General features: G+C 40.5%; 40 protein-coding genes, 1 pseudogene and 1 riboswitch (1 of these 42 cut by a window edge). Of the genes and pseudogenes, 18 read left to right on the top strand and 23 right to left on the bottom strand.

Annotation, left to right across the window (positions count from 1 at the left end; translation table 11 throughout):
- A pseudogene (locus tag H6G83_RS05455) lies at positions 1 to 258 on the top strand (photosystem II q(b) protein); the annotation flags it as partial.
- 254 nt (positions 259 to 512) lie between these two features.
- On the opposite strand, the gene H6G83_RS05450 reads toward H6G83_RS05455, so the two are convergent.
- Entirely contained in the window at positions 513 to 1307 is a 795-nt protein-coding gene (locus tag H6G83_RS05450; protein WP_190468132.1) for a class I SAM-dependent methyltransferase, read from the bottom strand.
- Positions 1308 to 1431: 124 nt separating this feature from the next.
- On the opposite strand from H6G83_RS05450, the gene purB reads away from it, so the two are divergent.
- Complete coding sequence (gene purB / locus H6G83_RS05445) at positions 1432 to 2727, top strand: adenylosuccinate lyase (protein WP_190468129.1); 1296 nt, start codon at positions 1432 to 1434, stop codon at positions 2725 to 2727.
- Between the two features lie 79 nt (positions 2728 to 2806).
- Here purB and H6G83_RS05440 read toward each other — a convergent pair whose 3' ends face one another.
- On the bottom strand, positions 2807 to 4084 hold the full coding sequence (locus tag H6G83_RS05440) for a glycosyltransferase family 4 protein (protein WP_190468126.1): 1278 nt from the start codon (positions 4082 to 4084) through the stop codon (positions 2807 to 2809).
- Between the two features lie 128 nt (positions 4085 to 4212).
- Positions 4213 to 4365, bottom strand: a riboswitch (cyclic di-AMP (ydaO/yuaA leader).
- Between the two features lie 975 nt (positions 4366 to 5340).
- Here H6G83_RS05440 and H6G83_RS05430 point away from each other — a divergent pair.
- The gene (locus H6G83_RS05430) at positions 5341 to 5544 is read left to right on the top strand and encodes a hypothetical protein (protein ID WP_190468120.1); all 204 of its coding nucleotides are present in this window, start codon (positions 5341 to 5343) and stop codon (positions 5542 to 5544) included.
- 60 nt (positions 5545 to 5604) lie between these two features.
- On the opposite strand, the gene H6G83_RS05425 is transcribed toward H6G83_RS05430, so the two are convergent.
- Entirely contained in the window at positions 5605 to 5832 is a 228-nt protein-coding gene (locus tag H6G83_RS05425; RefSeq protein ID WP_190468117.1) for a hypothetical protein, read from the bottom strand.
- A gap of 50 nt (positions 5833 to 5882) precedes the next feature.
- Positions 5883 to 6131, bottom strand: coding sequence for a hypothetical protein (locus H6G83_RS05420; protein WP_190468114.1), 249 nt, complete (start codon positions 6129 to 6131; stop codon positions 5883 to 5885).
- A 379-nt stretch (positions 6132 to 6510) separates the two neighbouring features.
- Here H6G83_RS05420 and H6G83_RS05415 point away from each other — a divergent pair, with 379 nt between their 5' ends.
- The gene (locus tag H6G83_RS05415; protein ID WP_190468111.1) at positions 6511 to 8877 is read left to right on the top strand and encodes a tetratricopeptide repeat protein; all 2367 of its coding nucleotides are present in this window, start codon (positions 6511 to 6513) and stop codon (positions 8875 to 8877) included.
- A 284-nt stretch (positions 8878 to 9161) separates the two neighbouring features.
- Here the strand turns inward: H6G83_RS05415 and H6G83_RS05410 are convergent, their stop codons facing one another.
- Positions 9162 to 9884, bottom strand: a complete 723-nt coding sequence (locus tag H6G83_RS05410) for a Uma2 family endonuclease (RefSeq protein WP_190468108.1) — start codon at positions 9882 to 9884, stop codon at positions 9162 to 9164.
- A 384-nt stretch (positions 9885 to 10268) separates the two neighbouring features.
- Here H6G83_RS05410 and abc-f point away from each other — a divergent pair, with 384 nt between their 5' ends.
- The 5 genes from abc-f to H6G83_RS05385 all read left to right on the top strand — a co-directional run bounded on the left by abc-f (position 10269) and on the right by H6G83_RS05385 (position 15824).
- On the top strand, positions 10269 to 11870 hold the full coding sequence (abc-f, locus tag H6G83_RS05405; RefSeq protein ID WP_190468104.1) for a ribosomal protection-like ABC-F family protein: 1602 nt from the start codon (positions 10269 to 10271) through the stop codon (positions 11868 to 11870).
- Positions 11871 to 12104: 234 nt separating this feature from the next.
- Entirely contained in the window at positions 12105 to 12431 is a 327-nt protein-coding gene (locus H6G83_RS05400) for a DUF6825 family protein (RefSeq protein WP_190468101.1), read from the top strand.
- Positions 12432 to 12567: 136 nt separating this feature from the next.
- On the top strand, positions 12568 to 14253 hold the full coding sequence (locus H6G83_RS05395) for an ABC1 kinase family protein (protein ID WP_190468174.1): 1686 nt from the start codon (positions 12568 to 12570) through the stop codon (positions 14251 to 14253).
- A 22-nt stretch (positions 14254 to 14275) separates the two neighbouring features.
- Positions 14276 to 14995, top strand: a complete 720-nt coding sequence (locus H6G83_RS05390) for a Stp1/IreP family PP2C-type Ser/Thr phosphatase (protein ID WP_190468096.1) — start codon at positions 14276 to 14278, stop codon at positions 14993 to 14995.
- A gap of 631 nt (positions 14996 to 15626) precedes the next feature.
- A complete protein-coding gene (locus H6G83_RS05385; RefSeq protein ID WP_015140926.1) occupies positions 15627 to 15824 on the top strand; it encodes an NblA/ycf18 family protein in 198 nt (65 codons plus the stop codon).
- A 671-nt stretch (positions 15825 to 16495) separates the two neighbouring features.
- Here the strand turns inward: H6G83_RS05385 and H6G83_RS05380 are convergent.
- The 3 genes from H6G83_RS05380 to H6G83_RS05370 form a co-directional block, all read right to left on the bottom strand.
- Positions 16496 to 18058, bottom strand: a complete 1563-nt coding sequence (locus tag H6G83_RS05380; RefSeq protein WP_190468093.1) for a serine/threonine protein kinase — start codon at positions 18056 to 18058, stop codon at positions 16496 to 16498.
- 612 nt (positions 18059 to 18670) lie between these two features.
- A complete protein-coding gene (locus H6G83_RS05375; RefSeq protein ID WP_190468090.1) occupies positions 18671 to 19111 on the bottom strand; it encodes a hypothetical protein in 441 nt (146 codons plus the stop codon).
- A 147-nt stretch (positions 19112 to 19258) separates the two neighbouring features.
- Positions 19259 to 20479 carry an anhydro-N-acetylmuramic acid kinase gene (locus H6G83_RS05370; protein WP_190468087.1) on the bottom strand — a complete coding sequence of 407 codons (1221 nt, stop codon included), beginning with the start codon at positions 20477 to 20479 and terminating at the stop codon, positions 19259 to 19261.
- 238 nt (positions 20480 to 20717) lie between these two features.
- On the opposite strand from H6G83_RS05370, the gene H6G83_RS05365 reads away from it, so the two are divergent.
- Together H6G83_RS05365 and H6G83_RS35150 are read left to right on the top strand one after the other, a co-directional pair.
- Positions 20718 to 20855: a hypothetical protein gene (locus tag H6G83_RS05365; RefSeq protein WP_190468084.1), complete on the top strand. Its 138-nt coding sequence runs from the start codon at positions 20718 to 20720 to the stop codon at positions 20853 to 20855.
- Positions 20856 to 21256: 401 nt separating this feature from the next.
- Positions 21257 to 26296, top strand: coding sequence for a choice-of-anchor I family protein (locus H6G83_RS35150; protein ID WP_190468081.1), 5040 nt, complete (start codon positions 21257 to 21259; stop codon positions 26294 to 26296).
- 65 nt (positions 26297 to 26361) lie between these two features.
- Here the strand turns inward: H6G83_RS35150 and H6G83_RS05355 are convergent, their stop codons facing one another.
- The 5 genes from H6G83_RS05355 to H6G83_RS05335 form a co-directional block, all read right to left on the bottom strand.
- Complete coding sequence (locus tag H6G83_RS05355; RefSeq protein WP_190468078.1) at positions 26362 to 26991, bottom strand: nucleotide exchange factor GrpE; 630 nt, start codon at positions 26989 to 26991, stop codon at positions 26362 to 26364.
- A 456-nt stretch (positions 26992 to 27447) separates the two neighbouring features.
- Positions 27448 to 27870, bottom strand: a complete 423-nt coding sequence (locus H6G83_RS05350; protein WP_190468074.1) for a DoxX family protein — start codon at positions 27868 to 27870, stop codon at positions 27448 to 27450.
- Positions 27871 to 28074: 204 nt separating this feature from the next.
- On the bottom strand, positions 28075 to 28218 hold the full coding sequence (locus H6G83_RS05345; RefSeq protein ID WP_190468071.1) for a hypothetical protein: 144 nt from the start codon (positions 28216 to 28218) through the stop codon (positions 28075 to 28077).
- A gap of 113 nt (positions 28219 to 28331) precedes the next feature.
- The gene (locus H6G83_RS05340; protein WP_190468068.1) at positions 28332 to 28670 is read right to left on the bottom strand and encodes a hypothetical protein; all 339 of its coding nucleotides are present in this window, start codon (positions 28668 to 28670) and stop codon (positions 28332 to 28334) included.
- A 27-nt stretch (positions 28671 to 28697) separates the two neighbouring features.
- On the bottom strand, positions 28698 to 32174 hold the full coding sequence (locus H6G83_RS05335; RefSeq protein WP_190468066.1) for an nSTAND1 domain-containing NTPase: 3477 nt from the start codon (positions 32172 to 32174) through the stop codon (positions 28698 to 28700).
- Between the two features lie 140 nt (positions 32175 to 32314).
- Between H6G83_RS05335 and H6G83_RS05330 the strand changes: the two genes are divergently transcribed.
- Positions 32315 to 32695: a CU044_2847 family protein gene (locus H6G83_RS05330; RefSeq protein WP_190468063.1), complete on the top strand. Its 381-nt coding sequence runs from the start codon at positions 32315 to 32317 to the stop codon at positions 32693 to 32695.
- Between the two features lie 395 nt (positions 32696 to 33090).
- On the opposite strand, the gene H6G83_RS05325 is transcribed toward H6G83_RS05330, so the two are convergent.
- The 3 genes from H6G83_RS05325 to H6G83_RS05315 form a co-directional block, all read right to left on the bottom strand.
- The gene (locus tag H6G83_RS05325) at positions 33091 to 33579 is read right to left on the bottom strand and encodes a DUF1499 domain-containing protein (RefSeq protein ID WP_190468060.1); all 489 of its coding nucleotides are present in this window, start codon (positions 33577 to 33579) and stop codon (positions 33091 to 33093) included.
- Positions 33580 to 33736: 157 nt separating this feature from the next.
- The gene (locus tag H6G83_RS05320) at positions 33737 to 33925 is read right to left on the bottom strand and encodes a hypothetical protein (protein ID WP_190468057.1); all 189 of its coding nucleotides are present in this window, start codon (positions 33923 to 33925) and stop codon (positions 33737 to 33739) included.
- Positions 33926 to 33931: 6 nt separating this feature from the next.
- Complete coding sequence (locus H6G83_RS05315) at positions 33932 to 35008, bottom strand: PIN/TRAM domain-containing protein (RefSeq protein WP_190468054.1); 1077 nt, start codon at positions 35006 to 35008, stop codon at positions 33932 to 33934.
- 251 nt (positions 35009 to 35259) lie between these two features.
- Here H6G83_RS05315 and hemW point away from each other — a divergent pair, with 251 nt between their 5' ends.
- A complete protein-coding gene (gene hemW, locus H6G83_RS05310; protein ID WP_190468051.1) occupies positions 35260 to 36459 on the top strand; it encodes a radical SAM family heme chaperone HemW in 1200 nt (399 codons plus the stop codon).
- Positions 36460 to 36906: 447 nt separating this feature from the next.
- Entirely contained in the window at positions 36907 to 37920 is a 1014-nt protein-coding gene (egtD, locus tag H6G83_RS05305; protein ID WP_190468048.1) for an L-histidine N(alpha)-methyltransferase, read from the top strand.
- 142 nt (positions 37921 to 38062) lie between these two features.
- On the opposite strand, the gene H6G83_RS05300 is transcribed toward egtD, so the two are convergent.
- The 4 genes from H6G83_RS05300 to H6G83_RS05285 form a co-directional block, all read right to left on the bottom strand.
- Positions 38063 to 38281, bottom strand: a complete 219-nt coding sequence (locus H6G83_RS05300) for a type II toxin-antitoxin system HicB family antitoxin (protein WP_190468044.1) — start codon at positions 38279 to 38281, stop codon at positions 38063 to 38065.
- 12 nt (positions 38282 to 38293) lie between these two features.
- The gene (locus H6G83_RS05295; RefSeq protein WP_190468041.1) at positions 38294 to 38476 is read right to left on the bottom strand and encodes a type II toxin-antitoxin system HicA family toxin; all 183 of its coding nucleotides are present in this window, start codon (positions 38474 to 38476) and stop codon (positions 38294 to 38296) included.
- A 168-nt stretch (positions 38477 to 38644) separates the two neighbouring features.
- A complete protein-coding gene (locus H6G83_RS05290; protein WP_190468038.1) occupies positions 38645 to 39253 on the bottom strand; it encodes a hypothetical protein in 609 nt (202 codons plus the stop codon).
- Positions 39254 to 39480: 227 nt separating this feature from the next.
- The gene (locus H6G83_RS05285) at positions 39481 to 40068 is read right to left on the bottom strand and encodes a thylakoid membrane photosystem I accumulation factor (protein WP_190468035.1); all 588 of its coding nucleotides are present in this window, start codon (positions 40066 to 40068) and stop codon (positions 39481 to 39483) included.
- Between the two features lie 221 nt (positions 40069 to 40289).
- Here H6G83_RS05285 and H6G83_RS05280 point away from each other — a divergent pair, with 221 nt between their 5' ends.
- Together H6G83_RS05280 and H6G83_RS05275 are read left to right on the top strand one after the other, a co-directional pair.
- Positions 40290 to 41615: a MurT ligase domain-containing protein gene (locus H6G83_RS05280; protein WP_390821231.1), complete on the top strand. Its 1326-nt coding sequence runs from the start codon at positions 40290 to 40292 to the stop codon at positions 41613 to 41615.
- 187 nt (positions 41616 to 41802) lie between these two features.
- Entirely contained in the window at positions 41803 to 42612 is an 810-nt protein-coding gene (locus H6G83_RS05275; RefSeq protein ID WP_190468029.1) for a type 1 glutamine amidotransferase, read from the top strand.
- Between the two features lie 69 nt (positions 42613 to 42681).
- On the opposite strand, the gene H6G83_RS05270 is transcribed toward H6G83_RS05275, so the two are convergent.
- Positions 42682 to 43692: a dihydroorotate dehydrogenase-like protein gene (locus tag H6G83_RS05270; protein ID WP_190468026.1), complete on the bottom strand. Its 1011-nt coding sequence runs from the start codon at positions 43690 to 43692 to the stop codon at positions 42682 to 42684.
- A 457-nt stretch (positions 43693 to 44149) separates the two neighbouring features.
- On the opposite strand from H6G83_RS05270, the gene H6G83_RS34940 reads away from it, so the two are divergent.
- Together H6G83_RS34940 and H6G83_RS05265 are read left to right on the top strand one after the other, a co-directional pair.
- Positions 44150 to 44341: a hypothetical protein gene (locus H6G83_RS34940; RefSeq protein ID WP_206758980.1), complete on the top strand. Its 192-nt coding sequence runs from the start codon at positions 44150 to 44152 to the stop codon at positions 44339 to 44341.
- Positions 44342 to 44715: 374 nt separating this feature from the next.
- On the top strand, positions 44716 to 45099 hold the full coding sequence (locus tag H6G83_RS05265; RefSeq protein WP_190468022.1) for a beta-lactamase hydrolase domain-containing protein: 384 nt from the start codon (positions 44716 to 44718) through the stop codon (positions 45097 to 45099).
- 179 nt (positions 45100 to 45278) lie between these two features.
- On the opposite strand, the gene H6G83_RS05260 is transcribed toward H6G83_RS05265, so the two are convergent.
- A complete protein-coding gene (locus tag H6G83_RS05260) occupies positions 45279 to 50672 on the bottom strand; it encodes a trifunctional serine/threonine-protein kinase/ATP-binding protein/sensor histidine kinase (RefSeq protein WP_190468019.1) in 5394 nt (1797 codons plus the stop codon).
- A 431-nt stretch (positions 50673 to 51103) separates the two neighbouring features.
- Positions 51104 to 52709: the 3' end of a non-ribosomal peptide synthetase gene (locus H6G83_RS05255; protein WP_313935184.1), read on the bottom strand. The gene runs 1631 nt beyond the window's last position; only the last 1606 of its 3237 coding nucleotides appear in the window; its start codon lies beyond the right edge, outside the window; its stop codon occupies positions 51104 to 51106.

Here is a 52709-nt window from a genome sequence, read left to right as displayed (position 1 = left end):
GCTGCATGGCCTGTCATCGGTATCTGGTTTACCGCGTTGGGTGTAAGCACAATGGCGTTCAACCTGAACGGTTTCAACTTCAACCAGTCCATCATCGACTCACAAGGTCGTGTAATCAACACCTGGGCTGACATCATCAACCGCGCTAACTTGGGTATGGAAGTAATGCACGAGCGTAACGCTCACAACTTCCCCTTAGACTTGGCGGCTAGTGAAGTTGCTCCTGTTGCTATCAGCGCTCCTGCTATCAACGGTTAATTATCGCAGACAAAGCAATAGTTTCACTGTGAATTAAAAGCGCTCTCCCATAAGGGAGGGCGCTTTTGATATTTGAGTATTTATGAAGTTGCACCAAAAGAATCATGTAGAGACGTTGCATGCAACGTCTCTACAGTAAGGAATAAATTCCAACTTCATATTGCAACTTCATCAAGAAAAGGTATAGTAGCTTGCTACAAAGATTTTATAGCTCATATGATGTTATGAGCTTATTTTCAAATAGTAATTTAGTTTTACTTGATACACCAAATGGTTGCATAAAGACCACGAGCTTCCACCCGTACATTGTCTTTTTTGAAGCCTGATGCCAGCATGATATCTTCAAGTTCTGAGACTGAAAAAAACCGAAACACAATGTTAGGAAATGGTTTGAGAAAAGTCGTAGCAAACAGCTTACCACCGGGAAGTAAGACTCGGTAAATATTGCGAATTCCCTCAAGAGCATCCTTCCAGCAGTGCATAGCAGCTCCAGTATATATGGCATCAATAGAATTTGATGCTAAGGGCAGTGCTTCCACATCAGCACGAATAATAGTTATCTGAGATGGTGATATACCGTCTATTTTCATTTTTTGCTGCAATTGTGCCAGCATTAACTCTGAATAATCCAAGGCAATTATATGTTTGTATCTTCTTGAAAGCGCCAAACGTCGTGCCATAATGCCTGTGCCACAACTAATATCTGCTATAATTGTGCCGCTTTGACCGAAAAAGTCTGTAACTAGACGAAATTCAGTATCAATACCGCCTAAGTTACGCAGTCCCACAGCCCAAATTGGCGGCAGAATGCGTTCGTATAAAAAAGGAATAATAGGCGATCGGAATAATTCTGTGCGTAGAGGTTTGGTATTTGCCGTCTCTTGTTCAACTGCGCCAAGTACAGCAGATGGGGTCAAATCCATTATCAGGGAAGGCATTTTTTCTACTTCCTGGCTGAAATAGTTCAAGCAAGCTTCACACTGCACTGGTATTTCAACTGTTGGTTTGTAACAAACAGGGCAAGCAATTATCTCCTGTAATCTGGACATCACTTTTCAACTCGGCTTGTTAGATGAGTATAACTGACAACTGACAACTGATAACTGATAACTGACAACTGACACTGTTACTCAAAGTCGGTTAAAATATGACAGTTGTATTCTGCCGCGAACGTTGATAGAGCGTTATACTCTGCCCGAAATGGGCAACCTGTGGACTGAATTTTATAAACTAAAAACCTGGCTTCAGGTGGAAATTGCAGTCTGTGAAGCCCAAGCGGAATTGGGTTACATTCCATCTGCTGCTGTTGAGGAAATCAAAGCTAAGGCAAATTTTGATCCGAAGCGGGTACTGGAAATTGAGGCGGAAGTCCGTCATGATGTCATCGCCTTTTTGACAAATGTCAATGAGTATGTAGGTGAGGCTGGACGTTATATCCACCTGGGGTTAACTAGTTCAGATGTATTAGATACGGCTTTAGCGTTGCAATTGGTGGCTAGCTTGGATGTGTTGGCGCAACGTCTGGAAGATTTAATTGGGGTGATTCGCCAAAAGGCACGGGAACACCGTTACACGGTGATGATTGGGCGATCGCACGGTATCCACGCTGAACCGATCACCTTTGGGTTTAAGCTGGCTGGTTGGTTGGCTGAAGCCATACGCCACCAACAACGCCTGAAGACTCTCCGGGAAACGATCGCCGTAGGTAAGATTTCTGGTGCGGTGGGAACCTACGCCAATATCGAACCCCGCGTAGAAGCGATCGCTTGTCAAAAGCTCGGACTCAAGCCAGATACAGCTTCTACACAGGTGATTTCCCGCGATATTCATGCTGATTTTGTGCAGCAGTTAGCCCTACTCGCCGCTTCTATTGAACGCTTTGCTGTGGAAATTCGCAATCTCCAAAAAACAGACGTTCTGGAAGTTGAGGAATTCTTCTCCAAAGGGCAAAAAGGCTCTAGTGCTATGCCACACAAGCGCAACCCCATCCGTTCAGAACGGTTGACAGGGATGGCGCGATTAATTAGAAGTCATGCCGGCGCTGCTTTGGAAGATGTCGCTTTGTGGCACGAACGGGACATTTCCCATAGTTCTGTGGAACGGGTAATTTTGCCAGATGCTTGCATTTTAACGCACTTTATGCTGGTAGAAATCACCGATTTGGTGAAAAACCTGCTAGTCTACCCAGAAAATATGGCGCGGAACCTCAATTGCTATGGCGGTGTGGTGTTCAGCCAAAAAGTGCTGCTGGCATTGGTAGATAAGGGACTTAGCCGGGAAGAAGCCTATGCGATCGTCCAGCAAAACGCCCATGCTGCGTGGAACAAGCCAGAAGGCAACTTCCACGATTTAATCACTAAAGATCCTCGTGTCGGTAACATCTTATCACCTGAAGAAATTGCCCTGTGTTTTGACCCACAGCAACATCTCAAACATTTGGATCAGATTTTCCAAAGGTTGGATATTTAGGATTGGGGACTGTCAGTTAACAGTTATCAGTGAACAGTGAACATAACTTGATAACTGATAACTGTTAACTGTTAACTGATTATGCTGCTACAGCCTCTTTCTTCACCGTTGCAGGTGTGCTTTGAGTCAGTAAGTGAGTGTATAACTTACTCAATTGGGAGGCTACACCATCCCAGCTAAAGGTGGTTTCGACTCGCTGACGAGCTGCTGCACCTAGTTCATCTCGCCAGGTTGGGTTGGAGAGGATGCGGTCGATAGCTTTGGCAAAAGCTACTTCATCCTGTGGCGGTGCAAGTAAACCAGTAACTTCTGGTACTACTGTAAACTGCAATCCGCCCACATCACTGGCAACTACAGGGGTGTTACTCGCCATCGCTTCGATCGCCACTAAACCAAAGGGTTCGTAGTGGCTGGGGACGACGCAAACATCAGCCGCCGCGTAGTAGTAGGGTAGGATTTCATGGTCTAAACGACCAGCAAAGGTGGTGCAATCGTTTAAACCTAGTTCATCCACAATACCAGCAATGCGATCGCGCTCAATACCATCGCTTTGACCTGGACGGCTACCGCCACCAATCACTAGCTGTAGGTTAGCTTCACCTCTCAAGCTAGACTGGGCTACAGCCCTGACTAAAGTTTCAATACCTTTACGGGGGTCAAAGCGACCTACATAGAATACCATTTTGGCATCAGGCGCAATACCCAGTTTTTCCCTGGCGACAGACTTTTCAATGTCGCCAAAATTATTAATATCTGTACCGCAAGGGATCATATCAATCTGCCCTTGCTGGGAAACTAAGGTTTCCATGTGTTCCCGTTCTTGAGGACTGGTGGCGACTACTCGGTCTACAGTCTCTAAACAAGTTTTTTCTACTTCTAATCTCTTAGTAGCAATGGCGGGTATATCTGCAATTGTTTTATATTTAATCGCCCCTAGAGAGTGATATGTATGCACCTGCACCAACTTTTGACGCTTTTTCAACTCCATACCCACCCAGGATGACAACCAGTAGTTTGTGTGAATGAGTTCGTAAGTATAACCTTGACGCTCTTGGAAGCGTTGCAATTCATCGACAAATTCTGGTAAGTACCCAAATATATGATCTCGTCCAATGAACTCAACCGGCCCTGCTGTTAACCGAATTGTGCGGCAATTGGGACTATGTTGAACGATCGCAGCTTGGTCGGGACTGATGCGGCGAGTGAACATATCAACTTGCCAACCCATTTCTGCTAGTGCATAGCCTACTTGCCGGACGTATACATTCTGGCCACCAGCCTCTTCTTGACCTATTTCTACAGCTGGGTCTCCAGAAACGGAAATCAGTGCAATCCGATGTTTGTTAGTTTGGAACATAGTGAGCTTCACCTCAAGGCAACTAGTCCTGTCTCAAATACCTGATGATTGAGTGCAGGTTAAACGAAGCGTAAAGCTACCAGCCAAGGACACTGACGACAGACATTATTATTAAAAATGCTGTTCGTTCAATCTCCTCTCAACGCCGACGAAGTTAGCTGACGGGCTAGAACTGAGAGATGTTCTTTTTGGATAATCCAAAATACGCCCCGAATTTGGTTCCTCCGCTCCTTATCTACCCCAATCTTTAGGGCAAATAAAGGATTAGGCTGACTGATTAACATTTGCTTAATACTATACTTGCCATTGCAATTATAGTCAATAAATCACACAAAAAAGTGTCTTGAATTGCCTCTAAACTATTTGCTGACACTTTAAGGAAAGTCTCATAAAATAGAGGAGAGGAAGCAATCTTTGGCTAGAAAATTCATTTTCTACACTCATGATATTAACCGCATGATATCGGGTTGAGCAACTTTCTCTAGAAATATTTCTCCCATAGTATTAATTTTGTACTATTTCCATTAGCATCTGTCTTCAAACAGGTAAGAGGGAGTAGAAATTGGTGCGGACAGTATAATCTATCGGCTATTGTCAGGCATTTGCGACCATTCAGGCAACACTTATAGTCTTGGCTTGGAAATACATAAACCTATTACCTTTTCTTTTTAATAGTCTGGTGCGATCGCTAAAAACGAAAATTTTTCAGATATTTTTATTTATTTTAAATCTTAAAAAAATATTAAGCGCAAAATTATAGTTAATATCGTTTGTAGTTATAAATATATCTAATATCAATAAATAAATCTTACTTTTGGATATTGACAGATGTGCCAATTTATTAAATTCTCCAGATAAGACAAAAATATATATCAAAAGACATAATTACAGTAATTATGTCTAAATACTTGTATTTTTATACTTGCTTTTTAAGAGCAAGCTGCTAAAAATAGAGAAGGGATTTGAAAATCTCATAGTCAATTTCGATCATTTGACCCTTCTACGCTAGTCCGCTCAAGCGGACTTTTTTGTTATTCTAGGGGACAGGGTACAGGTTACAGGTAACAGGAAAAATTCTTTACTTTGAAAAAACACTTATGGCAATAGATTGAGAAAAAATTGAACGCAGATGTTGGCGCAGCAAAGGCTGCGCCAACATCTGCGTTCATCGGCGGTTTTTTATTTAAATCTAATGCACTACTTTAGTCTTGCCACGCCAGTAGGGTGGGCATTGCCAGCCCTTTCAACGCGAACAAATGAACTACGCGCATCAAAGGCTGAAACCCGCTCCCAGACTAGGGCAAAAAATGATGCTTGTGGGCTATCAATGCAATTTTAGGCGATCGCAAATTCAAAACGGTCAATTTATTGCATCTGAAATGGAGCATTTTTTTAGAGAATTTCCCGTGAGTCTGATTATGCAAGGGTTAATTGAGTGTATATTTTGGGCAGAAATATAGTACAAATGAACGCGTTGAAAGGGCTGGGTGGGCATTGCCCACCCCTTGTGTTACCTTTCATCAACGTACAGACTCAACAATCACCATGATTGTAATTAAACATAACAGAAGAACTCCCAAAGGTACAAACACAATTCGTAAAACATCAACCAGCATACTATTGACCTGGAAAGTACCTAAAACTGTAGAAATAACGTAGACAATAGCAACGCCAAACAGCATCAACAAAAAGTATTTTATTGACTTACCAACTAAGCGAAATAGGAAGGTATCTTTATTTGTGGTCATGACTTGACTCTCGATTCGTGGTGGGTATATTTTTTCCAAGAAAAAACTATCTATCTCAGCGAAGAAATTGCTGGTTCTGACTGTGGTTGATTGTCTTGCTTTTCCCAATTAATTAATAATTGCGATGCAATAAACAAACTCAACAACAACATGACTATCGAACCAAAACCAGAAGGATATCTATTAATTTCTCGCTCGACACCACATTTGAGGCAGACATATCTATTGGCATTGTTGCTATCTTGAGCAAATGGGCAATTACCCTGATTGCAGTTATGATGACAATCTTTATTCAACATGATTTAACTCCTGTAGGGTGGAACAGAAAATAATTATTTACACGCTCTACAGAATCTAGTTAGTTAATATCTACCGCTTGTTTAATTAAATAAGTGCTGAGTTCCTAGTTTATAGTCCCTAGTCACTTGTTGATTAGTCAGCCAAAAGTATTAGCTGGACTACTTCACATCTATCTTCAACCGTATATCTCCTGGCAATTAACTTAACTTTGCCTGTATTAATTACAAGCATAATACACCTTAAAGAAATTTGCAGTTGGATAAAGTAAGAGATTTACTACCCTACTAGGTAGGAAAAAGTAGTTTGTGGTATTGTTGGTGAGAGAGAAAGGCTGAAAATATAGTTATAATTAAGCACAAATGCTAAATTCAGGGATCGATGGGTGCAGAAGAAGCTCTAGAGCTTTTGGATAGTTTGGTTCTGAATACAACAGGAAAACGTCTCGATACAGCGCAAAGAAAATTATTGCGTAATTTATGGGAGGACGAAAGACGAACTTATCAGAATATTGCTGAGATTTGTGGTTATACTGAAGCACATTTGAAAGCAGTTGGTGCAGAATTGTGGCAAATATTAACAAATGCCTTGGGCGAAAAAGTCTCGAAATCTAACTTTTTTTCAGTGATTCAGAGATTCGAGCGATCGCACCTCAAAGGAGGAAGCTCTACGCCAACAATCTCGCCTATTTTAAGCCCAGTCGCCAATAATAGCAAGCCACAAGAACTGGATTATAACTTTGTGGGGCGCGATCGCGAAATAGCCGAACTGAATCACCATGTCATGCGCGGCGCGAAAATTATCCTCATCCAAGGTGAAGGCGGCGTTGGCAAAACTACCCTAGCGCGGCGGTATTTTAAAACTCAAGGTTATTATTTCCTAGAGTTGTGGATGGCTAAGGAAAGCCAAAATATTGTTTCTGTAGAGAGTGTGGTTGAGGAATGGCTAAGGGTTAATTTTAATGAAGAACCGGGTAAAGAGTTTGGTATTAATTTAGAGAGGTTGCGGCGCAAGCTGCGGGATGAAACCCGCAAGATAGGGGTTTTAATTGATAATCTTGAGTCGGCTTTAGATAGAAACGGTCGATTTATTGCTTCTCGTCGTCCTTATGTAGAGCTTTTAAGAATGTTAGCAGATCCTAGCATTCAATCAATCACGCTCATAACTAGCCGTGAACGCCTGTATGAGTCTGGGGTGGATGTGACTTTCTATCCACTGGGTGGTTTAGATGAGTCTACTTGGCAAAAGTTTTGTGCTAGTTGTCAAATTAAATCTAGTTCCACTGCACTTAGTGAAATGTGCAAAGCCTTTGGTGGGAATGCTAAAGCTATGCAAATTATCAGGGGGACTATCACTACAGATTTTGAAGGCGATGCGGATGTTTATTGGCGAGAAAACAAGCATGATTTATTAATTGAACCAGAACTAAAAAATTTAGTTGCTAGTCAATTTGACCGTTTAGAACAAATGGATAGTGAAGCATATCATTTGCTTTGCCGTTTGGGATGCTATCGCTATCAAGATATCACTCATGTCAGTATTGGGGGACTGCAATGTTTACTTTGGGATGTTCCAGAAGCACAAGCTAAAAGAGTAATTAAATATCTTACAGACCTTTTATTGATAGAATTTCGGAAAGGGAAATATTGGCTACATCCGGTGATTGCCACAGAGGCGATCGCTAGGTTAAAACAAAGTGGAGAATGGCGCATTGCTAACCAAAAAGCTGCTGAATTTTGGAATAATAGCATTACCATAGTGGCAAATCCCCAAGATGCTTTGATGGCATTAGAAGCTTATCATCACTATATGGCAATTGGGGATTTTGAACAAGCTGCTAATGTGATTATTCTCGGAAGAGCAAATAAATGGGATAACCGGATATCTATGGGAGTTTTATTTAACAGGTTGGGTTTATTGGAAACCTTAATTTCTGTAATTAATCCCTTGATCCAGAAATTAGATTCTGACTACCATTTAAACATATTGTATAACCTATTAGGTAGAGCGTATCACCAAATAGGTAATATTAAAGCGGCTTTGGATTGCCATTATAAATCTAATGAAATTGCCGAGAAACAGAGCTTTCTGCAAGAGAGAATATCTAGTAGCTTTAATTTAGCACTCTGTTACACAGACTTGTGGGAAATTGACAGAGCCAGCCAGATTTTTTACTATGTGAAGAATCTAGCAGCAACAGACAAAAATTATTATCAATATGTTGTTTATTCTCTGTGTTGTCTAGCTTATTTAGATTCTTCTGTGGGGCAAAATGAGAATGTCAGACCTATGCTACAAGAAGCACAAGCAGGATTAGTAAACGATAGATTAACTTCTTGGGGTATAGGGACGAGTTTACTATTTCTGAGCTTGACTTATAAAAATTTAGGCTTGATAGAAACTGCTTTGGAAATGTGCCACCAAGCTATTAACCATTGTCGGCAAAATCAGTTTAGTTTTTTAGAAGCGAGGGCTACATCTTGTTTAGCCTCATTGTATCGAGAACAGGGCGAGTTTACGGTAGCGATCGCCAAACATCAAGAAGCGATCGCCAATATGAACACGGTGTCCGATAAATGCAACTTAGCCAAAGCCTACTATCAGTTAGGATTAACTTATCAAAGAATGGGTGATGTTAACCAGAGTAGAGAAACATTCAACAAGGCGATCGCTATTTTTAATGATATGCCAGCACCTAAGCAAGTAGAGAAAGTGCAAATCGCAATGGCGCGTTTAGAATATAGTTAGATTTTACATCAAATTAAATTCTTGTGGGGTCGCCCCAATTGTATAAAATGGAGTAAAACCAATGCCTAACCCAGATAAAAACGAAATCAAAATCGACCCTGGAACTGTAGTTTTAATTGCTGGCGCGTTAATACTTTTACCTTTGCTATTCGCGGGATTTTGGCAATAATTTTAGTGATAGTCGGAGACAGGTGACAGAGTTAAAACTTTTTTGCTGTCTAAGTTTTCTCATTTCCTGATCTCTTAACTGTCTTAACTATTGCGATATAACTATGCAACAGCCTTTAAATTGTATCTGGGTCAATATTTAACTCTCTTAGTTTAGCTGCTAAACGTTCAGCTTTTTGCTGTGCTTGTTGGGCTTGTTGCTGTGCTTGTTGCGCCTGTTGTTGTGCTTGTTGCGCCTCTTCCTCTGGTGTGAATACTAATTCCCCATCTGCTGTAAAAAACCGCACAAATCTTTGATGAACTCCCAAATATAAACCTAACTGCTGACTCCATAAAAATCCTTGCGCGTTTGCTTGTAGAGGTTGATATTGTCCATCTACTAAGTGAAATCCGGCAAATTCTTGTGTATAAGGGTCGAACCAAAAATAATCAGGTGTACGGTAGGTATCTTGATAGATGGTTTTCTTTAAACCTTTATCTGTTTTAGCTGTTGAGTCAGACAAAATTTCTAAAATTACATTGGGATATTTACCATCTTCTTCCCACACTACCCAACTTTTGCGCGTTTTACGTTCACATCCCAACACGACAAAAAAATCTGGGCCTCGGAAATATTCTGATTTAAGTTGGTGTGGACTGTAGTAAATCGTCAGGTTTCCCGCCGCATAAAAATCATTTCTATCTCGCCACAGCCATTCTAGACATTGAAAAAGTAAAATTATTTGCCGTAAATGTAGTTCCGTTTCCAAGGGCGGTTCGTCACTCCATAAATCACCAGGGGGAAATATTACATCTTGCGAGATGTTGTCTTGTGATTCTAATTCTTGGGCAATGGTCATAGAATCAATTTGGTGTCAATTATTGGTGCGATTATTTTAGCATTTATGATAATGTTGATTAACCACAGAGGCACAGAGAAAATATCTTGACTTTGCGAAATGATCTTGTGCTACACTGTAGTTTATCATCAAACCTCCAACGAGATAGCTGCAATGAAGTAGTCATGAAGTAATGTTGCGTCTGGGCAACAAATGTCAAAACCGAATCAGCAAAACATATTTGACAGTTTACTTCCCCATAGTCATGAGCTAACAGAATTTTCCAGAATCATATCTATATTTAGTCGCTTGGTGAATTGTTGCGGCTAGGTTTTTTGTTTGTCTAATCTACCCGTCATTTATTGCGGAGACGGGTGGAATTTTGCCTATTGAGGTTTGAGAATAATGCAGAAAAAATCAATATTAATAGCTGAGAATCTCGCTTATGAACTCAGCTTAGAAAAGACTTTGTTTCAAGGGGTTCATGTCAGTATTGAGCAAGGAAACCGCATTGCTTTAGTTGGTAGCAATGGTGTTGGTAAATCAACTCTCCTGAAAATACTTGCAGGTCAAATTCATCCGCATATCGGTTCTGTAATGGGGCATGGTTCTGTTTACTATTTGCCACAAATTAGCACTATCAAGGAAGAAATCACGACAAATACAGTATTAGATTTCCTAACTTCTATATCTGATGAATGGTGGCAAATTCAGGAGATTTTACAGACGCAATTCCATACAGATATTGACCTATATCTTCCAGTTAAGAATTTAAGCGGTGGTGAACTGACAAAGCTATTCTTAGCAATTGGTTTATCTAAACAACCAGATTTGCTATTACTTGATGAACCAACAAACCATATGGATTTACAAGCATTAGAAAGTTTGAGGCAATTTCTGATAAACTTCTCTGGTGCATTTGTGATTGTTTCTCACAAACCATTTTTTCTAGACCAAGTGACAGATGTGACTTGGGAATTAACACCTGTTGGGTTGCAAGTTTACGGTGGTAACTTTTCCTATTATCGAGAACAGAAAGAGATAGAATTAGATGCAGCCATGCGATCGCACGAAGTAGCCAGAAAGGAACTTAAGCGTGTCCAAGCGACGGCGATACAGGAACAGCAGCGTGCAGCCCAAGCTCAACGTAACGGTAGAGCCAAGTTACTCAATGGTAGCATCGATAGAGCCGCAGCCGGAACGATGAAAGCAAAAGCGCAAGTTTCCGCCGGAACTGCGAAAAAGAACCATGAGGCGGCTGTAGCTAAAGCTACTCAAAAAGTTGCAGAGACTAAAATTAAAACTCACAAGGTGACGAGCATCCAATTAGAGGAGAAAAATCACAAGCGCAGAAACTTAGTTAACATCGAAGGTGCGAATCTTTGGATATCAGAACGTAAACTGATTGAGAATATACAGTTAAATATAGTCACTGGCGATCGCATCTCTATTATCGGTGCAAACGGTTCTGGTAAATCCAGTTTGGTCAAAGCAATTTTAGGCACAGATACACATACAACCTATTTTCAGTCCGGTGAAGTTTCCCTTGCACCTAACCTAAAAGCAGTGTATCTTGACCAAACTTACCAGTTAGTCAACCGCCAACAGACAATTTTAGAAAATATGCAGACTGCTAACCCCAGTCTCAACTATCAGCAACTACGCCAACAACTAGGACACTTCCTGTTTAAATACAATGATGTCCACAAAAGCGCGTCTGTATTGAGTGGTGGTGAATTAGCCAGACTAGCGATCGCTATCATTAGTATCTCAGAAATTGACCTGTTAATTCTTGACGAGCCAACCAATAACCTAGATATAGAAACCACCCAACAAATGATCTCAGCCATCAACGAATATCAAGGTGCTATTTTGGTTATCTCCCACGATATCGACTTTATGAGCCGAATTAACATCACCCAAAGCTTTCAATTAAAAGCACAAACCTTGCAGAGAACCACATATTTACCCAGTCAACCAGAGCAATTTTATCAAGAATTACTCTAATGTTTGTAGTCAGGACTAAAGTCCTGACTCACTCATCACTAAAGTGCTTACTACAAACAAAAATTTATATTCTTTTAATACTCAAACCAGTAATTTTAATTAGATGATTATATATCTATATAGTTACAATTATTAGATGTGGAAACGGCTAACTCAACATAACTACGCCAGAAGGAAGCCGTAAAGCATACGGGCAAGTTATAATCTTCTTGCGGATGAGCGTAACAAAAATTTATGAGTAACCCTCTTGTACAAGCCTTTTTCGTCGGTAGAGCTGTAGCCGAAGTCCTCAACGAGCGTCTAGAAGTCGCCGTGACAGATGCTTTGAGTGAAATCGGTAAATTCGATGCAGAAGCCAGAGAACAGCTACGTCAATTTACCGACGAAGTGTTAGAACGGGCAAACCGAGCCTCTGCGGCGGCTGGCGCAGGACAAACAACCACAGGTAGCGGACAAACTGTCGCTGAGTCAGTTGACTTACAAGCCAACATTGACGAATTAAGAGCAGAAATTGCCCTATTGCGTAATGAGTTACAACGTTATCGCAGCAGTTCAGTGTAGATTTGGTCATTAGTCATTAGTCATTAGTCATTAGTCAAGACTTACAGACAAATGGCGTTTTACAAGAAACAGTTTAGGGATCAGAGTGTCTTTTCTTCCAGGTGATTCAGTAACAAACCAACGGTACGCGCAAGATATGGAAACTACTTATTCAGATAAGGCTTACCGTTGGAATCGGGAAAACTACTCTAGCAAGCGGCGCTTTGTGGACATTTGGTCTTTTGTCTTGACCTTAATGTTCAAACTTTGGCGATACAACAAATCTTGGAGTTATCCTGGCGGTGTCACGGAAGCAAAACAGGCTGCGCGGCGTAAAGCACAAGCAGTCTGGATTCGTAATACTCTGCTGGATTTGGGGCCGACATTTATCAAAGTCGGGCAGTTATTTTCTACCCGCGCAGATATATTCCCCAGTGAATACGTAGATGAGTTGGCAAAGCTACAAGACAAAGTACCAGCATTTAGCTATGAGCAAGTAGAAAAAACTATTGTGCAAGAATTAGGGAAAAAAATTCCCGAACTCTTCCATAGTTTTGAACCGATACCTTTAGCAGCAGCTAGTTTAGGTCAAGTACACAAGGCTGTGCTACATAGTGGTGAGTCTGTGGTTGTCAAGATTCAACGACCAGGATTAAAAAAGTTATTTGAAATAGATTTACAAATTCTTAAGGGTATTGCCCATTACTTTCAACGCCATCCTAAATGGGGGAAGGGACGAGATTGGATCGGGATTTATGAAGAATGTTGTCGCATTCTTTGGGAAGAAATTGATTATCTCAACGAAGGGCGAAACGCTGATACTTTTCGCCGGAATTTTCGCGGACATGACTGGGTAAAAGTCCCCAAGGTGTATTGGCGCTATGCGTCGCCGCGAGTGTTGACGTTGGAATATCTGCCAGGGATTAAAATTAGCCAATATGAGGCGCTAGAAGCCGCAGGTTTAGATAGAAAGGTACTGGCGCGTCAAGGCGCTCAAGCCTACCTCATGCAACTGCTGAATAACGGCTTTTTCCACGCCGATCCTCACCCTGGAAATATTGCTGTCAGTGCCGATGGTGCTTTAATTTTCTACGATTTTGGCATGATGGGGCGGATTAAAGCCAATGTCCGCGAAGGGCTGATGCAAACGCTGTTTGGCATAGCCCAAAAAGACGGCGATCGCGTAGTCCAGTCTCTCATCGATTTGGGGGCGATCGCACCCGTAGATGACATGGGGCCTGTGCGGCGATCGGTGCAGTATATGCTCGATAATTTCATGGATAAGCCCTTTGAAAATCAATCGGTAGCTGCCATTAGTGATGATTTATACGAAATAGCTTATAATCAACCATTTAGATTTCCTGCAACTTTCACCTTTGTGATGCGTGCCTTTTCCACTCTAGAAGGGGTAGGCAAAGGCTTAGATCCAGAGTTTAATTTTATGGAAGTTGCCCAACCATATGCAATGCAAATTATGACCGATATGAATGGTTCAGACGGCAATACTTTCCTCAATGAATTAAGCCGCCAAGCAGTCCAAGTTAGTACCACTGCTTTTGGATTACCACGTAGATTAGAAGATACCCTAGAAAAATTAGAACGCGGAGATATGCGTGTGCGAGTGCGTTCTATAGAAACAGAACGACTCCTCCGGCGACAGGGTAACATTCAAATTGGCATCGGCTACGCTTTGATAATCAGTGGATTTACCCTTTCAGCTACTATTTTGTTAGTAAATCATTATGTATGGTTAGCCCTGCTAGCTGGCTTCATCGCCGCAGCAGTTGCAGTAACACTGATTCGATTGCTGCTCCGCCTCGACCGTTACGACCGAATGTATTAATTTTTGTTTGCAGTAAAAATTTATGAAACTCAACTTCACGGGTCTGAGCGATCCGGGTCTTATTCGTTCCAATAATCAAGATTATCACTATATCGACCCGGAAGGGCGATTTTTCATCGTTGCTGATGGTATGGGCGGTCATGCAGGGGGTGAAGAAGCCAGTCGCATCGCGACAACGGAAATTCAAGCATATTTGACATCTAATTGGGATGCTCCTGAGCCATCGCCTAAATTACTAGAACAAGCTTTATGGCGTGCTAACGCAGCCATTGTTCAGGATCAGCAAAGTCATCCTGAACGCGCTGATATGGGTACTACAGTCGTCGTGGTCATGTTCCGTGACGAATCTTGGTGCGCTCATGTTGGTGACTCCCGCCTGTATCGGTTGCGCCAGACACAGCTAGAGCAAGTTACTGAAGACCATACCTGGGTAGCCAGAGCCATCCAAGTCGGCGACATCACCGCCGAGGAAGCCAGGATTCATCCATTCCGCCATGTGTTATCCCGTTGTTTGGGTCGAGAAGACCTACATCAGGTCGATGTGCAACCCCTAGATGTGAAAGCAGGCGATCGCTTACTCTTGTGTAGTGATGGTCTCACAGAAGAACTAGCTGATAGTGCGATCGCCGATCAGCTGCAACAATCTTCAGTCTTAGAAAAATCCGCCCATTCCCTAGTTGAAGCAGCCAAACAACAAGGAGGTCACGACAACATCACCGTCGTCCTAGTCGCCCTCGAATAGTCAACAGTCAACAGCTAAAAGCTATTGACCAAAGACCAATTTAGTAAATATACTCACCAATTTGTTCAACCTGAGCATTTTTTCTATTTGCAACTTGATAAAAATACTTTTAGCCAACAAAATCCCAATTTGCGGCTGAGTTTATCTAAAATTTGTCGGTTGACATCTTGCACATAATAAAGTAAGACGCATATAATGCGATCTTAATACTAATGATTTCTTATCCTGCCGTTAATCTTCTCATTCAGAGAAGTTTTCGGCTTAAGAGGTCATTTTAGGTAAACTATGACGCTTTTAGTTTACACACTTGCTTAGGTATTTGTTCACTGTTGACGGTTAACCGTTGACAGTCAGCAGTCAACAAGAAAAGATGTGTAAATGAAATGCGTAAGCAAAAATGGTGACTTTACCTTAAATCTGCCAAAACAGACTTGGGTAATATACCAGTAGGCTCAAGTGCAAAGCAAAAAAACCAAAACTTACCCATTAAGGATGTGGGCAAAACTGTCAAATAATTGTTATCTTTCTTAATACAGAGGAACAATATAGGGCAGGCACTATCACAAGTCCTATTCCTGTGGGACTTCTCTGACCGACATAACTTTTACACCTTGTCTATTAGGAGTCTGTTATGAACCAACCAATTCAACTGTCCTTGGAACAACAATTCAGCATTCGCTCATTTGCTACTCAAGTGCAGAATATGAGCCATGACCAAGCGAAAGATTTTTTGGTCAAGCTTTATGAGCAAATGGTTGTCCGCGAAGCCACCTATCAAGAATTACTCAAGCATCAGTGGGGCTTAGATTCTGGCTCCACTATGGCATAGAGAAATTTGTGTCGCAGTGGGCGACCTCCTTCTCTTGCTCAGTTCCAGGGCGGAAAAGAGCTGGGGATGTTGGGGCGTCAACTTTCGACAAAATCAACTCAACACTAAAACCAATAACTCAAAACTAAACATGGCATTTACTTAATTGCCAAATATTATTTACACTTAACTTGTTTAGCTCTGTAGCTATTAATCCACTAGTGCTAGTAAATTTTCTTGATTTAACTCCTGTTAGTTAGATTGTACTTATGACCATTCAATCTTTGAATGCTGTAAGCCTGAATACCCTGCTTAATATTTAATCAGGAGCTTCTGTTTTCACTAACACTGTTGATTATTATATTTATTACGAATAAGGCTTACAACCTAGTTAGAGATTTATTTTATAAAAGTTTACATATTAGTAATCATCTGTAACAATATAGAGGCGTTTAGGCTATAGGATTTACGCAAGTGTCATAATCAAACTAACTGTAGGGTGCGTCAGCCCCAATAATTTCGTACATATTCAAGGATTTTCCACATCTGACGCACCCTACCCCAAGTGCCAGTTGCGTAAATCTTGAGCTAGAGTGACTAGCTGATCTATCAAAAAATAGTTGTAATTTATAGGCGTTGTTGGATAAGTTAGAAGACTTCACCTCCTGCCTTGCTACCCTTGGGGGGTTGGCTTAACCGCATAGGTTAACTGGAGTATCTGTATCAATAGCTGCCAACTTTGCCAATATTTGGGGTTTAATCTTTTGGTATTCCCCTTTGAGAAGGTTTTTACTCGTTTGGGGATCACCATATGATACAAATGTTTTAGCCGTCGCCATCCACTGTTGCAGCCGTTGGCGCTGAATAGGCGCGATACTAGCAGTTAAAACATGAGAACAGCGATTTGGTGATTCCCGTGCAAAGAAAAGTAAACGATAGTCCCCAGTTTTGACTAATAACTTGACTATTTCTTGACTAACTGTAGTTTTGAGATCAAGATAATAGGGCAACCATTTAGCCCCATGTTGACGATTGTAGATTACCGTTATCCATAAAAGCATTGGGTGAGGTGCTGTGATGAACAAAAATTGATTGTAACGAGTGCAACTCAGGCGTTTGAAAATTTCTGTTTCTGACAGCATCACCCATAAAGCGGGTAGGGTTTCCCCATTAAATTCGATAGGTTGAGGAAAAACAATATCAGCAATTGGTTTATTTTGAGGCCAGGAAATGTTGTAAGTAGTTTTTTCCTTTGATAAAAATGGTTGGGAATCAACATTTGTTTCTAGTTTAGGTGCAGCGTTCAGGGTTAAGGTAGTGGTAGAGCGATAGTCATTGTGATTATCTTGCCTAAATGACTGTTGAGTCAGTTGCTGTTCCAGAGACTCTAAAACTTCCAAAATTTCCCCAATATTTTGCGGACGTTCTTTCGCTGTCTTAGCTAAACATCGCATGATTAAACTTTCTATTTCTTGAGGAATTGCTAACTCACAACCAACATTCGTAATAGTACGTGGCGGTTGCTGGTGATGAGTTTTGTACCATGCACCAAAAGAATGAGTAGGTGCGACTAGCGGCAAAGTGCCTGTGAGCATTTCAAACATCATCACACCTAAACTGTAAATATCTGAGCGATTATCTAATTCTTTACCCTCCATCTGTTCGGGCGAAGAATAAGCTAGTGTTCCCAGATAAAATTTTGTTTGGTCGACATTTGATTGTAATAATTTAGCGATACCAAAATCTAGAACTTTCACCAATTCGCCAAAACTTGGGTCTTGAATTACTAGAATATTACTAGGCTTAATATCACGATGAATAATTGGGTACACCTTACCATCAACTGGAATACCATCGTGAGCGCACTGTAAACCCAAACAAATTTGTCGTGAAATACTCACGAACCTGGACAAAGATAGATTTTGCTTGCGAATTACTTGGCTGAGGCTTTTTCCTTGTAAATATTCCATGACATAGAAAGGAACTTTATTTTCATCTACGCCATAGTCCATTACGCGCACAACATGAATACTTTTTTGCCCCAGTAAAGCACAGGTTTTGGCTTCTTGCTCAAAGCGTTCTTGCAAACGCATTTTTTCATTTTGCATCGATAAAGCAAGAAATTTGACTGCAACAGGAACCCCTCCCAACAAAACATCCTTAGCACGATAAACTTTACCCATCGCTCCAGAACCAATTAACTCCTGAAGCTGGTATCTATTGCCAAGAACACGATTCATGTTGGGGTCTGACATAGAGAATTGGATTCCAATATTCAACAAGGGGAAGGGTTTTTACTGTTCTTTATTTTCAAAATGGATTGTTATGTAATCAATTACACAACAGGATATAAAAATCCCTCTCTCGCCTAGTCTCTAACCTTTAATCCTCTTCTTCAAGGTAGGAAAAATAGATAGATATATCCTCATAAGGATGTTGTAGTTGGGATTTTTATATAAATCTAGTCTGCCCAAATTTCGGTAGCTAAATAACTCAAAGTACACAAAAACTTTACGAAGATGGGGAAAGGGGAAGGGGGAAGGGGGAAGCTTTCAAGGGCAGGTTTTTTACACTTCGACCCAAAAACACTGATTTTAGGGTGTAAGGGTATAAGGGTGTAGGGGTGTAGGGGTAGATGAAAGTCTGATAATTTCCTGAATCTTATAGTCCTCACTGATTACTTTATGAAAAACCTGCCCTTAAGAGGAAGGGGGAAGGGGGAAGGGGACTGGGGGAAGCAGAGGAGCAACCCACCCCTAGCCCCTCCCAGGAGGGGAACGGAGCAGAGGAGCAGAGGAGAACAATAACTGTCAACTGTCACCTGTCACCTGTCACCTGTCACCTGTCAACTGTCAACTGTCAACTGACTAATGACGCTCTAGGCTGGCTTCCATTGTGCTGGTTAAAAAATGACCTGACATCACACCGCTACTTAAGTAGTAAGAATCTTCACAAACGCGGTGCATGGTTTCAAATCCGCTACGGCGTTGCCGATCGCTCATCACCCAGTAACGCTGTACAATTGTATCTAGACCAATCCAACCTTCGCCTTCCACTTGTCCTAAAATACTATGTTGGAGTAAAAAAGTATATTGGCGCTCTCCTTGATGCAAACGCCCCTTATACTGTAAAGAAATTTCTGGGCGATCGCTACCTGGAAATACGAGTTTTGCCGCCATACTAAACCAATTATCCCGATTCCAAGCCACCAAAATCATACCCCTAACAGTGATGGGCAGATCATTCCGTTCTAACCAACTGCCTTGGATTTTCCAGCGCCCTGGTTCTAATAAAAATGTGTGACCCACCGTTGTATCTTCCTCGCCTTGATCAGTTGACAGTTGACAGTTATCAGTTATCAGTTGACAGTTATCAGTTGACAGTTGTCAGTTGTCAGTTATCAGGTTATTTCCACACTGTCCACTTTTCACTGTTTACTTTCCACTTTCCGCTTTTCACTGTCCACTGTCCACTGTCCACTGTCCACTTTTCACTGTCCACTGCTGATTAATTTCTCCCAACAGAACTTCTGCCGGTGCGCCTGTGGCTGTTGGTAAGTTGCCGGGGATACCTAGTTGTCGCCAGTAGGCGAGGACAGCAAAGGCGATCGCTTCTTTAAAATCTGCGTTTAAGCCTGCTTCATCAGTTGTTAAGACGGGAATCTTGTCTAAGGCTAGTTGTAATCTTTGCTTTAAGTACAGGTTACGGCTACCGCCACCACATAAGAATACAAGCTGTGGCATTTGTGGTAAAAAAGTCCGGTAGCTGTGAACAATGGAAGCTACAGTTAGTTCTGTGAGTGTAGCTAACATATCGGCGGGGCTGAGTTGGTATGGTTCCGCGTCTTGGAAACATTGGTTGAGGTAAGCTACACCAAATAACTCCCGACCTGTAGATTTAGGTGGCGGTAAATGAAAATATTCTTGCGTCAGCCATTTTTCTACTAGGGGATGGCAAGGAGTGCCACTAGCAGCCCATTTACCTTCTTCATCATAAGTTTTAGTACCACCACTGAGATGCTCTACGGCTAAATCTAACAGGCTATTGCTTGGCCCGGTATCCCAAGCGCGAATTTGCGACAGCCAGTTATCGGTACGGGGTGGGATATAAGCGACGTTACCGATACCACCTAAATTTTGAATACAACGACTCTCATGGGGATGACTCAGTAAAAAGGCATCGACTCTAGGAACTAGTGGTGCGCCATGTCCACCAATAGCAATATCCGCAACACGGAAATTACTGACAGTGGTAATTCCTGTTAAATAGGCAATCAAAGCACCCCGACCAAGTTGCAGGGTATATCCCAGGTTTTTCTTCCCCTCTCCTCCTGGCTCTGGTGGTCGATGATACACAGTTTGCCCGTGAGAACCGATTAAAGTTGCTGGCTGATGACCTGTTTGAATGTTTTGGGCGGCTTGGGCAAAAGCTCTGGCGATCGCATCATCTATTTGTGCTAATTCCCACATAGAAATAGCTTCTCCTGCACAAATTGCTAATATGCGTTCTCTTAAGTCCGCAGGGTAAGGATAGGTTTGTCCTGCTAGCAACTCAACTTTGATATCTAAATCTTTACCAGTAATTTCTACTAGGGCTGCATCTATACCATCTACAGATGTGCCACTGATTAAACCGATAACGCGCTTTGGGGGGGCAGATGCTTCACTGGGAGCCATGAGACTGTTGATAAGTTTTGCTAATCGCAAGTTGTAGTTTAAAAGATGCTTGCCTTTTTGTCAAAATTCACGGGATCTGGAAAACCCCTCTCCAAACCTCTCCCCTGCAAGGAGAGAGGCTTTAATTTCTTCCCCTTCCCTAGTAGGGAAGGGGGCTGGGGGGTTAGGTCTGGCGTTAGCTTTTCCACATGATGTGAAAAGTCAGAGCGGTTAGAGGCTAGAGGTTAAGGTTTTGGCTGTGTCTTCTCAATCTTGTTTGGATTTTGGCGATCGCACCCAGATTGCTTTGTGCGACTTCTTGTCGTCATTTCTTGCCCAAGTGCGATCGCCTTCTCAATTTGCTATACATTGCTTCTTAAATAGGACTTACGCATAAAAACGAAAAATTAAGGGTTTGGGCAAGGGTGTAGGGGTATAGGGGTGTAAATCTTTAAAACCCTTACACCCTTACACCCTTACCCCCCTACACCCTGTTTCAACAGATAACCTTGGTGCGTAAGTCCTGTTAAATAAGCTTTCTGTGAAGATTTAGCTGATTTCCATATTATTTAATTATTGTTTAATCTTTTCTTAATTCTGTTGTGACAGTTTGATGGGGATAACTGCTAAAAAAATACCTCAGTTATCTGTAATTTTACATAAACAGGATAAGTACAAGGGAAATCTGCTGTGCTGTTTTTTTCATGTGTAATTTCTTCTTTTTTACAGCGATCTATTCACTGCAAGTAGGGCTGTACATTACGTCATCAAACATCAATCTTTCATGGAGAATTACTCATGGCACTAACAATAGGAAGCATTGCATTTGTTGGGTTTAACGCAGATGGCAATGATAATATTGCGTTTGTTGCACTAACGGACATTAATCCCGGTGAAGTGCTTATTTTTGAGGACAACGAGTGGAACGGTACTAGCTTTAATGACACTAACGAGGGTGCATTTAGCTGGACGGCAACAAGTCTAGTTCCGGCTGGTACGATTGTGCGAATTGATAATATTGGCTCAGGTACTATTACCGCTAGCACTGGGACAGTTGTCACGCCTGTATCTGGACGGGGAAGCAATCGCGGGATTGCTGCTGATAATGAGGTAATTTACGTATATCAAGGTGATGCTAGCTCTCCCACCTTTATTACTGCGATCGCCAACAGTGGATTTACTTCTACAACTGGACTGTTGACGAATACAGGCTTAAGCGCGGGAGTCAACGCCCTTGATTTATCTACCGTTGACACAGGGGCAGATATTGCCGCCTACGTAGGAACTCGCGGTGGACAAGCTAGCTTTAGTAGCTATTTGCCACTCATCAATAATGCAGCAAATTGGGTAACACAAGATGGGTCTGGTGATCAGAGTCTTGATAATACTACCCCAGATTTGCCTTTTAGCGCCGTTGCCTTTACTGTTGGTTCTACTACCCCCTCAGTTAATCTCTCACTCAGTACTAATACAGGTTCGGAAGCTGGTCAAACGGTAATTACTATTACAGTCACCGCTTCTAGTGCAGTGGTAGGTAATCAAACTATCACCCTTGGGGTGGGGGGAACTGGGATTACCGCAGGTGACTACAGCCTTAGTAACACAATCATCACAATTCCTAATGGACAAACTTCCGGTTCTGTCACCTTGACTGTTGTGGATGATGTGTTGGTTGAAGGCACGGAAACGGCTGTGCTGACAATTAGCAATCTTTCTGCGGGTATTGCTTTGGGGACTACCACAACTCGAAACATCACAATTACAGATAACGATACCCCAAAAGTACCTACAGTCAGTATTACAGCAACTGATGCCAACGCCGCAGAATCTAGCACCACCGTTAACAAGGGTAGCTTCACCCTTACCCGCACCGGAGATACTACCGCCGCGCTGACGGTGACTTACACGGTGGGCGGTACGGCGACGAATGGTATCGATTATAACGGGCTGACTGGTTCAGTGGTTATTCCTGCGGGACAAGCATCCGCTACAATCACTATTACCCCAGTGAACGATGCGACAACCGAAGGTAACGAAACTGTCACCCTTACCTTAGTGGATGGAGTCAGCTACGATTTGGGTGTAGCTAATGCCACCGTTACCATTGCCGATAATACCGCAGGTACACTTAAGAAAGTTGGTAGCTTTACTAGTGCCAATGGGGCGGAGATTTCCGCCTTTGATCCGGTGAGCGATCGCTTATTCGTAGTCGCAGGTAATACCGTTGAAATCTACAGCATCAGTAACACCGGAGCGCTGACAGCCGTAGGTAGTTTGAATCCTGGCTTGACTGCGCCGGTTGGTACGGAAATAATTCCTAACAGTGTGGCAGTCAATAATGGAACGGTGGCAGTTGCCTATGCAGTTCGCAACACCACAACCGGCGCTCAACTTCCCGGACAAGTTGCCTTTTTCAATGCGGCTGATGGTTCCTTCTTGAAGTCGGTACAAGTAGGCTACCTGCCAGATATGTTAACGTTTACACCCGATGGGAAGAAAGTGTTAACGGCAGACGAAGGAGAACCCAACAGCTACGGACAAGCTAATTCTTTTGACCCAGAAGGGTCTGTGAGCATTATTAACTTGGAAAATGGGGTGGCTAATGCCACGGTGCAAACTGCTAGTTTCACTGCATTTAACAGTCAAATTGATAGCTTGAGAGCATCTGGTGTACGGATTTTTGGGCCGGGTGCTACCGTCGCTCAAGATTTGGAACCCGAATATATCGCTTTTTCTGGAGATGGGACAAAAGCTTATGTCACCTTGCAAGAAAACAACGCTCTGGCAATTGTCGATATTGCCACAGCCACAGTGACTGAGATTAAACCCTTGGGGAGAAAAGACCACAGCTTACCAGGGAATGGCATAGACCCCAGCGATCGCGATAATGGTATTAATACTCGTCAAGTTCCCGTGTCTGGGTTGTATCAACCAGATGCGATCGCTAGTTATACGGTGAATGGGCAAACCTATTATATTACCGCCAATGAAGGCGATGCCCGTGATTACACTGGTTTTAGTGAAGAGGTACGGGTAGGTAGCAATAGCTATACCCTCGATGCGACTACCTTTGCTGATGGGGCAACTTTGAAGCAAAATGCTAACCTGGGACGGCTCACAGTGACGAATGCTACAGGTGACACCGATGGGGATGGGGATTTTGACCGCATTGAGGCATTTGGTGGGCGATCGTTTTCTATCTGGGACAGCAACGGTAATCGGGTATTTGATAGCGGCGATCAGTTCGAGCGAATTACGGCTACTCAAGTGCCTAGTTTGTTTAACTCTGATGGTAGCTTTACTTCCCCTAACTTTGATAGCCGTAGCGACAATAAAGGCCCTGAACCAGAGGGAGTTGTGGTTGGTGTGGTAAATAATCGCACCTACGCTTTCATCGGGTTAGAACGCACGGGAGATATCATTGTTTACGAAGTTACTAACCCCAATAGTCCGCAATTTATTGAGTATATCAATACACCAGAAGATATTGGCATTGAAGGTTTAACATTTATCTCGGCTGCTGATAGTCCCACAGGAAAAGCGTTGTTGGTAACAACAAATGAAGTTAGTAAAACTGTAGCTGTGTTTGAATTTACACCGCCTGTGCGAATTAGTGAGATTCAAGGCAGCAGTCATATTTCCCCTTTCAATGGACGGGGTGTCAGAAATGTTCAGGGTATTGTTACAGCGATCGCCGCTAACGGTTTCTACATCCAAGACCCCAATCCCGACGACAATTTGGCAACCTCTGAAGGGATATTTGTTTTCACAGGCAGTAACTCGTCCATTCTCAGCGCCCGTCGGGTGGGAGAGGCTGTGTTGGTGAGTGGGACGGTTTCCGAGTTTCGTCCAGGTGGTAGTGCTAATAACTTGACTGTTACCCAAATCGGTAATAACAACAATGTGCAATCGTTGACTGTGAGTGCTTGGACAGATGCACCCACTACCACAATTACCCCGACTGTATTGGGTAATGGTGGGCGGACGATACCAACTCAGACAATTAACAACGACTTTACCACCCAAGGCAATGTAGAAACAGGGGGCGATTTTGACCCCATCAATGAAGGTATCGACTTCTACGAAAGCGTGGAAGGGATGCTAGTTCAGATTAACAATCCAGTGGCAACTTCCCCCACTGGCAATTTTGGGACATCGGAAGAAATCTGGGTGCTAGCAGACAATGGGGCAAACGCCACTAGCCGCACATCGCGCGGTGGTAGCTTGATTACATCCACCGATTTCAACCCAGAACGGATACAAATCGATGATTTGATTAATGGGGCTGTGACTTTACCAGATGTGAATGTAGGGGCAAAACTCAGTAATGTTACAGGTGTGGTTAGTTATGATTTTAATAATTATGAAGTGCTAACCGCCTCTTCCCCAACGGTAGTACAACCATCACCACTGCAAAAAGAAGTCACAAATCTCACTGGTAGCGCTACTCAATTGACTGTGGCTACCTTCAACGTAGAAAATCTCGACCCTGGTGATGGTGATGCGAAATTTAATGCCATAGCAAATGCAATTGTGAATAATTTGCGATCGCCTGACATCATCAGTTTGGAAGAAATTCAAGATAACAACGGCCCAACCAACGATAGCGTCGTGGATGCTAGCGCTACTTACCAAAAATTGATTGATGCGATCGCGGCGGCTGGCGGCCCCACCTACGAATATCGGCAAATCAACCCTGTTGATGACCAGGACGGCGGAGAACCTGGAGGTAACATCCGCGTCGGCTTCCTGTACAACCCTAACCGGGTTCGCTTTATAGAACGTTCTTTAAGACGGATAACCGATACCAACTTGGAAGATGGAGATGCTTTCGCCAATAGCCGCAAACCATTAGTGGGTCAGTTCTTCTTTAATGGTGAAATAGTCACGGTGGTAGGGAATCACTTTAATTCTAAAGGTGGTGATCAACCGTTATATGGCCCCAACCAACCCCCCAACCTCACCAGCGAAGTTCAACGCAATCAACAAGCCACCATTGTTAAAGACTATGTTCAAGGCATCTTATCAAAAAATCCCAACGCTAATGTGATTGTGGCGGGTGATTTGAACGACTTTGAGTTTTCCCAACCAGTCAGCACTTTAGAAAGTGGTGGCTTAAATACTCTAACTGAAACCTTACCAGAGAACGAGCGCTATACCTATAACTTTCAGGGCAACGCGCAAGCACTAGACCACATCCTGGTGAGTGACAATTTATCCTCCCTACTGGATGGCTATGATGTGGTTCACATCAACTCTGAGTTTGCGGATCAAGTCAGTGACCATGACCCGGTGGTTGCCCAATTTAATATTGAGGTAGGTATCACTTTAAATGGTGGTAATGGTCAAGACACCCTCAATGGTAAAAGCGGTAACGACACCATTAACGGTGGCAATGGTGATGATGTCTTGTATGGCAACCGAGGAAATGATACCTTAATAGGTGGCAATGGTAACGATGTAATCTGGGGTGGTGCTGGTGCTGATTCTCTCAACGGCGGCAATGGTAACGATACCTTAATAGGTGGATTGGGTAAGGATACCTTGACTGGTGGAAGCGGAAGCGATCGCTTTGTCTACAATGCCTTTAATGAAGGGACGGATACCATAACTGATTTCACCACCAATCAAGACATTCTGGATTTACGCGGTGCATTCCAATCTTTGGGTGTAACTTCTGTTACCAGCGACTATTTAAGATTGGTTCAATCAGGTAGCAATACTTTGGTACAGATTGACCAAAATGGCGCAGTAGGTGGGGCAATTTTTAGTACGTTAGTAACTTTGAATGGGGTGAGTGCGAATAATTTAGCGATCGGTACAAACGTTTTGGTGTAATATCAATTCGCCATTTGTCAGTGGTATTGCTTACCAAAATCATGATATGGTGGGCAATGCCCACCCTACTTTTCCTGTTCCCAGTCCCCAGTCCCCAGTCCCCAGTCCCCAGTACCTTGTTCTGATTTAGATGTAATTATTTCTGTAGGTCGTAAAACTTTTTCACCGATGAGAAAACCTTGACGGACAACTTGAATAATTGTTTGGTCTTCTACATCGTTTCTAATTTCCCGGTCTACTACTCGACAGTAATTAAAATCGGGTTGGTCACTGTGCAATTCTATAGGTTTAACTTGACGTTTGCTTAGTACACTGAGAAATTTACGATTAACTGCGCCGACAGATTTGGGTAAGTGCTGGATAAATTCTGGGCTGGGATCTTGGTTATTTTCTAAGTATTTTAATAGGGCTTCGAGTGCATCTGTAACTTCTAAAAGTTCTAATAATAAATCTTCTGTATAGGCGGTAGCTTGAGTTTGTTGTTCTCTTAAGGATTGCTGGAGTACAGTGTTTTGCTTTTGTAAACTGCCAAACTCTTGTATTAACCAGTCACGTTGTTCTTGAGTGAGAAAGTAACGGTTGGCGATGAATGCAGTTACATCTTGGGAAGATGGGGATATTTCCGGCTGAATACCCAAAAATTTGGATTTCAGCCAATTGGTAAGTTGCAGGTAAAGTGAGGGTGATTCAGACACGGGAAGTTTCTGTGGATAACATCGGTAAGGTTTTGTTCGCCCAATCTTGTAGTTGGGGATGGGGTTGATTGACTTTGTAGTATCATTAACTAATGTATATTCAGTTTTTTTAATTGCGTAAATTTCCCATCTAAAGCCTTTGGATATTTTACAATCCTCATAATTTTAATACAGTAAATACCCACATTATGTTTTAATAAAATGTGGGTTTACATTGTCGGTTTTATTGGCAATAAACAGAGCTTTGATCAAAGAGGTTTAGGAGGTTGTTTGAAAAGTATTATTGCTGACATCAAAATCTTAAAGACCTAACCCCCCTTCCCTACAAGGAAATGGGGATTTTAAAGCCTCTCCCCGCGTCGGGGAGAGGTTTGGAGAGGGGTCTTAAGTATATTTTGCACCTTTTCAAACATCCTCTAAGGAGGCTATGAAGCTTATACAGCCAGCAATTTAGCTCTATGGTTGCCTGTCCCCTATCCCCTGTTGCCTATCTGGGCGAGTGTACCAATATGCCCAAGCAATCAAAACTGCCTGAAATGGTAATCTGGCAATGTAGAGTAATTGGTTGTGAGGAATGCCATCGACTTGAATATTGTGGATAGTCATATAGATGTTAGCAGGGAAGACAGCAATAAATAAAGAAATCAATCCCCATGCGACTGCAACACTAACGGCGGGAATCATTAAACCAATGCCACCGAGAATTTCCAAAACACCGCTAAGGTAAACTGATGTGAAAGGCGGAAATGGTGGCGGGACAATTCGGGCATATTGCTCTGGTCGGAGAAAATGAGTTATGCCAACGATGATGAGACACACGGCAAAAATCCCCCGGAGTAGTTCTTTACGGTGATAGGCTTGGTCAATTACAGAAGACATAGACAGATAGAGAGTGTACTGACCACATGGTAGGGATTGCTTTGCGATCGCACTTCTACCTAAAGTTAGCTATAAGTCAATACAGTCCCGTTAAGACTAGATAGAATGGCAAATTTGATTTAACATCCTGATTTCTTCCTTCTCTTCGAGAGGCTGCGCCAACGGTTCCCAACGGGTACGGCGTTTATCGGCGTTTATCGGCGGTTAATTATTCTTATCTGAACCGTATTGAGCTATAAGTTGGGAAGTTGCAGAAATAAGTTGTCTCAGAAAACCCGGTAAAGCATTACTCAAATCTTGTTTTGCCCTTGGTTCGAGAGAAGCAACAATATGCTGATATGATGTCATGCACTCATGTGTCTAATGTCCAGGCTTTATGCCATCGTCTAATGGGCGATCGCATAAATAAAAAAATAGATAAATTCGAGCTTATAAAACTAGACAGCTATTAATATTAGCTCTTAAATTTCTTGGTCATGATAGTTTTTTTCTATCAAATTCATAATTTCGTCAAAATCTTTTATTTTTATATTCTCAGATGTTTCTGAGAGTTTTTCTATAATCATACGAAGCCTTTGTCTACAACACTCTGGATCATTTTCTTCACATCCCAGGCATCCTCCTCCAAGTGGTTCTTCTGATTTTTGGTCAATACCAGGTAGTAGCATTAATCTTTCTTGAATTTTTTTTCTTCTAGTCTTTATTTCATCTTCATTATTTCCCTCTTCTATGTTTTCTAACGAGTATTCAGAAGATACTGTCATTTGCAATATTGCCTCTGTTATTTGCTCAATGTTCATCATTTTTTTATAAAAAGCTTAAATGTTCTACGAAGAGATATAGTTTTGACAAATTTTCTTAACTTTTAAGAAAGTACCATCGTCTTGCTTGAACAAGCCATTCTTAAGATATCCTTGTAGTATATCACAATTATACAAAAGTAATTTATCTACTTTGTTGTTGTATTTATTAGGTAAATTTGGTTTACCAATAAACCATAATTTCACTGTTGTATCATCGCTAGCAGAAACAATTAAGTGGCTATTTTTGTCAGGACTAAAATTCACTTCTTCTACAGCATTTTTATGTGCTTCAATACTATCTAATAATTGACCATTGAAATTCCATATTTTAATTAATCCATCCCCCCCGGCAGAAGCAATTCTTTTCCCTTCAGCATCTACACTTATATTATTTAGACTGTCCTTGTGTTCGGTATTGAATGTTTTTACAGGTTGCTGATTCTCTAAATTATCTAATCTTGCTATATTCCATATGTTGATTTCTCCATCGTAATCACTAGATACAAGAAAGTTATTTTTCGGGGAAAATTTTATAGAACTGATTAGACCTGAATGTTCTCCCATGATTGTAACTCTTCCAGTTTCGATATTCCATATTTTTACAAATTTCTCATCTGTAAAAGCAATATGTTTACTATCAGGAGCAAAATCAATACGTCGAATCAGGTGATCACTTATATACTGTTTGTTAAAAATATTATTTTTTGCATTCCACAGAATAATAGATTTGTCCCTACTCGCAGAAGCAAGAAAATTACCATCTGGGCTAAATGCTATATCATATATAGCATCTTTTTGTTTTTCTAAACTCCTTATATAATTACCATTTTCATCCCAGAGAATAATTTTTCTATCTGCGCCTGCTGAGGCTATCATATTATTTTTCGGACTGAATTTAACGCTATAAACTCTACTTTTATGCCTCTGCATATTTTGGAGCATTTTTCCATTGATATCCCATAATTTTACCGTTTTGTCATAACTAGCGGAAACTATTTTTTTGCCATCAGGACTAAAGTTAATGCTAGTAACTGCTTTGATGTGCCTTTCCAGTCGATTTCGCTCTCTTGCTCCCAATAGGATTTTTTCACTTGATTCGATATCAATAGTATCTTCTAAGTTTATTTCTTTCATCAAATCTAGTGCTTCCACAGTCTTGAGTAAAGCTGATAACTGATCTTGAGAGTCAAAAAACGTTTTAGATACTAAAGTTAACGCTGTTAATTCTCCTATCTTTGCCTGTTTAACTTCACTCTTCTGGCTTTTAAACAATATTACTCCAAATGCTATAAATGAACATAATAGCCATACTAAAGCCCAAGTTCTTTGCTTTTCAGCTTTTATTTTTGCTTTAGCCTCATGCAGCTTTTCTGACTCAGCTTTGGCTTTAGCTTCAGATGCTTCCCGCAATTTTTTTTCCTGCTCAAGCTCTGCTATTATTTCTTGCTCACGTCTTTCAATGCTCTTACGCAAAAATTCTGCTTCCTCTGGGATCAATCTTGGCTGATGCTTATTTACCCATTCAGAAATCACAGCTAACTTTGCCCCAGTTAACAGTGCATCATCAGATTTATTAAAACTTTCTCGCCACTCCTGACAATCTTCTTCTAAAGCGCGACTGAGACGAATATTTTCTCGATTTTCTGCAACCCAACTATTGAGTAATTTCCACTCAGATAATAGTGCTTCATGAGCAACTTCTACAGTTCTTTCATCAGTAATAATTAAGCGTTGTTGAGAACCTGCTAGCAATCCTACCACTTTTTGTAGTTGCTGTGGTGAATCTGCAACTGCTGTTAATTTCTCCCAACTTATACGCCTTCGGGTTACTTCCCCAGCTTCGCCTAATTGCACCAATTCCATAAATAGATGGCGCGTAAATTCTTGATCTACAGGTGTTAAACTTTGATAGAAAATTGTGGCTCGTTTATCTAATGCGCCTTTAACTCCACCTATTTCTTGATAACCTTGACGAGTCAAAAGTGGCTGTGGTGATTCTGGCACTTCAATACAAATTCGCCATAGCTCCTTGAGAGCATATTGTAACAGAGGTAATGCTCCCGGTTGTCCTAAAACATCAGCAATAATTTGTGAGAGTAAACCAGCTTCAAAATCCACGCCATGCAATTTTGCTGGTTTTTCAATTGCTTCTTCTAACTCAGAAACAGACATCGGTGTCACAATAAATGATGTAGGAGGGACGCTGTTAATCAGAGAAACAACATCTGAATATTCAGCACATCGATTTAAAAAATCACCACGAATGGTGACAATTATTCTTGTTTCTACTTCATTTTTGTTGACTTCTTGTACTATTAAATTGATAAAAGCTTGGCGTTCTGCCTCGTCTTGACAAAGAGTAAATATTTCTTCAAATTGATCAATTAACAATACATAGGGTTGATTTTGCTGTTGCTGTCGAGATAGGATATCTACTAATTTACCTAGAGGATGTTCTCCGGGGGTAAAGGATGCTATTTCCCATTGACTGCTTCCAGGTAGGCGATCGCTTTTTAATTGTGGTAGTAATCCAGCTTTGACTAAAGAAGATTTTCCACTACCTGAATAGCCGATGACAGCCACAAAACGGCTATCTGCTAGGCGCGAAATTAAGGTGCGGACTGCTTGTTCTCGTCCACAGAAATATTTTGCTTGCTCTGCTTCAAAAGCATACAGTCCACGATAGGGATTCTCTTGGTCAAAAGCAACTGTATTTTCTGTAGAAATATCGATTTGGGGATATGTCACTAGGGTAATCGAACGTCCCCAACCCATGCGAATAGGTTCCTGTACTGAACCTTTGAGTTCTTGGCTAACAAAATCAAATAAGCGATCGCCACTTATTCTCCCACTACTTCCCGCATTTTCATCGGCTAACCCCTCAATCACTGCACTTGTGAAAATGCTGTATTGTTGGCTTTTCATGGCTCCCGCTCTTTCAAAGCCACGACAAGCGGTAATTAAGTAATAATCTTTTTGCGAACTGAAAGCAGTTAATGTCCGTTCAATTAATTGTCTTTCTAGAAAATAACCGCTATGACAACAATCGAGTAGCATTACCAAACTGCTCAATTGTGAATCTCTAATTAATTCATTCAGGCTATCCAGAGAAATTCCATATTTTTGTTCAATAATTTGGTTTTCCTTCAGTTCAACCTGACAATCAGAACTTGCTAAATATCCCGTTTGTTGACCTAAATTATCATAAATAGTAAAACCATGTCCACTAAAATAAATTAGCGCTTCATTGTTAGTTGCTTGTTCTAATAAAAACGTTCTCAATTCTTGACCAATTTTAGCACCAGTAACTTTTGCACTGACAACTTCATAACCATTTTTTTCTTTATTCCAACGCTGCGGTAGTCTTTGAACAGACTGGAAATCACCATATTTTTCTAGCAATTGTGCTACAGCTTCAGCGTCATTCGTAGTTTTCGATAAACCCGGTAATGAGGGGCTGACATACTCAGCGATGCCAATAACAAGGGCATACCGTGCCATTTAACATACCTGGAAAGAATAGTTTTGACAAACATATGTAGATGATAGTATTAATGATAACATTAGTACATTCAAATTTAGCAAGCTGAAGTCTTTTAGAAGAATTATTATACAGTAATAAATTTTACCCAAGGAAGATTATGTCAGACGTACAGCAAATATTTTTCGAGGCAGACGGAACACTTGAGCAGATAGACATTAGCCTAACTGCAACCGAAACAAATCTTGAAATTGAGGATTCAGATGATGGTATAGAATATAAAGATGTGCGAACAGATGCGATCGCTAAAATGCAACAAGCTCGCCAAATGATTAGAGGTTATACCCTCTATGCACTTAGTGCTTTTAAAGACTTCCACGCAGCAGAAATTGAAGAAGTAACCCTCAAATTTGGGATTAAAATGGGTGGCAAAGCGGGTATTCCTTATATTACAGAAGGTTCTGCCGAAAGCAATTTGGAAATTCAAGTTACGTGTAAGTTTCCAGAAAAACTGAAACCAAATTCAGCAAATCAGGAATAAATTTTTACACATCCTCCTAACTCGACTTTATCCAAAATTAATGGCAAAAACTTTTTCGATGTCAATGATTCTTAGTGATATCCGAAAAGTAAAACTTTTGCTATACAAAGGTTTCAGCTTATGTATCGACTAGAAAATGGATAAAGTCGAGCTTAAAGGATATCAGGACTTACGCAAGTGTCACAATTGGTGGTAGGTGCGTGACGCTACAAGTCTCACTACTACGTTCAAATATTTTCGCAGCGTCACACACCCTACGAAAAAATATGCCAGTTGCGTAAGTCCTAGATATTTTAAAATTATTCCACATATAAAATTAGTAGGACGGGCAAGATGCCCATCTTACTAATTTTATAGGGCTATAAGAATCATCCCTGAATTCAACAATAACCAAATTAAATATTTAAATCTTTTAAAGCCAAACGAATTTGTTCCATACGCCTGCGGTTAACACCAAGGTCTGAGTCACCGATGCGAGAGGCCGATCGCAGATGAATGACTGACTCATCAGCAGGTAAATAAAATTCTACATCATCAACAAACTTGAAGATGCGGCTTTTAGAAAGAGCGTGGATGTAACTATCTGTCTGTTCTACAACCTCTGTACGCGGAACAACGCTAAGAACTTTGAGTAAGATTTCTCTTGCTTGATCCCGGCTGACATGATAAGGAATGGGATCGATGGCGTGTTTGGGATCAGCATTTTGACTAACAACACAATTTGGGGAAGCTGGACAAGCACTGAGATAACCGTTATTCACTCCTAACCCAGAAACAGCAGCCCAAGTAGGTACAGACAAGATTACACTACTCGTCAAGAAGAATGTTGCCAAAACAATAGTTAATAAAAATTGTTGTGCGATCGCTTTCAACAGACGGAACATATTAACAATCCTCAGAATTGGTCATTAGTCATTAGTCCATAGTCAACAGTCAATAGTCAACAGTCAATAGTCCACAGTCCATAGTCCACAGTCCATAGTCCACAGTCATTAGTTTTCCTCCCCCACTCCCCCATCTCCCCCCACTCCCCCCACTCCCTCATCTCCTCCTCTTCCTCTCCTTCCACGTCCCACCATAAACATAAAAGGGGTTATTCTCACTCACTCCCACCCAACATTGACGACAGACGAAAATCCAATTACCGTTTTCCTCAAATTTCACCCGATACAAAATCGGTGCAGTCAAACTGCACCGATCGCACATCTTAACTCGATTCGCATCTGACATGATCCCTCACGCCAACGCTGAAGCCTGGGGTTTGGCAAAAATCATTCTTCCGGCTGAGGTTTGCAAGGCGCTAGTCACTACGACTCGCAATTCCCCTCCTACATAACTGCTACCTTCCTCAACGACAACCATTGTGCCATCGTCTAAGTAGCCTATGCCTTGACTGGGTTCTTTGCCTTCCTTAAGAATTTTTAAGTCGAGGTTGTCCCCTGGTAAATAGGTAGGACGGACTGCATTTACCAAGTCATTAACATTTAACACTGGCACTTTCTGCACGCTGGCAACTTTTGATAAGTTGTAGTCATTGGTGAGGAGTGTGGCGTTGATTTCTTGAGCAAACCTAACTAATTTAGCATCGACTGTAGAAATATCTTCATAGTCAGATGGATTAATCAAAATGCGGTCTGGGTAAGCTTCCCTAATACGGTTGAGAATTTCTAATCCTCGCCTTCCCCGTACCCGCTTTTGGTCTTTACTAGCATCAGCTACTTGCTGTAGTTCCAACAATACAAATTGGGGGACAATAATTTGTCCTTCTAAAAAGCCAGTTTCTAACAGCGCCTCGATGCGACCATCGATAATACAACTAGTGTCTAAAACTTTGGTATTGGCAGGTTTTAGCGTCCCTTCCGCGACCATTGTTTCCACTGTATTGGGGTTAATAAATCGTAATAAACCCCGCCCGTGGGTGTCGGCTAAATTCATCCCCGTGACAGAGAGGATAATACTACCAACTACTGCCACCAATGGTTTAATAAAACTAAAGTCGGTGGGAATAGGCAGTAAGAATAAAGGCGCTAGCATTAAGTTGGCTAGCAATAATCCGATCACTAAGCCAATGGCACGAGTTAAAATTACTTCCAGAGGTAGTTCTCGAATTTGAGCTTCTAGGCGACGGTATGTCGTTTGGAAACTTAAGCCAACAGCACCACCAATAATGGCGGCAAAGACAGCAACGGTTAAGCGTAATGCTTCTAGATTCGTGACTCGATCTAACGTACCATCGGGTAGTAGTTCGGTGCTGTAGAACCCTATTCCTGCTGCTGCCAGGATGAATGAGAAAATAATAATGGCATCAAGCATGATCTTGGTTTGTTCCTGCGACTGTTTTACCTGATAAAGTCAAGTATTTTTAATTTCATCGGTAAGAGAGACTAATTATATTGACTTAGACTAGGGTTTTATGCAGGCAATATCTGCAAATATTATAACCAAAGTGATTTACCTCCTGATTTGTCATAGCTACGTCATAAATCGATAGAAACCTGTAAATTAACAATTTATTTTCATTATTTCTAATTTTGCGTTAATTAAGTTTATTCTTGTTCATAAATATGCAAAAAGTTAATGATCTTTGCCTTGCTAGTTCTGCCTATGTACACATTCCCTTTTGCAGACGGCGATGCTTTTATTGTGATTTCCCCATATCTGTTGTAGGCGATCGCCAGCGCGGAGAGACTTCTGTTACCATTTCCAAATATGTAGATGTACTTTGTCAAGAAATTGACATTACACCTATCCTTGGTCAACCCCTCAAGACCGTCTTTTTCGGTGGGGGTACGCCTTCGCTCTTATCAGCACAACAGTTACAAAAAATACTTGTTACCCTAGATAAGCGGTTTGGGATCACCTCTGATGCAGAAATCTCTATGGAAGTAGATCCAGGCACATTCGATCTAGCACATATCAAAAGTTATAGTAGCGTCGGTATCAACCGCGTCAGTTTGGGTGTACAAGCCTTTCAAGAGGAATTGTTGAAATTAGCAGGGCGATCGCACTCGGTCAAAGATATTTTTGCAGCTGTAGACTTAATTCACCAAGTTAAGATTCCCGAATTTAGCATAGACTTAATTTCCGGTTTGCCGCATCAGTCTTTAGATCAATGGCAACATTCCCTAGACACAGCCGTAAAAATTGCACCCACCCACATATCTATCTATGATTTGACAATTGAGCCTGGGACAGCCTTTGGTCGTTATTACAAACCAGGAGACAACCCCTTACCTACCGATGAAGCCACTGTAAAAATGTATCAGATGGGTCAGCAAGTTTTAACTGCGACTGGTTATCAACATTATGAAATTTCCAACTACGCCAAGCCTGGACACCAATGTCAACATAACCGCGTTTACTGGGAAAATCGCCCTTATTACGGCTTTGGGATGGGTGCGGCGAGTTATGTAGAAGGGAAACGCTTTACTCGTCCCCGTAAGACTAAAGAATACTACCAATGGGTGCAAGAATTGATCGCCAATGAGGGTGTGATTGATTGGGAAGTAACACCAAAGGAAGATGTGTTATTAGAAACATTAATGTTGGGGTTACGCTTGGCTGAGGGTGTAAGTTTAGCCGCACTTACCCAAGAGTTTGGCGAACAGAAGATACAAGAAATTCACCAGTGTTTGCAACCTTATGATCAGCAAGGTTTAGTGCAAGTTGCGGGTGAAAGGTTGCGGTTGACTGATCCCCAAGGTTTTTTAATGTCTAATGTAGTGTTAGCAGATTTGTTTAGTAAGTTGACAGTTGACAGTTAGTAGGGTGCGTCAGTATGAAGATTTTCTTGGTATGGCTAGGGTTTATCGTAAGTAGCGCAACCTACATTGTCAGGACTTACGCAACTGGCAAAGTAGTAGAGTGCGTCAGATGTGGAAAATCCTTGAATCTGTACGAAATTATTGGGGCTGACGCACCCTACAGTTAGTTTAATTATGACACTTGCGTAAGTCCTAATTGTAAAGATTTTTATCTGGAAGTCCCTTATCAGTTGTCAGTGGGCAATGTTCCCTAAAACCATAATACTTAAGCGGTTTCCAGACTATACCCTATACCTGTACCCTGTACTCTGTTACCTGAAATACAAATTGAATACTTGATTACTACAGCTTAAGCGTGATGTTATTGACTATAGGTATATGTTTCACTGGCTAGCGTAAAGATTCACCTTTACAGGCAAATTTTTACCTACAGCATACGGAGGTTAAATGTCAATACTTAAAGCTGTTAACAGCATTGAAGAACGTTTGCAAATACAACGTTTACAGGAACCAACGCGCGTAGTTACTTCTACCGTTGGGAGTGATGTGGTGAAAGGGTTGACTCAAACAAGCAAATCTTTACCGCCTTGTTACTTTTATGATGACAGGGGTTCTGAGTTATTTGAGCGCATCTGTGAGTTACCAGAATATTACGTGACACGCACAGAAACGGCTATTTTACAACAGTATGCGGGTGAAATTGCCAAAATTACTGGTGCTTGTGAATTAGTAGAACTGGGTAGCGGCAATTCTACCAAAACTCGGATTCTACTAGACGCTTATCAGCAACTAAATTATCCTCTGCATTATTTACCAATTGATGTCTGTGCAGGGATTTTGGAAAGTAGCGCCAAGCAGTTACTACAAGATTATCCTTCCTTAAAAGTTTACGCCTTAGCGGGAACTTACGAGTCAGCGCTGGCACAACTCACAACTAGAAAATTATCTAGTAGGATGATCTGTTTTATTGGGAGTACGTTAGGTAATCTCAACCTGCAAGAGTGTGATGTCTTTTTATCACAAATTAAGACAAGCTTACAAGTGGGTGAATATTTCTTGTTGGGGATAGACTTGCAAAAGCCAAAGGAAATTGTGGAACCAGCATATAACGATAGCCAAGGAGTAACCGCAGAGTTTAATCTCAATATGTTAGAGCATTTGAATCGGCGGTTTGAGGGTGATTTTGATACGACACAGTTTGCACATTGGTCGTTTTATAATGAGACGGAAAAGCAGATTGAGATGCACTTGAAGAGTGGGCGATCGCAAACAGTCCATTTAAAATCTCTCAATCTCACCGTTAATTTTGCCCCAGGTGAAACCATCCTCACCGAAATTTCCCGTAAATTCGACCTTGACACCATCAAGCAGCAACTCGCAGCCAAAGGTTTAACACCCATCCAAACATGGACTGATCAAAATCAATGGTTTGGGTTATTGTTGTGTCAGTTGCAAGCGTAGATAGTACCAATTCTTAATTCAAAATTGAATGAGCCAGATTTTACTAAGTTTCTCAGTATAAATCTGTTGCTGAATTTGGGAAAATGAGTATAACTCAGTATTAGCGCAAGGTTAGCCCTGCGCTTTTTTTACACAGTTAAAATCAGATGTGCATCAATACTTCAACTTCACAAGCAATACTTGTAGGCTGAGGAATAGCCAAGCCATCTTCTAGCATTCCCTCTATATGAAACTCAATAGCTTCAGCAATCATTTGTTTTACTTCATCTAAAGTTTCACCTGTAGCCACACACCCAGGTAAATCAGGAACATAAGCAGAATAATTATTTTCAGCTTTTTCAATCACGACAGCGTATTGCATCACGTTTTTTCCTTACAACTGTGCTTGTCTCCATATACTACTTAGAGTACCTGGGGCTAAGTCATCTGACAATTTACCCGGAACTGTTACTTTACCAGCTTTATCAGGGTGTTTGAACTGGCGATGACTACCTTTTGTTCTGGCGAGATACCAACCATCAGTCTCTAGTATTTTAATAACTTCTCGGACTTTCATGCTATCACTTCTCTGTAACAATAAAATTTTTGTTACAGATATAATCGCTAATTAAGAATTAGAAATCAATAAGATTTTCCTTTTTTGCAGAGTTTTCTCATTTGTCAAAAATTTCCCATTTTTGCAATCTTATATGATATGTGAAAATTTATTATCCAAACTTAGATATCAACCAATAGGATGATTACCAGGATTGACTGCATGAATAAATTCACTACCTGATTTTGGTCTACCGCGTTTATAACTGGCTTCCTCTGGTTTACCCCATCCTAACTGTAAAACTATTTCTAAAAAGTTAGGGTTCTCCCATTTCCATAAAGTAGCCCATTCTGTTCTCTGTACAATTCTTTCCACATCAGACAGAGAAATAAGTTGATGTTGTTTGTTATTATTAAAGCTCAAATATAAATCCATCCCGGAAGAGACTTCATACCAAAATTGTAAAATAGAATTTCTTGCAGCTTGTAATATCTCTAAATCGCTGCTTAAAGCAATTAATTGAGTATCAACTTCTGGATAACGTAATACTTTGCCTTTTACTGATACTTCCTTCCACACAATACCAGAAACTAGATATTCTCTTTGATAGTCATGAATGGCATTTTTAAAATCTTGATAAGCAGTAAATTTTTGTAGTCCATCTGTTCTGATAAACTGGTCAATTACAGGATTGCCAGAAACAGTTATTTCTAACTTTAGACGTTCTCCTTTAAGGCAAGCTTGACGTTCAGCCGCCAATATTTGGATTAGTTCTTCGGTAGTATAAACCTTTGACATCAAAACACGCTTAATTGGTCATTAGTCAACAGTCAACAGTCAATAGTCCATAGTCAATAGTCCATAGTCAATAGTCCATAGTCAATAGTCTATAGTCAACAGTCAATAGTCCATAGTCAACAGTCAACAGTCAACCGAATATTCATATTATCTCTTGCCATTATGGGGAATGCAGTAACGCATATCACTAAAAATTAGGGCAGACCAATTTTGGTCTACCCCCAATGTTACTTGGCTAACTCACTACTGAACTCGTTGAACGATCGCCTTTTTAATTGTACTGATTCGGTACGCGGCAATAAATCAAACACTTCCCGCAGTTTATCATCGATTTCTTCATAAGGCACTTGACCTTTCTTATTGAAGACTACCTCCCCAGACTGATTAAACACTACAATCTGCGGCACACCCCCAGAATAGTAATATCCTGGTTCGGTGGGTTCGTAGGTCTTTTTAGGCAGAAAGGTATCAACACTAATAGGAATAATCTCGGCGGCTCTACCGTAAAATTCTTGTATCCGCGAAATCACGATCGCATACTGTTTACAGTCTTTGCTGTCATCCAAATAGAAAGCCAAAACTGTCGGTTTATGTTCTGCTAAGGATTGGGCTAAGGTAAATTTAGATGGTACTAACGACCCATTGCCAGCATAAACTACAAACATATTCCCATCATAAAGGTCATCGTTTATACCAGCAAAGGCTGGCTGCATCCCTAGCATTAACAGAAACATAAGCAAAAACAGGCATTTAGTCACCAACCGCCGCCAGTCAGCAATCTGCTTATGTAAAAAATCAAACTCAATACTACTCATCAAAAAGAACCTTGCAAGCTACTGTTTGTCTTCGGTATGTGCTGAATTAGGCAACCTGGGCTGGATATATAATTACGCCCGTATACTATTTTTTAAGATAGCGCCTAGTGGGTACTGTGGGTAGTTGACAGTTGACAGTTATCAGTTATCAGTTATCAGTTATCAGTTGACAATTGACTATGGACTATGGACTATGGACTATTGACTAATGACTAATGACTATGAAAATTATAGATAGGCTGCGTTTGGGTTTGGCGGTGTCGGTGGCGAAAAGCGTAACTTTTTTGGTGCGATCGCTGCGTCTGGGTGCTGCTAGTGTATTACCAGGGTCAATTGCTCGGCGAATTGAACCCCGGCTGTTACAATTGTTGAGTCAGCAGGTGAAAAATGGGGTCATTATCATCGCTGGTACTAATGGTAAAACTACTACGGCGCTGCTGTTACGCACGATATTAGAAAATAAAGGTTATCGTGTCTGTCATAACTCCACGGGTGCAAACCTGGAAAATGGGTTGATGACGGCTTTACTAGAAAGCACTAGCTTGGTGGGGACTCTGGATGTCGATTATGCGATTCTGGAAGTAGACGAGAATATTGTCCCCAAGGTATTAAAGCCACTCCAACCGAGAATTATCCTCTGTTTAAACCTGTTCCGTGACCAACTTGATAGGTACGGCGAAGTAGATACCATCAGCAAGCGGTGGACTAAGGTTATTTCGACGCTTCCACCGGAAACCGTGGTCATTCCCAATGCTGATGACCCTACATTATCGCTTCTCGGTCAGCAGTTACAGCAAAAGGTCTTATTCTTTGGCTTAAATGAACCAGAACATTATTTAGAAGCTATCCCTCACGCTGTTGATTCTATTTATTGTCCCCAATGTGGACATCCTTTAAATTACCAAGGCGTATATTTGTCGCACCTGGGAGATTTTACTTGTCCGAGTTGCGGTTTTAGTAAGAGTCAACCAGCGTTAGCCAGTAGCGAATGGTCGCAAATTCTTGTAGGTTTGTACAATAAATATAATACCTTAGCAGCCACAACCGCCGCCATAGAATTAGGTGTGGATGAAGCGACAATTAGAGATACTATTAATAATTTCCAAGCCGCTTTCGGTCGTGCGGAAGATTTAGTAGTTGATGGTAAACGGGTGAGAATTTTATTATCAAAAAATCCTGTGGGAACGAATGAAACAATTCGCGTCGTCACCCAAAGCACAGATAAAACCACATTATTAGTATTAAACGATCGCACCCCCGACGGTACAGATGTATCTTGGATTTGGGACGTAGATACAGAAAAATTAGTCGAAAGAGGAGGAACCTTAGTCGTCAGTGGCGATCGCGTCTATGATATGGCGCTACGTCTGCGTTATAGTGAAAAGTCGGCGGATAGTAATCTTAACTTAATTGTCGAAGAAGACTTACGTCAAGCGATCGCAAAAGCCTTAGAACAAACCCCACCCACCGAAACCCTCCACATCCTCCCCACCTATTCAGCCATGCTAGAAGTCCGCGAAGTTCTCACAGGAAGGAAAATTTTGTAAATTTGATAGGTGACAGGTGACAGTTGACAGTTGACAGTTGACAGTTGACAGTTATCAGTTATCAGTTATCAGTTAACAGTTAACAGTTATCAGTTGTCAGTTGTCAGAAGGCTTCTTCCTTTACCCCTTCCCCTTTCCCCCTTCCCCCTTTCCCCTTTCCCCTTTCCCCTTCCCCCTTCCCCCAAACATGACACTAGAATTAACTATCGGTTGGCTATATCCTACATTGATGAGTACCTACGGCGATCGCGGTAATGTGATTACTATAGAACGTCGCGCCCAATGGCGGGGATATAGCGTGAAAGTATTACCCCTAGACCAAAACGCTACCGCAAATGATATTAAATCTGTAGATGTCATAGTTGGTGGTGGCGCACAAGATAGACAGCAAGAAATTGTCATGCGCGATTTGCAAGGCGCGAAAGCTGACGCAATGCGTGATAAAATTGAAAATGGCACACCAGGAGTTTTTACTTGTGGTTCACCCCAGTTATTGGGACATTATTACGAACCAGGGTTAGGACAGCGTATTCAAGGGTTAGGAATACTTGATTTAGTTTCTATCCATCCAGGTGAGAATACCAAGCGTTGTATTGGTAACTTAGTAATTGAAGTTACAGCCAGCCGTTTAGCGAAAGATTTAGCAGAAATGACGGGAAGCAAAGCCTATTTAGTAGGTTTTGAAAATCACGGTGGTCGGACTAAGTTAGGTAAGGTAGAAGCTTTAGGAAAGGTAGTTTATGGTTTAGGAAATAATGGTGAAGATGGTACTGAAGGCGCATTTTATCAAAATGCGATCGCCACTTATTCCCACGGCCCATTGTTACCCAAAAACCCCTTTGTTGCTGATTGGTTAATTCAAACAGCCTTGCGCTTAAAGTATCAGCAGCCAATTACTTTACAACCTTTAGATGATACCTTAGCTGTGCAGGCAAGGGAAGCAATGTTTAAAAAGTTGCAAGTTAATCTGCCAAAATCTAGTTTAATAGCTAAATAATAAAATTATACCGCAAAAATCTTGACAACAAACCGATTATCTGTTCGGGCGCACAGATGTGCGCCCCAACTAATAAACTCGCCCCCATTCTGGCTGATAAGTTTGCAGCGCCCGCATATATTGGGCGCGTTCAAAAGCGCTAGGGTTAGGACAGTGTTTTTGACTCATGCTTCCCTGGAGTTGCTCTACTGACTCGTATTCGTGTTTTGCCATCCATTGGTGCATTTCCTGTTCAATACACCTGATATGATCTATGCCATGTCTGAGTAAAACAGAACAAAGCATAGTAATATTTGCCCCAGCCATGAGCATTTTTAAGACATCATGGGCGTTATGAATACCACTGGTAGCAGCAAGGTCAGCATTAATTCTACCGTAGAGGATGGCAATCCAACGTAGAGGTAAACGCATAGCTTGGGGTGTGCTTAAAAGTACATGAGGCTGTACTTCTAGGGTTTCTAAGTTAATATCTGGCTGGTAAAATCGATTAAATAACACCAAAGCATCAGCCCCAGCATCATCTAAACGCTTGGCGATGTTTGCCATATTGGTAAAATAAGGACTCAGCTTCACTGTTACCGGAATATGCACGGCTGCTTTGACAACCTTGAGCATATTGATATAATTCTGCTCTATCTGTTCGCTAGTTAATTCAGGATCAGTATGGACAGAGTAAATATTTAACTCTAAAGCGGTTGCACCTGCTTGTTCAATCATTCTAGCGTAGTCAGTCCAACCATCCAAGGAAGAACCATTGAGACTGGCAATAATGGGAATTTTTACCTTTTCTTTGGCTTCGTGAATGAGATTTAAATATTCTTCTGGGCCGAGGCGAAAAGTTTGATACTGGGGAAAATATGTTAAGGATTCAGGAAAGCTTTCAGTTCCGTAAGTTAAATGATCATGTAATTCGTAACTTTCTAAACTTAACTGTTCTTCAAACAAGGAAGGTAATACCACTGCGCCTATACCTGCATCTTCCATCCAAAGGATGTTGTCAATCTCTCCAGATAAAGGAGATGCTGAAGCTACAAGTGGCGATCGCAATCTTAACCCTAAATAATTAGTTGTTAAATCCATCAGTTATATCTCTGTTAAAAAATCTATGTATGTAGGGAACAGGAGTTAATAAACCTCATGAGTAAATGTATAAGTTAAAAGCTTATATATTGAACTTAAGCCCAAAACTTGAGGAACTTGTGAAGAAGGTTGCTGAGTTTTCTTTGAGAAAGCACTCTTAGGACTTACGCAAGTGTCATAATTGGTGGTTGGTGCGTGACGCTACAAGTCTCATGACTACGTTCAAATATTATCGCTCCTCACACACCCTACAGAAAAAATATGCCAGTTGCGTAAGTTCTAACTAAGTAACAGATATCGACTTCAACCCCTGATTTCTACTAATGACGTAAATATTCCCAAAAGCTCAACTCTAGTAAATTGTATGTGATAAAAGTCACATTACATCAGTCATTAAGATTTACCAAATGGCTAATTGTGAAAGCCATAACCAAAATTAAATCTGGGGATAGGTTGTATGACATCCCTAGAATTATCGCCAGAAGTTTTGATTACTATTGCTGACGAAGCACTCTATGTAACCAAGAGACAGGGAAGAAATCGCACTGTAGTAAAAAAACATTACATAATAAAATCCCACACCCAGATAATTTTAGCCAATTTCGATAAATTCCTCACAACTTCCTCAAATTTATTCCATAAATTATGAGTGTAGACGAGTTAGCAGTCGTTGAAAAATTATTTCACAACTGCAATTACCGAATATTTTCATATTTGATGGCATTTACACAGATTTATTTTCCTCTATCACTAAAAATAAATTAATGAAACATTTTTTCTTAGTTTGTCAATTTTTAAAACAACCTTTATTGGCATCTACCACAGTTTTAAACCCTATTAAGTTTTTTCACAATTACTATATCCGCCAAAAACTGGAAAAATGTTGGAAATACGACTCAGTTAAACTACTAGAGCGATGTTGGCATCTTAATACAAGGCTAACCAAACCAGATTAATTGAAGTCAATTTAATTCCTATCAAACTCCTCAAAACTGACAACTCACTATTAAAAAGGTGATGACAATGGATACTGTCAGAAAAATTAATAATGAGTTAGCGATCGCCGGACAAATCACAGCAGAGCAGATCCAACAAATCACTGAAGATGGTTATAAATCAGTCCTGAACCTGCGATCGCCTGATGAAAAAGGGCTGTTAGATAATGAAAAATCTAAGCTAGAGTTTTTAGGCTTAGGCTATATTAATTTGCCTATAAAATTTGAAGAAATTAATCATCAAACTACACTGCAAATTTTACAAACAATTAACGAACTGCCTAAGCCTGTTCTGATTCATTGTGATAACTCCATCCGTTCATCAGTTATAGCACTTTTATACATCGCTACTAAACAAGGTATTACATTTGAAAAAGCTCTAGAATTAAGCAGCAATTTAGGGTTATTGTAATTCTGGCTCTTATTTTTCACTGTAGAGATTGGTATGCCAATCTCTACATCATTGATTTGATGCAAATTTATAGAGAATTGATATAGTAGGTGACAGGTGAGAGCTTTAAAAGCAGCTTGGTATATGGATTTTATGATTTATCTCTGTCCTAACCTATTAGGGGACTGCTATATCAGGAATTAGCTAATAGATAACTGGATAATAAACTCTGTCCCTTGCCCTGGAGTGGAATTAACCTCTATACTCCCACCATGTTTTTCAACTATAATTTGACGAGCGATCGCTAATCCTAAACCAGTTCCTTTACCTACAGGCTTAGTAGTAAACAAGTGATCAAAAATTTTCTCCTTCACTTCGGGATTCATCCCTACTCCATTATCTTGAATTTGGATTAACACAGCTTTTTGGGCTTCATCGAGCTTAGTCATGATAGTAATGCGATTGGGATTGGCTTTAATCTCATCTGAATTGCGTCCATTATTGGACTCTTCCAACGCATCAATAGCATTGGCTATCAAATTCATAAATACTTGACTAAGTTGACCAGGAAAACAATTGATGAGTGGGATATTGCCATAATTTTTGACAACTTCAATCGCTGGACGACTATATAAAGCTTTCAGACGGTGCTTGAGAATCAGAATGGTACTGTCGATAATTTCCGAGAGATTGCAAGGAATGGGTTTTTGGTTATCTGCTCTAGAAAAAGTACGCAAACTTATGCTCACATCATGAATACGTTTTATCCCCTCTTGCATCGAAGCAATTAAGTTAGGCAAGTCTTCTCGCAGATATTCTAAATCTACTTCTTGCACTTTTTCTTCAATTTCTACCACTGGTTGAGGATAATAGTTTTCATACAATTCAATTATATCTAATAAGTCCCGTACATAGTCACTCGCGTGTTTTAAATTGCCATTAATAAAACCTACAGGATTATTGATTTCATGTGCTATTCCTGATACCAAATTACCCAAAGTAGACATTTTTTCATTCTGCACTAATTGCAATTGCATTTGCTTCAGTTCAGACAGGGAAGATTCCAATTGTTTGGCATAGTTTTGGGCTTGCTGATAGAGTCGAGAATTTTCTAAAGAAATAGCAGCTTGAGATGTAATTAAATTCAAAATCTTGACGCGATCGCTAGTAAATGCACCTGCAACTAGTCTATTTTCTAAGTACAAAATTCCCATGCTTTTACCCTGGAATAAGATAGGGCTACATAATATTGATTTTGGTCTACGGCTTTGAATATAAGGAATTAATTGATATTTGGTTTCAGAGATAACATTATCTATTATGAGAACTTCTTGAGTTCTCGCAACATATTCAACTATGGAAGTTGGGATATCTTCACTAGCTGTCACCGGAATTGATTGCACTATAATCGAGGAGTTTTCTACAGTATTAATTGCTTCTATGAATAACTCATTATCCTTAAGTAAAATCAAACAACCTTTTTGAGCAGCAGCATTTTCAAGAATTATCCGTAAAAGCTTGTCTAGCAGTTTATCTAAAACTATCTCGCTGCTAATTGCTTGCGAAGCTTTGAGTACTGTAGCCAAATCTAAAACACCATTGTTGCTAGTTGTTGTTAACGAGTAACTGACTTTTGTTCCAGTAAAAGTTTTGTTTATATCTACTGTTGATGTCTTCACATCTTCACTACGGATAATTAAATTACTATAGCGTTCATCCAAGTCTTGTACTTTTGCTATAGCTCCCCAACGAATATAACCATAGTAAGCTTCAGTCATGTAAATTTTGGCAATTTTTTCTTTACCCAAATCTATATAAAACTTGGCTGCTAGTTCATTTGCTAAAGCTTCTTCTTGGATATAACCATTTTTCTTAGCTCCTGCAATAGCACTGTCATATAAATCTGTTGCTACTTGCACTTTACCCAATACTCTTGCTTTTTCCGCTTCCACTAGCTCATATTTATGCAAAAAGTTACATGGTGCATATCTTGCCCATTTTCTCATTTGCTTCTGGTTAGTTGCTACTTGTTTTAAATATTGCTTTTTCTGCAGTGGTGAAGCTTGATTACAGAGTGCAGTCATTGCGAGAGAATAATAAAAGTTGTTAACTACATAAATCAGAAATCCTACGCTATCTGCATGAGTTTTTTCTACTAAAATTGCATTTTCTATCGCTATTTCATATTCTTCAAATATATAATATATTATGGTTTTACAACCATAATATAAACCTTTAAAAGAATTGTTTTTTACTACTTCTGATGCCATTGTATTTTCATCAAAAGCCTCACCGATTAAGGTAGATTTTTTTAATGACCTTGCCAGTAAATTTAAAGCTGCTTGTCTGAAAAAGCCTATAACTGCCGCTAAGGATTCAAGCTTTAGCTTTTGCATTAAATCTACATAGCTGGATATTTTCTGCTCTACCGTTTCTAAATTTTCTTCAGAAAACAAAGCATGGTAGCCTGCTACTACGGCACAATAACCAGCATTTTCAATATTTCCTAATTCTAATCCACTTTGCATCCCTTCTAAAAGTGACGCTATTGTATCTTTAAGAGGATCTTTATAAAATCTAATCGCTCCATTATGTACAAAATAAACGGTGGCTTTGAGTGAATTAGCTTTCATATTTGAAAGCAATTCAACAGCTAAATTTCCTAATTTATATCCTGTTACAAATTGGTTAAATTTGTCAGATAAAATAGTAGCGTAAGCTGCATAACCATAAGCAGAAACAGGTGAATTACCATATTTTATAGATAGCCTGACCATAGCCAATACAGCTAGTACAAATAGAAAAGATCCTGCTTGACTAGCAGCTGGAACAATTTGCAACAAAATTTGCATTGCTGCTAGTTTATTAAGATCAGACATTTCAGGTAGTAAAGCTAGGTCTTCTATAGGTTTACCTATTAATGTTACTTTTGTCTTAATTAAATCTGCTAAAACGTTTAATCTTGTGGGCTTTTCTGGTAATATAACTCCTAATTCTTTAAGAGCTTTTACACCAATCTCTAGAACTTTTGGCATTTGATTTTGCGCCATGTAAGTTAACATTTTTACTTCGTATAACTTAACTTTGTCCAAAATACTATTTGCTTGCTGTAGTGCCAAATCGCCTAAATTATGAGATTTATCGAAATTACCATTTAAATACTCTATTTCTGTAGCTTCAGTATATAAATTCAATGTTAAGTCATAGTATTGCTGCCAACTATCTGCTGTCAAAAGTTCTAACCCTATATTCAAATATCTCGCAGCAGTATCATAAGCAGTGGCTGCTTTAGCTTTTTTACTAGCAAAAAGATTAAGTTGTGCTAGTTCAATTTTTTCAGATTCTTCAGTCAAGATATCTAAACCAACATTCAATTGATTAACAATATCTAAAATATTCTCTGTCAGTGATTCAGCAGATGTTTGTTTTAGTAATAACCGACCTATCTGTAAGTGAGTTCCTTGTTTTTGGTTCTCTGGAATCAATGAATAAGCAGCTTGCTGAATGCGATCGTGTAAAAATTTATAACTAATTTGCTGGGAATCAAAAGTTAGTTTAACAGATTCCTCATGTTCAAAAACTAAAGGAATACGGTAAGCATCACTCAAAGGCAAAATTAAGCCACATTGCAATGCAGAGTAAAGTTCACTTGCGGTATTTGCCGGAGATTTGCCCGCAACAATAGATAAAATATCTAGAGAAAATCTATTACCAATACAAGCTGCTAGTTTTAATATTTCTTGGGTAACTGTTGGCAAGCTTTCAATTCTGCCGGCAATTAACTCTATGATACTTTTATCAATAATTCCAATTGTTTTGATTTTTTCTATGTCCCATTGCCATAAAGCATTTTTAAAGTCAAATTCAAAGATTTTTTTCTGATATATTATGAGTAATAGCTGCGTTAGAAAAAATGGATTACCTGCTGTTTTATTATAAAGTAAATCTACTAGTAAGTTGATTTTTTGGGATTTTCCATGCAGTGCATCAGAAATGATTTGATAAAAATCTTCAAAAGCAAGAGCTTGTAAAACAATGTTAATAACAGGAATGTTGTTATTCTTAATATCTTCGATTGTTTGCATTAAAGGATGTGTAATGCTAACTTCATTATCTCGATAAGCGCCAATTAAGAGTAAATATTTAGTATTACGGTCACTAATTAGCAGTTGGATTAATTTTAAAGTAGCTGAATCTGCCCATTGTAAGTCATCTAGAAAAATGACTAAAGGATGCTCCTTTTTAGCAAAGACGCGAATAAAGTCTATAAAAATACGATTGAAGCGGTTTTGTGATTCTGTTGAACTTAATTGAACTACTGCTGGTTGTTTACCTATGACCAATTCCACTTCTGGAATTACATCAATGATCACTTGCCCTTGTGACTGCACAGCCGCTAAGATTTGATTACGCCATATTTTCAACTTTAGAGCATCTTCTGTGAGCAATTGCCGCATTAATGAACTAAAAGCTTGAATCAAAGAGGCGTAGGGAACATTACGTTGAAATTGGTCAAATTTACCACTAATAAAAAAACCTTTGGCGTGAGTGATGGGTTTATTGACTTCATTCACTACGGAAGATTTACCAATTCCTGAATAGCCCGAAACTAAGATAAGTTCACGGTTTCCTTGACTAACTCGCTCAAAAGCTTCTAAAAGTGAATTAACTTGAGTTTCTCTACCGTAAAGCTTTTGCGGAATGAGCAACTGGCTTAAAATATCTAAACGACCAGGTATAAAATCACTGATTTTACCTGTGGTTTCTAACTGTTTCTGGCAGATTTCCAAATCAGCTAAAAGTCCTTTAGCTGTTTGGTAGCGGTCTTCAGCATTTTTCGCCATCAGTTTCTTAACCACAGACGAAATAGCACTAGGAATTTCTGGGTTTAATATTTCAATGTCTGTAGGTTCTTTAGCAATATGACAGTAAACTAGCTCTAGGGGTTCAGAGCTTTGAAAAGGTAATTGCCCAGTTAGGATTTGATAGAAAGTAACCCCAAGGGAATAAAAGTCACTGCGATAGTCAAGGTTACGGTTCATTCTCCCGGTTTGTTCCGGGGACATATAAGCCAAAGTACCTTCTAGTTGGTTGGGGTTAGTTAGTTGGGGTATTTCTTGATCGAGGCGTGAGGCAATACTAAAATCAGTCAGCTTGACAACCCCAGTTTTTGGGTTAATTATAATATTAGCAGGTTTAATATCTTTATGAATAATATGACAACTGTGTACAGATACTAGAGTATGTGCAAGTTGAACGGCAATTTTGATAAAACTCTTTAAATCTTGTTTGCCTTGAATCAGCAGTTCTTTGAGAGAATAGCCATCAAAGTCTTCAAATACGATCGCTAGACGATTTTCGTGGCTCTCTAATTTTAATACTTTGACAACACCCGTTAAATCCAGGTTCTCTGTAATTTTATATTCATGCCGCAGACGAGCGATCGCTTCTATCGAAGGATAATCTGTTTTCAGAACTTTCAGGATGACAGATTGTTGGTCAACTTGCGACTTAGCCCGATAAATAACTGTATCATCTCCTTCATGGAGCATTTCGTTGAGGTAATAGCCGGAAATTGCGTCAGATGTCAACATTACTATCATCCTTCTGAGTTAAAAGAAAATTCTGTGTATTTATAATGCCCAAATTACTCTCCTAAACTCTCAAGAAACATAAGGGTGTAGGGGTGTACGGGTGTAGGGGTAAACCCCTGTGTTTCTGGAAACTAAATAAGCTAGGGTTTAAACACATCTGAGGGCAAAATTTGATTTAACAGTGAACAGTTATCACCTAGTAAAAAAGGAAAGAAGCAGCAAGGACACAGCCCTCGCCACCTCTTCCCCAAATAAGCTGAGAAACATCTAGTTTACATATTCAAATTAGATTCAAGTCTTGTGGGAGCAACCCTGCATTCGGTCGCCAGACTTGTAGCAACTGGCGTGAGGCATCTTGCCCGCCTTAGTTATGCAAATTAAATGTGAACAGCTGATTATGATAGATAACAGAACTTAACCATATTTTCTTCTTAAGGCCTAAACCTAGATAAGTTGGAAGTCCCATAATTTAGGACTGTTGGATTTTGCACTCGTCTGGTAGAGAAATTTCTATCAAAACTCGGTAAATACAGTCTCATTAGTTCCTTGTGAATTCGTGAACAGGAAATACCAGAACCTTGAAGAGCGTCAAGAGTATTATCTATTCTGGATCTAGGAGTACGATGGTGTACTTCCATTATAGTGCTGCGGTCTTGATATACTTTCTCTTGGAAGAAAGAGATCAATGGAAATAAGGGATTAGTTATGGGCAAACTAGAGAGCGCATTCAACCAGTTTTTAGGTGATATTTTTTGTAAAGGATAGCCTAACTCTCTAAAACACTCAAATATCTCTACATTGCTTAATTCCTGCTCTTTAGGCACAACGATATTGTAATTGCCGCCTGTGTACTTGGCATTAGAGGAAATATGGGCGATGACGGCAGCAACATAGTCCACTGGTACAGGAGTCCAATATTTTTCGGGCCAGTCTGGATACATACCCATTTCCATACAACCACTAACATAGCGGTAGAAGGTGTCGTTAAGGTTAGCAACTCCTGTTTGCCTGTGTCCAGAAATAAAGCCTGGACGGTAAATAGAGACGGCTAATCCTTTTTCTTGTGCCGATCTGACCATGCGTTCAGCCGCCCATTTTGAGCGTACATAGCCGCTCTCCATGCCTATAATTGGTAGACTCAAATCAATATCAAAATCTTCCACCACCTCATGAATACCTAATAATGAAGTTAATGCTCCATAAACAGACATGGTGGATACATAATGCAGTGTTTTGTGACGACGATGCGCGGCTAAAGCCAAAATATTCGCAGTCCCCTGTAGATTGGGTTTTTTAATGAGCGAATAGGGTTTGATATAACTAGTTTCAGCAGCTACATGATAGATTTGGTCAACTTCCTCAGCTAGCTTGTCAAATAATGGCTTTGGTAGTTGCAACTGTGGTTGTTGGATATCTCCAGTAATGACATCTATCTGCGTCAGTCTTGTTGTCGGTAGTTGATATTTAGTAAAAGTTGCACGCAACCTTTTCATTGCATCTGTATGACTTTCCGCCCGTACCAAGCAATAAATCTGACGATAGCAGCCTTTTGCCAGCAGTTCATCAAGCAAGTGTGCGCCAAGAAAACCTGTTGCGCCTGTAATTAATGCACAGTCATACTTAGCTTGTGGTGGTTGTTGCCAAATAGATGTATCCAAATCAGAGGAAAGTTCAGCTTCTGCTTGTAAGTCAATATGCCTATCACTAACTGTTATTTCGCTTTTGAGTGTCAACTGCTCTAACAATTGTGCTAAACCTGATGGTGTAGGATATTCATAGATTATGCGAGAAGGAAGAGTGACACTAAAATCACGAGCAACTGCATATAAGATATGAGCTATGCACAGTGAACTGCCGCCCATCTCAAAGAAATTAGTGTGAGCCTTGCAAGTTCCGCTAGGCAACTCTAACGCTTCATCAAAAATTGCCGCTATTTTCAGAGAGTTATTCGTCGCATCAGTTGGGAAATATGGTGTTTGGAGAAGTTCTGGTAAAGCCTTTCGGTCTACTTTACTGCGATTTGGTAATAAGGGTAAT

This window comes from Anabaena azotica FACHB-119, assembly GCF_014697625.1.
Taxonomy (GTDB): Bacteria; Cyanobacteriota; Cyanobacteriia; order Cyanobacteriales; family Nostocaceae; genus Trichormus; species Trichormus azoticus_A.
This window is presented reverse-complemented; position numbering and strand designations above follow the sequence as displayed.

What these genes read in the sequence shown, in the direction of transcription:
- H6G83_RS05315 (WP_190468054.1), bottom strand. Translation starts at nt 35,008, where the DNA reads ATGCTTGATGCCATTATTATTTTCTCATTCATCCTGGCAGCAGCAGGA.
- hemW (WP_190468051.1), top strand. Translation starts at nt 35,260, where the DNA reads ATGCAAAAAGTTAATGATCTTTGCCTTGCTAGTTCTGCCTATGTACAC.
- H6G83_RS05395 (WP_190468174.1), top strand. Translation starts at nt 12,568, where the DNA reads ATGGAAACTACTTATTCAGATAAGGCTTACCGTTGGAATCGGGAAAAC.
- H6G83_RS05350 (WP_190468074.1), bottom strand. Translation starts at nt 27,870, where the DNA reads ATGTCTTCTGTAATTGACCAAGCCTATCACCGTAAAGAACTACTCCGG.
- H6G83_RS05325 (WP_190468060.1), bottom strand. Translation starts at nt 33,579, where the DNA reads ATGTTCCGTCTGTTGAAAGCGATCGCACAACAATTTTTATTAACTATT.
- H6G83_RS05270 (WP_190468026.1), bottom strand. Translation starts at nt 43,692, where the DNA reads ATGGATTTAACAACTAATTATTTAGGGTTAAGATTGCGATCGCCACTT.
- H6G83_RS05265 (WP_190468022.1), top strand. Translation starts at nt 44,716, where the DNA reads ATGGATACTGTCAGAAAAATTAATAATGAGTTAGCGATCGCCGGACAA.
- H6G83_RS05430 (WP_190468120.1), top strand. Translation starts at nt 5,341, where the DNA reads ATGAACTACGCGCATCAAAGGCTGAAACCCGCTCCCAGACTAGGGCAA.
- H6G83_RS05280 (WP_390821231.1), top strand. Translation starts at nt 40,290, where the DNA reads ATGAAAATTATAGATAGGCTGCGTTTGGGTTTGGCGGTGTCGGTGGCG.
- egtD (WP_190468048.1), top strand. Translation starts at nt 36,907, where the DNA reads ATGTCAATACTTAAAGCTGTTAACAGCATTGAAGAACGTTTGCAAATA.
- H6G83_RS05300 (WP_190468044.1), bottom strand. Translation starts at nt 38,281, where the DNA reads ATGCAATACGCTGTCGTGATTGAAAAAGCTGAAAATAATTATTCTGCT.
- H6G83_RS05385 (WP_015140926.1), top strand. Translation starts at nt 15,627, where the DNA reads ATGAACCAACCAATTCAACTGTCCTTGGAACAACAATTCAGCATTCGC.
- H6G83_RS05380 (WP_190468093.1), bottom strand. Translation starts at nt 18,058, where the DNA reads ATGTCAGACCCCAACATGAATCGTGTTCTTGGCAATAGATACCAGCTT.
- H6G83_RS35150 (WP_190468081.1), top strand. Translation starts at nt 21,257, where the DNA reads ATGGCACTAACAATAGGAAGCATTGCATTTGTTGGGTTTAACGCAGAT.
- H6G83_RS05415 (WP_190468111.1), top strand. Translation starts at nt 6,511, where the DNA reads ATGGGTGCAGAAGAAGCTCTAGAGCTTTTGGATAGTTTGGTTCTGAAT.
- H6G83_RS05345 (WP_190468071.1), bottom strand. Translation starts at nt 28,218, where the DNA reads ATGACATCATATCAGCATATTGTTGCTTCTCTCGAACCAAGGGCAAAA.
- abc-f (WP_190468104.1), top strand. Translation starts at nt 10,269, where the DNA reads ATGCAGAAAAAATCAATATTAATAGCTGAGAATCTCGCTTATGAACTC.
- H6G83_RS05320 (WP_190468057.1), bottom strand. Translation starts at nt 33,925, where the DNA reads ATGTCAGATGCGAATCGAGTTAAGATGTGCGATCGGTGCAGTTTGACT.
- H6G83_RS34940 (WP_206758980.1), top strand. Translation starts at nt 44,150, where the DNA reads ATGACATCCCTAGAATTATCGCCAGAAGTTTTGATTACTATTGCTGAC.
- H6G83_RS05335 (WP_190468066.1), bottom strand. Translation starts at nt 32,174, where the DNA reads ATGGCACGGTATGCCCTTGTTATTGGCATCGCTGAGTATGTCAGCCCC.
- H6G83_RS05330 (WP_190468063.1), top strand. Translation starts at nt 32,315, where the DNA reads ATGTCAGACGTACAGCAAATATTTTTCGAGGCAGACGGAACACTTGAG.
- H6G83_RS05260 (WP_190468019.1), bottom strand. Translation starts at nt 50,672, where the DNA reads ATGTTGACATCTGACGCAATTTCCGGCTATTACCTCAACGAAATGCTC.
- H6G83_RS05285 (WP_190468035.1), bottom strand. Translation starts at nt 40,068, where the DNA reads ATGAGTAGTATTGAGTTTGATTTTTTACATAAGCAGATTGCTGACTGG.
- H6G83_RS05425 (WP_190468117.1), bottom strand. Translation starts at nt 5,832, where the DNA reads ATGACCACAAATAAAGATACCTTCCTATTTCGCTTAGTTGGTAAGTCA.
- H6G83_RS05440 (WP_190468126.1), bottom strand. Translation starts at nt 4,084, where the DNA reads ATGTTCCAAACTAACAAACATCGGATTGCACTGATTTCCGTTTCTGGA.
- H6G83_RS05370 (WP_190468087.1), bottom strand. Translation starts at nt 20,479, where the DNA reads ATGGCTCCCAGTGAAGCATCTGCCCCCCCAAAGCGCGTTATCGGTTTA.
- H6G83_RS05275 (WP_190468029.1), top strand. Translation starts at nt 41,803, where the DNA reads ATGACACTAGAATTAACTATCGGTTGGCTATATCCTACATTGATGAGT.
- H6G83_RS05420 (WP_190468114.1), bottom strand. Translation starts at nt 6,131, where the DNA reads ATGTTGAATAAAGATTGTCATCATAACTGCAATCAGGGTAATTGCCCA.
- H6G83_RS05400 (WP_190468101.1), top strand. Translation starts at nt 12,105, where the DNA reads ATGAGTAACCCTCTTGTACAAGCCTTTTTCGTCGGTAGAGCTGTAGCC.
- H6G83_RS05340 (WP_190468068.1), bottom strand. Translation starts at nt 28,670, where the DNA reads ATGAACATTGAGCAAATAACAGAGGCAATATTGCAAATGACAGTATCT.
- H6G83_RS05410 (WP_190468108.1), bottom strand. Translation starts at nt 9,884, where the DNA reads ATGACCATTGCCCAAGAATTAGAATCACAAGACAACATCTCGCAAGAT.
- H6G83_RS05295 (WP_190468041.1), bottom strand. Translation starts at nt 38,476, where the DNA reads ATGAAAGTCCGAGAAGTTATTAAAATACTAGAGACTGATGGTTGGTAT.
- H6G83_RS05450 (WP_190468132.1), bottom strand. Translation starts at nt 1,307, where the DNA reads ATGTCCAGATTACAGGAGATAATTGCTTGCCCTGTTTGTTACAAACCA.
- H6G83_RS05390 (WP_190468096.1), top strand. Translation starts at nt 14,276, where the DNA reads ATGAAACTCAACTTCACGGGTCTGAGCGATCCGGGTCTTATTCGTTCC.
- H6G83_RS05290 (WP_190468038.1), bottom strand. Translation starts at nt 39,253, where the DNA reads ATGTCAAAGGTTTATACTACCGAAGAACTAATCCAAATATTGGCGGCT.